A 57671-nucleotide genomic window follows, 5' to 3' on the forward strand; every position below is an offset into this window, starting at 1 on the left:
GCCAGGATCAAACTCTCATAAAAAAGATTGATTCGTTCAGAATTAACACTTGGCTAATTCATCCCTTTTTACTGTTTTAAAGGATCGTAATCAATTCGTTATCTCCCTGCGTACAGTTCGATAACCCGTTGAATACTTTCGATCGTTCAAACAAAAATTTATAAAACTTCATTTGAATTTTCGAGGATGTGTTTTACTGTTCAGTTGTCAATGTTCATGACAGGATCAGTGTTCTGTCGCATACATCGCAACATTCTGATCCAGCGGAGATGAAGAGATTTGAACTCTTGCGCCGCTATTAACGACCTACTCCCTTTCCAGGGGAGCCCCTTCGGCCAGCTTGGGTACATCTCCATTCTGCTCGAATATCTCGACCAATTAAATTGTACTGCAATGCCGCGTTAATATTTCTCGCGCGAACAAATGATATGTTAGCACAACACATTTGTTTTGGCAAGCACTTTTTTCATTATTTTCATTTTCTTTTTCCCAGGATCAAACGAAACATCCAACTCCTATCTTTTTGCAGAGTACCGCGTCCACAGCACACGAAACGGCGCATGGGCGTGGGGGAATGCCAAAACAAATCTTAAACGATTTTTATTAGTAGAGATACGTATTGGAAGATACCTCTTCCAGAACCTTAGCGGCTGTTTTACCGGTCTCTCAGATACAGCTTCGGGTCCGATCAACCGGCACATAATCCGGAATATCCGTTCCCGCATACCTGCTGATAAAAGACGCCAGAATGTGTCCGGTAAGCCCCCAGATTACTCCCATTTCGGTTCTGTAGAAATATACCAGGTGTTTTTTCGAATGCCACGGGTAATTCTTTCCATCGGGAATCAATTCAAAGGGAAAATCCTCGGATGGCTGCGTAACAACACGCGCCACGTAGGTTTCTGGTTTGTGCTCCCGGAACCAGTCAAGCGGAATCGTAAAGGTATGATCCACTTCATCGCCAGACCAGGTATTCTGATAATCACGAAGGGCTCCTACCACCGGCCACACCGGGGCACCCGCGGGACCCATCACCCCATCCATCTCACCAAGAATCTCAATCTGCCTGCTTCCGATCAGAAGCTCCTCCTTCGTCTCCCTCACTGCTGCCTGTACTGCATTTTCTCCTTTTTCAAACCGTCCTCCCGGGAAGCAGATTTCTCCCGGCTGTGCATGAAGAGAGGAAGCTCTTTTCTCAAACAAAATTCTGACCTCGCCGTGTTCTTCAAGCAGCGGAATCAGGACAGCCGACGTCTGCCGCATCGGATATTCGGGATATCCCGGAGTCCGGCCAAGAAATCTGTCCCGTATTTTTTTCTCTTCCTCGCTGATTATATTTTTCCCATCTCTACTCACGTTCTCTCCATCTCTGATTACATTCTCTCCATCTCTGATCACGTTCTCTTCCAATACATTCCTCCACTCTTGCATTCCCGGCAGTTTTTGTGCCAGAAATGCCACGGGTACACAGTCCCTCTGAGCCGGAATATCTACACAATACAAGAAACGGCACAATATGCACCAGTCTCAAAAAACATCAGAAATTGTATAAGCCCGGAAGCAATCTGCCTCCGGGCTTATAAGCGCAGCGTGAGGGATTCGAACCCCCGTGCCGTTTCCAGCAAACGGTTTTCAAGACCGCCTCGTTATGACCGCTTCGATAACGCTGCCTGCAAAATATGTATGACCTGCCGTTTCTCAACGACAGATCATACTATACCATACGATTTTGTATATTTCAACGGATATTTCAGCAATTCAGGTTTTTTTCTCCAGAAAACGCTCGGCAATATCAAGATCTTCCGGCGTAGTGATCTTTATATTAAAGTAATCTCCCTGGAATACATGCACGTCGCTGTTGCCCATCTCCTCCAGAACCATGGCGTCATCGGTGATTCCATCCTTATCAAACATCTGCAGGGTGTCGTATGCCTTCCGGATCAGATCGTATCGGAAAATCTGCGGAGTCTGCACGCTCCAGACCTTTGTCCGGATCGGAGTTTCCGATACGACGCCTTTTTCGTTCACAATCTTTATGGTGTCCTTAGCCTGCACCGCACAGACAGCAGTACCATACTGACGTGCCGTCTGATACCCCCGTTCGATGATGTCACCGGTAACAAAGGGACGGACGCCGTCATGTATAAAAACGTAATCCGCATCCACGCAGGCAAGCAGGCCGGCATAAACGGACTCGTAGCGCTCCGCCCCTCCGATCACCAGCCTGGATACCTTTGTGTATCCGTATTTCTCTACGATATTTTCCCGGACATAATCTGTCGTATCTTTTCCGACAACCAGAATGATCTCATCGATTCTCTGAGAATTCTGAAACACGTCCAGCGTATATGCCAGCAGAGGTCTTCCCTTAAGTTCCAGGAACTGTTTGGATACCTTTCCGCCCATCCTCCTGCCGCTCCCGGCGGCAACGATCACAGCCGTGCATTTTTCCAGATTTGCAGCCATATGATCTCCCCTCTCCGTGCGGGACTGCACATTTTTTAACATTCTTCTCTTGTCCGTGCGGGACTGCACATTTTTACATTTTTCTCTTGTTCGCGCGGGACTGCACATTTTTTTTACATTCTTCCCTTGTCCGTGCGGGCTGCGTGTGTTCAGCGCTTTTCCCCCGCCCCTGTGTCTTGCATGACTCCAGTTCACTTTCCCTCACCCGTGCGGGCTACATGTCTTCAATGTTTTTTCATCTTTCCCCGAGCTTGAGATTCGGCACGGCATTCAGGTCCCATCCGCTCCTCGCGCCCTTCTGGAATTCATAATATCCGGCAGCCGCGATCATTGCCGCATTGTCCGTACAATATACGGGTGACGGACGGTAAAACTTCATCCCGTTCTTTGCACAGGCCTTCTCCATCGCTGCGCGAAGCGCGGAGTTCGACGCCACACCGCCGGCTATCGCAAACTTTGTCACATGGTAATCTCTGGCGCCGCGCATAGCTGTGTCCACAAGTGAATCCACAACCGCCTGCTGAAACGATGCCGCGACATCCGCCTGATTCCACTCCTGATGCATCATCGTACACTTGTTCAGATAATTCAGGACCGCAGATTTCAGGCCGCTGAAGCTGAAATCATAGTCCGTCATCTCCTGATTCCCTCTGGCAAAGGTGAGCGAAGTCTTCCCCGTATCTGTGACATGAGACCTCGGGAATTCTATTGCGTGCGGATTTCCCTCTTTTGCCACCTTGTCAATCTTCGGTCCTCCCGGATATCCGAGGCCGATGGCTCTTGCCACCTTGTCAAACGCCTCGCCGGCTGCATCGTCTCTCGTCCTGCCGAGGATCTCGAATTCCCCGTAATCCTTCACGATGACAAGATGCGTATGTCCCCCGGAGATAATCTCGCACATAAACGGCGGTTCCAGGTCCGGATGCTCAATATAATTAGCGCTGACATGCCCTTCGATGTGATGCACGCCGATCAGTGGAATGTTCTTCGCGTAGGCGATTGCTTTTGCCTCCGCCACACCTACCAGGAGTGCCCCCACAAGACCCGGTCCATACGTCACAGCAATTGCACTGATATCATCCAGTGTCACCCCAGCATTCTTCAGCGCGAGACGAATGACCTGATTAATTTTCTCGATATGCTTCCGGGACGCAATCTCCGGGACTACGCCTCCGTATATGGTGTGGAGATCAATCTGTGAGGAAATCACATTTGACAGGACCTCCCGCCCGTTTCTGACAACAGCTGCGGCGGTCTCGTCACAGGAGCTTTCAATTCCAAGGATCAATGTATCTGACATATTCTTCTCCGTCATTTTCAATGCCCGGACCGGAAGCCGGGTTATTGGTTATTCCTCATCAAATTTCAGTTCTGCCGTTTTTCCGTCTTTTCCGAGCTCTGTCCGCGGAAAAACCTTCTGTACTTCTTTAATATACCACTCCGGATGCACCATGGACGGGGAAAAATGAGTAAGCCACATTTCTCCGGGATCTGCCTCTGCGGCGAGACCAGCCGCCTCATACATTGTCATGTGCTTATGCTCCCTGGCCTTCTGTTCTTTTTCCGGTTCTCCGTACATTCCCTCCAGAATCATCAGATCCGATCCCTCTCCGTGCTCCGCGATCTGCTTTACTGGTCTGGTATCTGTGCAGTACGTTACCTTAAGTCCTCTTCGCGGAGGTCCCAGAACCATGTCCGGCGTGTAAATGGTGCCGTCCTCCTCCATCGTCTCGCCCTTCTGCAGAGGATTCCAGAACTTCAGCGGTATATTTGCCGCTTTTGCCCTTGCTGCGTCAAACCTGCCTGCCCGTAGAATTTCTACGTTGTATCCGTAGCAGATCATATTGTGCTGAACTCGAAAAGCTGTGATACGGTAGCCGTGCAGCTCAAAAATCTGCTCCGGTTCAGTAATCTCAATCATTTCTATTTCAAACGGAAGCTCGGGCGCGATGACCCTCAATCCGCCGATGACCCGGTGCAGTCCCTTCGGTCCGATCAGCGTCAGCGGTTCCGTTCTGTCCGCATTGGCCATCGCAAGAAGGATTCCCGGCAGACCGCTGATGTGATCCGCGTGAAAATGCGTAAAACAGATGATATCAATCGGCTTAAAGCTCCATCCGTTCTCCTTCATCGAAATCTGTGTTCCTTCGCCACAGTCGATCAGCAGACAGCTTCCGTTATATCTCGTAAGCAGAGACGTCAGCCACCGTTTCGGAAGCGGCATCATCCCGCCGGTGCCCAGCAGACAAACATCTAACATGTAATAACCTCTTTTTCTGTAAAATCTGTATGTTAATGTACCACAACCCTTACGTTTTGCCAACGCAAGATTATTCTGAGGAGCAGAAAAAAAACGGAAACGGCGGCAACGAGATAAAACACGCTGCGCGAGTTTTATCTCGCTATCGCGACGCTCGCCGCACACGAATACTTCGCATTCGGCTGCGGCTCACAGTTCGCGTAAAAAAAATGAGCACCTACGTGCCACATACGCGTCACATAAGTGCTCAAATCATGTATTTTTTTCAGCGGATGGCATCCTTCATGCCTTTAACATAGCTGTAGATATATGGTGCGGCATCTTCTCCATATTTTGCCACAAGCCTGACAATTGCGCTCCCGACAATGACACCGTCCGCAATGGATGCCATTTCCTTCGCCTGCTCCGGCGTATTGATTCCGAACCCGATGGCCGCCGGAATCTCCGTGACCTCTTTGATGTGTCCGAGAATGGAACCGAGACCTGTCGTGATCTTCGATCTTACCCCGGTGACTCCCATGGACGATACAACGTAGATAAAGCCGCGCGCCTCGCCGGCAATCGTCCGGATTCTCTCCTCTGATGTCGGAGCAATCATGGAAATCACGTCGACGCCGTGCTTCGCGGCGATATCCGCGCACTCTCCCTTTTCTTCATATGGCATATCCGGGATGATGATTCCGCTGATCCCGACCTCTTCACAACGATTAAAAAATCTCTCATATCCGTAATAGAATACAATGTTCAGGTATGTCATGAATACAAGAGGCATATCTGTTTCCTTTCTCAGATCCGCCACCATATCAAAGACCGTATCCGTAGTGGTACCTGCCTCCAGAGACCGTAGATCCGCTTCCTGTATCACGACACCTTCCGCGATCGGATCCGAAAACGGAATGCCGATTTCGATCAGATCTGCCCCTGCCTTTTCCATCGTCAGGATAAATTCCTTCGTTTTTTCGATGGATGGGTCGCCTGCGGTGATAAATGGGATGAATGCCTTACCGTTTTTAAATGCATCTGTTATTTTTTTACTCATCGATATCCACTCCTCTGTACTTTGCAATAGATGCCACATCCTTGTCACCGCGTCCGGACAGGCAGATAATGATAATCTGATCCTTGTCCATGGTCGGAGCAAGCTTTCTCGCATAGGCCACCGCGTGTGCACTCTCAACGGCAGGTATTATTCCCTCCGTGCGTGAGAGGTACTCAAAGGCATCCACCGCCTCATCATCGGTCACCGGAACATAGTCGGCACGTCCGATACTTTTCAGATACGCATGCTCCGGCCCGATTCCCGGATAATCCAGGCCTGCGGAAATCGAGTACACCTTATCGATCTGTCCGTAATCGTTCTGGCAGAACAATGATTTCATTCCGTGGAAGACGCCGAGCTTGCCGACCGCCATAGTAGCCGCCGTTTCTCCCGTATCCACACCTCTTCCCGCTGCCTCGCAGCCGATCAGTCTGACGCTCTTATCCGGAATAAAGTTATAAAAGGCACCGATTGCGTTGGACCCGCCGCCGACGCAGGCCATCACGACATCGGGAAGTCGTCCTTCCTTTTCGAGGATCTGTTCCCTTGCTTCCTTTGAGATAACCGACTGGAAATCACGGACGATGGTCGGGAACGGATGCGGTCCCATGCAGGACCCGAGCACATAATGCGTGTCGTCCACGCGGCCTGCCCATTCGCGCATTGCTTCGTTAACAGCATCCTTCAGGACCATGGAGCCGCTTTTTACATGATGAACCTTCGCACCGAGAAGTTCCATCCGGTAGACGTTCAGCTTCTGCCTCTGGCAGTCGAGCTCTCCCATGAAGACCTCGCACTCCATGCCAAGCAGCGCAGCTACGGTAGCTGTTGCCACTCCATGCTGTCCGGCTCCGGTCTCTGCAATGACCCTTGTTTTTCCCATCTTCTTCGCGAGAAGCACCTGTCCCAGGCAGTTGTTAATCTTGTGGGCTCCCGTGTGGTTCAGATCTTCTCTTTTCAGATAGATCTTTGCTCCTCCGAGGTCCTTCGTCATTTTCTCCGCATAATAGAGGCGGGATGGACGGCCCGCATAATTCTTCATCAGCGAATCCAGTTCCGCCACGAATTCCGGATCATTCTTGTAATGGTTGTAAGCCTTCTCAAGATGAATCAGTTCATTCATCAGTGTTTCCGGAACATATTGTCCTCCAAATTCACCAAATCTTCCGTTTTGATTTGTCATTTTTTCCTCCAGTTCATAATATGAATATCGAATGGCTGTTTCCTGAAAAATCTGCCGCGCGGATTTACTCAGCGGCCGGAAAATCTATCCCGGCTGATCTGCGCAAGGATCTTCTGGTTAATTACACTCCGTAATCTTCTGTAAAATCTACCCCAACGGATCTACGCAGCAGCCGGTGCTGTCCTGCCTTCGCAGATTCTCAATTGCCCGGCGGATTTTTTCCGGGTCCTTTACCCAGTCTGTCTCCACGCCGCTGCTCAGATCCAGGCAATATGGCCGGAATCGTTCCGCCGCCCCACGGATGTTTTCCGGTGTGATGCCGCCGGCCAGAAAAAACGGCCGGCCGATATCCCGGATCAACTTCCAATCAAAACGCTTTCCGGTTCCGGCTCCGCTATCGAGCAGCACATAATCTGCGATACTTGCCTTTGCGCGAAGCATGTCCCTCTCCGACGAAATCTTGAACGCCTTGATCACAGGCACCAGGGTATCCTGAAAAATCATGACCTTCCGCAGCTGCCGGATGTAATATTCGTCCTCGTCTCCATGCAGCTGGACAGCATTGATAATTCCTTTTTTCAGGTATTCCGCGATATACTCATAGGGCTCATTCACAAAAACGCCACAGGCCGTGATCGAGGGATCCAGCATACCCCGAAGCTCCGCCGCCTGTTCCATCGGGATGTACCTCCAGAAACGGGAGGTACAGATGAAACCGATCGCATCCGGTCTCCAGCGGTTCGCCGCCCGGATATCCTCTTTCCTGCGCATTCCGCAGATTTTAATCTTGCACTGTTCCTTGCGCTCTTCCTTCAAATTTTCCTCCGTATTCGTGTATTTCTTTGCAAATGCTGCCGTAGAATCCCTTGCCTCAGCATTGGACATGTCAATCAAAATTTTTAATCTTACGAATATATTCCTGTCTCTTGAATATGTTTTTGTATCTTAAATATGTTTTTGTCTTTCGAACAGTTTCTTGTTATCTGACGGCACACTCCCGGCGAAGCAGGTCAAGCTCTGCTTTCTTGTCCGGGCTGCGCATCAGAGTCTCCCCGATCAGCACGGCATCTGTGCCGTTCCGGAATAGTTCTCCGACGTCCTCCGGGGTACAGATCCCGCTCTCGGACACATAGAGAACTCCCTTCGGTATCCGGTCTCTGAGCCTTACAGAGTTCCGGACATCAACCGTAAAATCCTTCAGATTCCGGTTATTTACACCGATGATCCGCGCTCCCGCACGCACTGCCGTCTCAACCTCCTGTTCATCGTGGGCTTCCACAAGCGCAGAGAGCCCAAGCTCCTCCGCGATCTCCCGAAATTCCCGGATCTGCTCCTCGCTCAGGATGGCACATATCAGAAGTACCGCTGAGGCTCCCATCACTCTGGCCTGCCAGATCATATATGGATCAATGGTGAAATCCTTTCGAAGAACCGGTATATGCACCTCAGCAGCGATGTCTTCCAGATACCTGTCACTGCCCAGAAAATAATCCGTCTCTGTCAGACAGGATATCGCGGACGCGCCCGCCGCCTCGTACTCTTTTGCGATTTTCAGATACGGAAAATCCGGCGCGATCAGTCCTTTTGACGGCGACGCCTTTTTGACCTCACAGATGAAGGACATCCCCGGTCGCGCAAGTGCCGCCTCAAAGGGGAATCCGCTATCCGCGTTCATGGACTCCGCCCGACGGCGAAGTTCCTCCGGAGGAATCTTTTTCTTTTGTTCCCGGATGCGGTTTCCTGTGGCTTCCGCCAGATCGTCTAATATCATATCATGTATCCTCCCTGTCCAGGCTGTTTCCTGAATCCGCGTTGTCTTTCTATAGTATATATCTTCTCTATCCCGGTTGCTTTTTGAATCCGCGTTGTTTTATTCATTGGATTCTCGGATATAAGCATCCAGAATTTTTTCTGCGCTCCCATTATCAATCTGTTCTGCGGCCTTCCGGATTCCCTCTTCGATGCTGTCAGCTTTTCCCGCGACATAGATTGCGGCTCCGGCATTCAGAAGCACCGCGTTTCTCTTTGTTCCCTGAATCTTTCCGCTCAGGATCTCCCTGGTGATGCGCGCGTTTTCCTCTGCGGTGCCTCCCAAAAGCTCCTCCTTTTTGCCGCGTGCCAGGCCGAACTGTTCCGGTGTGATGACCATCGACCTGTAGTATCCGTCACGGAGCTCACAGATTGTGGTCGGAGCGCTTGCGGAGATCTCATCCAGACGATCCTGCCCGTATACGACGAGCGCACGTTTTACGCCGAGTTTATCCAGTACCTTGGCAATCGGTTCCACCAGATACTCATCGTACACGCCGAGGAGGAAGTACTCCGGATTTGCCGGATTCGTTAGCGGCCCAAGAATATTAAATACAGTCCGGATGCCAAGCTCCTTGCGGATGCCTCCCACATATTTCATGGCTGTGTGATATTTCTGGGCGAAAAGGAAACACACTCCCACATCCTTCAAAAGCCGCAGCGCCTTCTCCGGATCCTGATTGATATCCGCTCCGAGCGCTTCCTGGCAGTCTGCAGTTCCGGAAAGTGAGGAAGCCGCGCGGTTTCCGTGCTTCGCGACCTTTACCCCGGCTGCCGCAATGACAAAGGCGCTCGTTGTGGATATATTAAAGGTATGGGACTTGTCGCCGCCTGTTCCCACAATCTCGAGGACCTCCATCCCGGGATGTCTGACCGGAGTCGCGTATTCTCTCATTGCCTGCGCACATCCGGAAATCTCATCGATCGTTTCTGCCTTTGCGGATTTTGTGGATAGTGCGGCAAGAAAAGCAGCATTCTGGGTCTGCGTCGTCTTTCCGCTCATGATCTCATTCATAACGGTATAGGCTTCGTCATAGGTAAGATCCTGTTTGTCTACAATTTTTTCAATAGCTTCTTTAATCATTTTCGTTCCTCCTATCCGGCTGCACTATTCTTCACTTCCTATGCTGCTCTGCTCCTCTTTGCTTTTCTATCTGGTTCCCCTATTCTTCGTATCTCTATGCCGTTTTGTTAATCTTCGCCATGTTCTTTTGCAGCGATTCCGCTGCTCGTCAGAAAATTGCGAAGCATCTGTTTTCCCTCCGGCGTCATAATCGATTCCGGGTGAAACTGCAATCCGTAAATTTTTCTTTCGATATCTGCTACTGCCATAACCTCCCCGTCGTCGGCCCTTGCGATTTCCCTGAGATGCGGCGGAAGCGTGTTCTCGATAACTGCCAGCGAATGATACCGCCCGACGGTCACCTCCTCCGGAAGCCCTGTAAAAATCGGTGCCGTCACGTCAAGCTTCACCCGGGACTGCTTACCGTGCATCAATTGTTTCGCATAAGAGATCACGGCGCCTGATGCTTCACAGATCGCCTGATGTCCGAGGCACACCCCGAGAATCGGCACCTCTCCTCCCATCTCTCTGACAACATCTTCGCAGACACCGGCATCCTTCGGCTTCCCGGGTCCCGGTGACAGGATGATGCAGTCCGGCTTCATGTCTCTGATTTCCCCGACGGTTTTTTCATTATTCCGAATCACCTGAATATCCGAATTCAGAGCGCCAATCAGCTGGTAAAGGTTATAAGAAAAACTATCGTAGTTATCAATTAACAGAATCATTCTTCTTCCTCCGCTTTCTCAAGAGCTTCTACAACAGCCCTTGCCTTGTTCCGGCATTCCTGATATTCCTTCTCGGGTACACTGTCTGCCACGATTCCGGCACCGGAGCGAACGAATACCTTCCCGTTCCGCTTATAAGCCAGTCGGATAGCGATGCAGACATCCAGGTTTCCCGTGAAATCCACATACCCGATTGCGCCGCCGTATATTCCTCTTTTGTCATGTTCCAGCTCATTGATCAGCTCGCAGGCCCGGAATTTCGGGGCTCCGGATAGCGTTCCTGCCGGAAGCACGGAATCTACCGCATCAACAGCCTGCCTGTCATCGCGAAGCTGTCCCTTTACCGCCGAGCCGATGTGCATGACGTGAGAATACTTCTCAATGCACATATATTTTTCGACCTCTACGGTTCCAAATTTACATAACCTTCCAAGATCATTCCGCCCGAGGTCCACCAGCATGTTGTGCTCCGCCCGCTCTTTTTCATCGGACAGAAGTTCCTTTTCAAGGCGCTGATCTTCCTGATCGTCGCGTCCTCTCGGCCTTGTTCCCGCCAGAGGAAATGTACGGATTTCCCCGTTTTCCACCTTCACGAGCGTTTCCGGAGAAGCGCCGGCAATTTCCACATCATCACCGGAAAAATAAAACATATAAGGAGACGGGTTTGTCGTTCTCAGAACACGATACGTATTCAGCAGGCTTCCCTCATATGCCGCCTTCATTGGATTTGAAAATACAAGCTGAAAAATATCCCCCTCCCGGATGTAATGTTTTATTTTTTCCACCTTCCCGGTGAACTCCTCCAGGGAGAGCTTCGGCTTCAGCGGCTCAAGCAGATGTCCCGCAGGCACTTTCTTCGGCTTCCCGTTCCGGATGATGTTCTCCATTTCATCGAGCTGCAAAATTGCCTTATTGTAATCGGTTTCCATGCACTCCGTGTGGATGTTGACAATCAGGAGAATCTTCTGGCGGAAATTATCATAGCAGATCAGCTTGTCAAACAGCATCAGGTTCACATCATCAAACCTGTCCTCATCCGGCGCGTCCAGCTTCAGCTCCGGTTCTCCGTACTGTATATAATCGTAGGAAAAATAGCCCACCAGTCCTCCGGTCAGTGTGGGAAGCCCGGGAATCCGGGGTGATCTGTTCTCATGAATAATCTGTTTGATGTAGATGCCCGGGTGAGCGGTCTCCATCCTGATTTTGCCCCCGGCATTCACGGTTAGGATATGATCCTTACAGGAAATCTCCATCGACGGATCAAATCCAAGGAACGTATATCTGCCCCACTGACGGCTGTCCTCTACACTTTCCAGAAGAAAACAGTGCGTACTGACATTCTGCAGAGCTCTCAGCGTTTCCACCGGGGTCCGGATGTCAGAGAGAATCTCTCTCGTCACCGGAATTCGCTTGTAATCACCTGATGATGCAATCCTCTTCACTTCTTCGAACGATGTCTGCTTCATAGCCTTCCCTCCGTAATCAAATTCCCTGATACCGCTTACGTATGCACCGAGTCGTTTACACCTGGCTGCATGCCCCAGGTCTCCTTCAATTTTTTCGCCGCACACGAATACTTCGCATTCGGCTGCGGCTCACTGTTCGCGTAAATAATAAACCCGCCCATGACAGATTTTCTTCTGTCAAGGGCGGGTATAATCGTACAGTTTCGATTCCCGTGGTGCCACCTTGTATTTGTGTCTCCACACACTCATGAGATACCATCATATCTCCGGCATGTAACGTATGCCCTGCGTCAGAAGCTACTTATACCATGACCCGTTTTATGATCCCGGTATTTTCACCCTGCCCTCAGTGGTCCATTTACGGATCAGCGTCCTGCCCGGCTCGCACCTCCCCGGGCTCTCTGTGAGTGCCCCATCCGCTTTATCTCCACTTCATCGGTTTAAACTGATGTAGTCTTAAATTATGTTGATATTAAACCACGTTTCACAGCTTCTGTCAAGAAAACTTTCTGAGAAATTCCCACCATTTGGCCTGATTTCCGTAGCCTGACCGTTGCTCATATACCCTGACCCGGGCGGCACTTGATATAAACTATCGAGTTTCGTTTATCTCGCGGTTTCCCTGTGGTATTCACGCACCCAGCCGCTCAGCAGGGAGTTTACATCTCCTTCCGGCTTGTCTACTTTCAGGTTCCTGATTTCTTCTGCCAGGGATTCTCTGGTTCCGGTATCCGCCTTCAGGTCATCCGCCAGCTTTTCAAAGGCATCTTCTCCTTTTGCCAGATAAACAGCGCAGAGATAGTTTTCCACTGTTTCCCTGGAATGAATACTGTTATAGGCTTCTCTCAGACATTCGACCGCTTCATCCATCTCGAAGAGTCTCGCATATGTGACTCCCATATTGTTGTATACCGTCCCGAGAAACTGCTCGCCGAGTCCTTCCATGTCTTTCATCGCAAGGATCCTCTTGTAGTCCTCGATTGCCTTCGTATATTTCCCGTAACCCACCAGAGAATCGGCCCGCAGACGCAGTCTCTCCGGTCCCGGCAGCTTCCGGTTGGCTTCGAGAGTTTTCTCAAAATTCTCACGGTCCTGTACATAAATCCATCCCGTCTCGGCGTTCAGTGCGTGCAGCATTCTTCCAAGCGTCTGCACTCCCTCTCTGCGGATTCTCTCCAGAGACCTCACAAAGTTACGGTCCTCCAGCTCCTCTCCAATCCATCCGATCAGGGCATCGTCAAAAAAATCCTCTTCGACCAGAGCCAGATTGTGGTCTGCAAAATAGCAGAGCTCCTCGATCGAATAGATATTCAGGTCAATGTCACGAATATAAAAAGGATGTTCCGCCCTCTTTACCTGACATAACACAGCCATGCTCATTCGTCTCATTCCTCCAGAATCTCATCATGCAAAAAATCTCTGCACAACCTGCCGATGTTCATCTGTCTCACTCCTCCAGAATCTCACGCCAGACTTTCCCGGTTGCCGGATACATGTCTCCGAATCCCAGGTCTTCTACTTCGATGACACACCGTTTTGCAGATTCACATGTCAGGTGAATTCGAAGACGGGTCGTCCCGTCCGGACGGTCATCGAGCTCAGGAAGCTGCATCACCGATACCTTCTGATCATTCTCATCCATGCGGTTGATCAAAAATCGAAGCTCATGCTCCTTGCCGATCAGAATGATCTCACAGACCTTGTCCGCCTCATACCAGTTCACTCCCGCGGCGATCAGAGGATAATAGGTCTCCCTCCCCTGAATGTTCATCTTCATGCCGATATTATTGCGGATGATATCATCCCCAAGATACAGACAGTCCGGGAATTTTCTCTGAACAACCTTCTCCCGTGCCGTATAACAGGCGCCTCTCGCATATAGGTTGTCAACCACAAACACCTTCCGTCCCGCCCGGCACAGCAGTGCAATGGATCGGCCCGCCCACGCACGGTCAAAAGTATCGCCCATCAGGAAGATACAGGAATACATATTCTGCCGCAGCGACGCATTTATCATATTATAGAACTGCTCATCCCAGAGACTTCTGTCCTGTTTCAGGCAGATCGTTATCCCCTCTTCCATTGTAAAAGTCACCGGCCTGGTCTGCGGATTCATATTCATCGACAGAAAAGATACCTTTTCCTCCTCGAAAATAAAAAATCCAACATTCCGGTTCCAGAGCTCTCTCTTCTGATAAATCGTGTGATAAAAACAGCTCTCCTTATAATCCTGAAGAAAGGCGCGTGCCTTTGCGAGACCAAGCTCCCGGTAGATCGATTTCACCAGATGCACCACCGGGCGGGTCAGGACAGGAACCGTGATCGTGATGCCCGCAATCTGTGACTCCGGATCACTCAGGCCAAGCGTGTACAGTGCCTTCCTCATAGTCTCCGCGGCCTTCTGCTCAAGCTCGTTTCTCCGGCGGTTCCTCTCCTCTTCGTCCGGAAAATCATGAACCAGATTTTCGATTCCATCGAGAATCTCCCGGAAGGAAGCCATGTCATTTCCGACCTTCATCGGCGCTGTGACCGTATTTTCTTTCTCACGTTCATAGTAACAGATCTGCGGCTGATTTCGATTGAGATCTATCCCTACAATCAATTCTCTTTCGCTCATCTGCTCCCCCTCAATTCATCAGCTTCAGCAGCAGCTGATCCTGCCGTTCTGCTCTGATAACTTTGCATCTGTTCCTCCTCAATCCATCATCCTCAGGAACCGGCTGACAAAACATTCCTGCCTCAGATACTGCTCCTGCGCTTCCCGCAGTTTTCCGTCATCTCCCTGATCCCGTGCCTCAAGCATGCGGTTGAGAAGCCGGAACTTCGTTGTGCCGGAAGTGTCCATGTCTACAAGGGACACCTCATACGTATCGGAATCGCTGATTTTTCCATCATCCATGACACTCATGTAATAACGAAGACTTTCCCCATAGAACAGAAGAAATTCCTTCACGAAAATGCCGTGGTAGACATTATTCATCGGCTCGCTGATCCATTCTGTCTGTTCGCCGTCCTGCTCCGTCAGCTGATAATGAAGAACAACCCGGCTCTCCGGACGGAACTGATCCTGAACAAACACCTTATCCTCAATCTGATATGCCTGAATCAGCCGCTTCGGAAGCTTATGATAGAACTCAAAACGAAGCCCCTTCTCATCCATCTGCTTCAGCAAAACGGCGGCTCTCTCCATCCGTTTTGCATCCAGGGAATCCAGGGTAGAATAATACCGCAAAAGAGCCAGCTTGCAGATCGTATAATCGACCTCTCCGCGGTCCATTGCATTTTCCATTGTGACAATCTCCGACTCAGATATCGCGCGTCCCCCGAGGAAATAATAATCCGAAAGATAGGCCAGGAATGCCGCTGTTACCTCCGGTCTTCCCTGCTGACGGACGTAATCACAAAGAATTTTTCCTTCGTCATCCGGGAACTGATGCGTCCGGATTGACTGCAGCAGGATCCGCTCGTCGAGACTGAGCGTCTCCAGCTGAAATCCCTTCAGCTTTCTCCAGAGTCTGCACAGATTCCGGACAGAGCCCCGGTAATGATCCCGGAGATAGCTCAGCATGACCTCATCGTATTTTTCCTTTTTAAATACATACTCAGTCAGCTGCAACAGCTTCTCCCCGTCCTCTCCGTCACCGAGAATCAGCCGGCTGGACAGACGCAGCAGGAGCCTTGTGGGTACACCCTCACATCCGAATTCGGATATCACATGAAAGGCTTCCTCATATCTGCCCTCGCGGATCAAAAGCACGATCGTGCTCACTTTATCCGCCTCTGCATAACAATTGATTTCCTCCTCACTCATGTCCCGCGGAAGTACCTCTTCATCGGGATGAGCCATGTCATATTCCAGAAGCTTCCTCCGCAGAATTTTGCGGTACTCATCGGTAAACGCCTCATCTGTCACTGCCATCCGGTAAGCAGAAACCGTGCGGCTGTTGACGTCCATCTGAAACGCCTTCTCCCGGCAGATGGAAAGCTCAGCCCCAGGATGACTCACGCCCTGCTCCAAAATCGCATGCGCACTGTCCCTGGCGTCCATCAGCCTCGTTACTTCAAAAGGAATGGTTGTCGCGTACCGCCGATGATGCACATCCTCCATGAGCACAGCGGCATCATCAGTATAAATCCGGGGATAAGCCACCCCGTCTTTCACTGTCTCCGTTTCCTCTACTTTCAGTGCGTAATGACTCACAACCACCTGCCGCACCATCGGATCCGTGACCGTGACCTTATGTACAAACAGAACATTCCCGAGCAGCTCCGCGATCTCCGGCGATTCCGGTTTCCGGAAATACTGCTGGTAAAGAACCGCGTAATTCTCGTTCATGCGTCCCTTTCGCAGAGATTCCATCGCGAACGTCCGGATATAACGCCCATAGTTCAGAAAACTGGTATCGTCTTCCTCCCGGTTCAGTACGATACTGGCATAGAGCAGTGCACGTTTCTTCTCCGCAAGCTCGGTATTTGTCGCAAAATACATCAGGATCTGCTGTGGAAGTCTCTCCCCCGCCGGCTTATGATATGTCTCCATATAGTATTCATAAAGCCTTGTAATACGGAGATCATGAAGCACTGCCTTCTCGTACCACGGGAAGCAGCGCGAATCCACCGGATTTCCCTTGATCAGCAGCTTGCAGATCGCCTCAAGAACCGCATCGTTCGGATATTTTTGGTACCCGGCAGAAAGGATCCGGTACAACGGCCGGTTAAAACTCTTCTCGTTATCGCTCAGAAAAGCAGTTCTCTGAAGCAGTCCCTCGGTGATAAAATTGTGCTTCAGGCCGAAATTCAGAACCTGAATCATGAACGGTGAAAGTCTGCGCAGGAGAGACTCCTCCCTCGCCAGAAGGTTCCACGCATCCAGGTACAAAAAAGGGCTCATGGATCCGGCGTTGAAGCAGTCCTCATATTCCTGCATGCGGTCCGCCGAATTTATGATCTCTGTGTTCTCTTCCTGATGGCAAAGTTTCAGCAGAAGATAGCTCCCCGGATTCTTCCGGTAATATTTTGCAAGAAGCGGAAGAATGTCACGCTTCTCCTCAGGCAGCAGCCCCACCTCCTTTGCCAGCGAGAGATAAATTCCCTTTTCCTCGCTGTTCGCCGGGCTGACCCGTCCGTCTTTCATAGGCCACAGCCGCTCCATTGCCTTACCATTGTCGTCTCTGGAAAACTCCAGATAGGCAGCATAAAGAATTGCGGCGGAATCGTCTGGATTCTCCTCGAGCATCTCATGCACCGTCATGGAAGATGACTCCAGCCAGCTGCGGTAATCCAGCTTGTGAAGCTGAAGGCTCAGAAAATCTCTCATCAGCCAGGCAACCTTCCTGCTCCGAACTGCAGATGGAAGGATCTCCGACTCCTCCTTTCGGGATGCCTCAACGATATATTCGAGATTCTGGTGAACACTGCGGATCCGGATTTTTCCAAACGATTTTCCCTCACCGAGTCTGTCACTGTGGACAACATATTCCAGTCCGTAGACCTTCCCGATAAAGTCCTCAGTGGTAATCACCTTTTTCGTCACCTCGAGGAAATCGCCCTCCACCTCAACCTCAAGACGGATGTATCCCCATGTATTGCGATAGACGTACAGAGTATCCTTCTGAGATACATCCAGGTGATAAACCGCCTTCTGCTGCTTATCGAGAGTGATCTCGATCGGTTCCTTCTTGCCGGTCGAAACAAGAAATTCCTCAAGATGCTGGTAGGTAACCGGATTGTGTGACATCCCGCGGTACAGTCCCAGATACTGCCGGTTGTTCCCGTTCAGGATTCTCACAAATCCCGGATCCGTAAACATCAGAAATCCCTCCCTAAGACTTTTCTGACAAAGCCTGGAGAAATCATCCAGTGTCCGGACCTCCGATTCTTCTCCATCTCCCGGAACATCCACAATCTCCGCGTACACAGGATATTCTTTCTCGGCAATATTGCTGCTGACCAGGATACTGCCACGGATACTCTGCCCGGAGAGCAGCCCTTTGGTAATCACAAGGAAGCTGATCTCACAGTCCTCTCCCTCAAATTCCGTTGTCAGAAGATGAATCCTGTAATCCTCCGACAATACGCTTCCCCGGATGGTACTGCCGTCCGATGCGCAGACATGAAAGGTCCCTCTGCGGACCTCCCCCTCTCCTACTACAATACGATATTCTTCTTCAGAGAAAACCAGCTTCGGAAGATCATACACGAACCCGGCTTCAATTACTCCGTCCTTATTCTTCAATACTCCCACCTTATCCTAAGCGGATACGCGTCATGCCGTCCTTTTCCGGAAAGACTGCCCGGGAGAACCCGGGATGTCATCTCTGCAAGGCAACCTATATACTGTGTTCTCCGACCCATCTTGCACTTAAAACGCTCTCCGGCTCACTACATATATGACGCTCTCCGGCCCATTGAACATATATGATGTTCTCTGACTCAGCACATATACGACGCTCTCCGGCCTATCGACCAGATACAGCGCATATACAATGCTCTCTGCCCCGAACAGCACATACGCTTGACGAATATCCGCATTCGAATTAAACTTAGTTCCGAATGAGAACGCCTTTTGGAGTCTCATCCACATTGAAGTATACAACATCCACAGAACCTGCGCAATGTTCTGACCGGTGCACGTGATATCTGTTCATGTGTATGTGCAATTGACAAGGCAGAAAAACGCTCTAAGTTAGAAATCGAGGTGTCATCTATGGCTCAGTTTACATTGAAGCACAAGGATCATTTTCATGGAAGCGACCTGGAAAAAATAGAAGAGATCTACCATATCCCAAAGGAAAAGATCACCAGCTTTTCCGCCAACATCAATCCACTCGGAATCTCCCGCAATCTTCGGGAATCCATCAGCGAGCACATCGACGTCATTCAGACCTATCCTGACCGGGAGTATAAAGACCTTCGAAAAGTGATCGCAGAGTACGCGGGCACCACCTACGAAAATGTCATTGTCGGAAACGGATCCACCGAGCTGATCTCCCTGATGATTCAGGCAGATGCACCGAAAAAAGCAATGATTCTCGGTCCCTCCTATTCCGAATATGAAAGAGAAATATCTCTGAGAGGCGGCCAGACCGTCTATTATCCTCTGAAAGAGGAGGAGGATTTTCAGCTGAATCCTGACGATCTCTGCCGTCATCTGACGGACGACCTGGATCTCCTGATTCTGTGTAATCCGAACAATCCGACCTCAACCGCGATCTCTAACGATAAGATGCGCACCATCCTCGACGCCTGCATGGTTCACGGCATTTTTGTGATGGTGGACGAGACATATGTAGAATTTACGCACGCAGATGAAAAGATCTCCTCGGTCCCGCTCACCGACTCGTACACGAACATCGTTGTACTGAGAGGCACTTCCAAATTCTTTGCTGCTCCGGGTCTCCGTCTCGGCTACGCGATCACCGGCAACACAGATCTGATCCGTAAGGTCATCTCCCTGCAGAACCCCTGGTCTATCAGCTCCATCGCCGAGGTCGCCGGAAGGCTGATGTTCAGCGATACGGAATATATCAATCAGACACGTACTCTGATCGACACCGAACGCACCCGGATCTTCCGGGAACTTCAGGCCTGGAATTCTATCAAGGTATACCAGCCTAAGGCGAATTTTATCCTCGTCCGGATTCTCCGCGAGGATATGGACGCGGACATTCTCTTCGACCACTGCATCCGGAAGGGGCTCATGATCCGCAACTGCTCCACCTTCCCCTTCCTCTCCAATAAATACTTCCGGTTCTGCTTCATGAATCCCGAAGACAATGACCGCCTCCTCGCCCAACTCCGCAGAGACGTGAATGTATAAGCTCTTCGAAAACATATCCAGGCCGCCTTCCACGAAGCGTGTGTAAGAGACTGGATATGTTTTCGAAGGCAACAAGCATGAGCACGAAGGGACGCGCCAGCGGCACGAAAGTGCTCATGCTTGTAAGATTGCGGAAGTGCGCAGCACGAAGCAATCCGCAGCTTATACAGTCACAATCGATCATAAGCTCTTCGAAAACATATCCAGGCCGCCTTCCGCGAAGCGTGTGTAAGAGACTGGATATGTTTTCGAAGGCAACAAGCATGAGCACGAAGGGACGCGCCAGCGGCACGAATGTGTCTAAACCATCTCATTGATCACGCCGCTGCGGTAAGCCTTCAACAGCTCCTTCAGCTCATCAATCCTCTCCTTCAGCCGGCGTCCGATATCTGTATCGCTGACATGAAGCCTGTGCGGCGCGTTCATAACCAGAATCCTGTCTCCGTGAATATCTGTCTCGTTCCGGACGGCGTCCTCCGCAGAGGTAAAAGGCTTCAGCGCTACCAGCTGCATTCCGTACGAATTGTAGATCAGAGTATACCCTGCAATTCCCGTCTTGCCCTGATATGCTTTCGAAAAGCCTCCGTCGATGATGAGCACCTTCCCGCTGCATTTCACGGGACTTTCTCCGGAACTTTGTAGCACCGGTACATGTCCGTTCACAATATGCGCGTCTTCTGGAAGACCGAATTCCCGAAGAACCCGGTTCATGATCTCCTCATTGTTTAAAAGCTGGTAGTACGGATTTTTATGCTCGACATGTGTTTCCTTCTCCGCGATGAAATATCGCTCAAAAGTCGCCATTTTATCCTTCCCGAACAGAGGCGACTGCGGGCTGCACCAGATCCAGTAGATGATATCACGTCCTTTTTTCTTCTCTTCTTCGTTTACGGCGAAAAACGCCTTCCGGACGTACTTTTCCAGCTCGTCGTACAGCTCCCTCCCGCACAGTTTTTTCCCGTACACGTCTACCTTCATAAATTCTCCGTCTCCGGTCAGCGGCATACAGCCATGATAGAGAAGATTGTTGTTGTAGATACAGTACAGTTTTCCCTTGTTCAGGAGAAGATTCATATGCTGATAGAGCTTCTCACATTGCGTGAACGCCCGCTGCATCCGCTCCATCACCTCCGTCTCATCCACCGTCAGGCGATACGGATCCGATGGATCAATTGTCGGAAAATTATGATCAAGAAGTGCGTATTCCTTTCCGTCCAGCCGTATGACCCCTCTTTCGTAATCAATCTTGTCAAGAAGCATCCGGTCCTCCATATGGAACTCCGGACGCTCTCTAAAGAGCTGTCCCTCCAGCTTAAACTGAATGATGGAAATTGCCTTGTGCATTCTCATGTTCAGTTCATTTTCATTGGGCAGCCGGGTGCTGTTTTCTCCCTTCAGCCTGAAGAGAGAACAGGGATCATCGCCGTAGACCCGGGTGGCAAACGTTGCCAGAGGGATCATATTGATGCCGTATCCGTCCTCCAGAATGTCGAGATTCCCATATCTCGCACAAATTCTGAGAACCGTGGCGATACAGGGCAGCGATCCTGCGGAAGCTCCCATCCAGACAATGTCATGGTTGCCCCAGCAGATATCCAGAGAATGATAGCTCATCAGACGGTCCATGATTCTCTCCGGACCCGGACCCCTGTCATAGATATCACCCAGAATATGCAGATGATCCACAACCATCTGCTGAATCAGATGGCAGAGTGCCACGATAAAATCTTCAGCTCTCTGGATATCGATGATCGTATCAACAATAGAATTATAGTACGCCTCCTTGTCCAGAACATCCGGCTTCTCCGTGATCAGCTCCTCGATCACATAGGCATAGTCTTTCGGCAGCTGCTTACGCACCTTTGACCTCGTATATTTGGAGGATGCCTTCTTGCAGATTTCGATCAGCCGGTACAGCGTGATCTTGTACCAGTCGTCCATGTTCTCTTCCGTCTGGCGGATGAGTGCCATCTTCTCATTCGGATAATAGATCAGCGTCGCCAGAGCACTCTTGTCCGCCTCACTGAGCGTATGGTCGAACACCTCATCGATCTTTTTCTTTACCGAACCGGAGCCGTTCTTCAGCACATGCGAAAAGGCCTCATATTCTCCGTGGATATCCGTGATAAAATGCTCGGTACCCTTAGGCAGGTTTCGTATAGCTTCCAGATTAATAATTTCTGTTGACGCAGCGGCAATGGTCGGATACAGCTCCGCCAGCCGCTGCAGGTATCTCAGTTCCAGATTTTCCATGTAAAAGTCCTCCCTGTTTACGCCCCTTCTTCCAGGTACCTTCTGGCCTGGTCTTTGATTCTTCCTGCCCGCTCTGTAGTTTTGCCGCCCAGATCTGTGATTCTGCTCACCCGGCCTGTGTTTCTGCTCACCCTGTCTTTGGTTCTTCCGCCCAGATCTGTGATTCTGCTCACCCAGCCTGTGATTATGCCGCCATGAATCTACCCCGCCTCCATCTGAAAATCAAACAGCGAGATCTGATTCGTCTCCGGCAGATCGGATATGATTCCCAGCCGGTCCAGTGTATCCGTAATGCTCTTGCCGACCTTCCCTCGCTGCCGCAGATCATCCTTGGACAAAAACTTTCCGTCCCGCGCCGCCAGTACGATACTGTCTGCCGCAACAGAACCCAGGCCGTCAATGGCATCAAGCGAAGGCATCAGCTTTCCGTCAATAATCTGAAAACGATGCGGCTGCACCCGGTAGATATCTATCGGCATAAACTCAAAACCACGGGCGTACATTTCCTCGACGAGGCACATGTCTCCATACTGGTCCTGCTCCATCTTTGACAGAGAATCCTTGCGGGAATTGAACTCGTCCATGATCTCTTCCAGGTGGCGCTGTCCCTGGCACATTTTCTCGTAGGAGAACGCCTTCGCGCGGATTGAGAAATATGCTGCGTAATAAGCAAGCGGCCGGTACACCTTGTACCACCCCACGCGGTAGGCCATCATCACATAGGCCACGGCGTGGCCTTTCGGGAACATATACTTGATTTTCTCACACGACCAGATATACCAGTCGGGAACGCCGTGCTGTTTCATGTCGGCCGTCCATTCCGGCCAGTTTTTACACTGTTTCTTCGCCACCTTCCCCTTTCGCACCATCTCCATGATGGAAAAGCTCTCCTCAGAATCCATTCCCTTGTTGATCAGGTAGACCATGATGTCATCACGGCAGCAGATGGCCGTTCCCAGCGTACATTTTCCCTCCTTGATCAGCGTCTCGGCATTGCCGAGATAGACATCTGTTCCGTGGGACAGGCCTGAGATCCTGCATAGATCTGTAAAGTTCTGCGGCTTCGTATCAAAAAGCATCTGCATCGCGAAGCTTGTGCCGAACTCCGGGATCCCGAGTGTGCCCAGCCTGATGCCATGAATCTGCTCCGGCTGAAGTCCCAGCGCGCTGAGATTCTGGAACAGACTCATGACCTTTGGCTCATCGAGAGGGATTTTTGTCGCGTCTTCTCCGGTCAGGTCCTCCAGCATACGGATCATTGTCGGATCATCGTGTCCGAGAATATCCAGCTTCAGAAGGTTTGAATCAATCGAATGATAATCAAAATGTGTGCTGACGATATCCGAATCCGGATCATCAGCGGGATGCTGCACCGGCGTAAAGGTATTGATGTCCCATCCCTGCGGCAGTACAACGATGCCGCCCGGATGCTGTCCGGTGGTTCTTCGTATTCCTACGCAGCCCTGTACGATCCGGTCGATCTCGCAGCTTCGCTTGTGTATGCCTTTTTCCTCATAGTAATTCTTCACAAATCCGAAGGCTGTCTTGTCCGCCAGCGTACCGATGGTCCCTGCCTTGAACGTCTGACCCGCGCCGAAGATAACCGCGGTGTACGCGTGTGCCTTCGTCTGATACTCTCCCGAAAAGTTAAGGTCGATGTCCGGCTCCTTGTTCCCCTTGAAGCCGAGGAAGGTTTCAAAAGGAATGTTGAAGCCCAGCTTATCCATGACTCTGCCGCAGACCGGACATTTCTTGTCCGGCATATCACATCCGGAGTACCCCATTTTGCGGTATTTCACAACATCCGGCGTATCGAATTCCACATGATAGTCGTGGTGACACAGATAATGGGGCGGCAGCGGATTTACCTCTGTGATTCCAGACATGGTTGCCACAAAGGATGACCCGACAGAACCTCTCGATCCTACGAGATATCCGTCCTCATTGCATTTCCACACCAGCTTCTGAGCGATGATGTACATCACGGCATAACCGTTTGATATAATGGAGGTAAGCTCCCGCTCCAGTCTTGCCTGAACGATCTCCGGAAGATCCGGTCCGTAGATCTCATGCGCCCGGCGGTAGCAGATTGTGCGCAGCATCTCGTCAGAGTGCGGAATAACCGGAGGACATTTTTTCGGGTAAATCGGACTCATCCGCTCAATCATGTCACAGATTCTGTTCGTGTTGTCGATGACAACCTCCCTCGCCTTTTCTTCTCCGAGGTAAGCAAACTCGTCCATCATTTCTTCCGTGGTGCGAAGGTACAGCGGTGCCTGATTGTCCGCGTCCGCGAATTTCTTTCCGGCCATGATAATCCGCCGGTAAATCTCGTCCTGCGGATCCATGAAATGAACGTCGCAGGTAGCGACGACCGGCTTGTGAAACTGCTCTCCCAGCCGGATGATTTTCCGGTTGAGCTCCTGGAGATCCTCCTCACTGCTGACCGCCGGGTTTTTCTCGTCCTCAATGAGAAAACGATTGTTTCCGAGCGGCTGTATTTCAAGATAATCATAAAAGTTCACAATCTTCGCAATTTCCGTATCCGGCGCTCCCCTCAACAATGCCTGGTAGAGCTCTCCGGCCACACAGGCGGACCCGATGATCAGCCCCTCGCGGTGCTCCTGCACAAAGCTCTTGGGAAGCTTCGCCTGACGGTTAAAGTATTTCAGATGCGATTCGGATACACAGCGGTACAGATTTACTCTGCCCGCCTCGTTTTTTGCAAGAATGATCGCGTGGCTGGATTTCATCTTGCGGATTGCGTTCTGATTCACACTTCCTTCCCGGTTCAGCGAATCCAGGTCATTAATCCCCTGTTCGCGAAGCATCGCCACAAATTTCACAAAAATCCAGGCCGTACATTCGGCGTCATCCACGGCACGGTGATGATGTTCCAGAGAAACTCCCACCGCCTTGGCAACCGTATCCAGCTTGAAACGGGACAGGTTCGGCAGAAGGAGCTGTGCCATCGCCACTGTATCCACATAAGTGAATTCCCAGTCAATCTTCTGCCTCCGGCACTCCATCTTGATAAATCCGGTATCGAAATCCGCATTGTGGGCTACCAGAACAGCTCCTTTACAGAATTCACGAAACCTTGGAAGAATCACCTCAATCGGCGGCGCGTCCTGAACCATTTCATCCGTGATGCTGGTCAGCTCCGTGATCCGGAAAGGGATCGGGACTTCAGGGTTTACGAATTCCGAAAAACGGTCGACAACCTCCCCCTTCTCCACCCGTACCGCACCGATTTCGATGATCTTACATGTCAGGTTGGACAGACCGGTTGTCTCGATATCAAAAACCACGTAGCTGTCCTCAAGACTCTGTCCCCTGCTGTCGGTGGCAATTCCTTTCAGATCGTCCACCAGATACGCTTCCATGCCATAGATGACCTTAAAGGGTGCCCTGACCTTTTTCAGTTCATTCTTGTCCGCATCCGGATGTTCCTCGGCGTATTTTTTCTGATAAGACTCATCAATGGCCTCGAGGGCATGGTTTGCCTCGGGAAAGGCCTGAACCACCCCGTGGTCGGTGATCGCGATCGCCGGCATCCCCCAGTCGTACGCCCGCTGTACCAGCTTTGAGGCGTCTGTAATGCCGTCCATATCGCTCATCTTTGTGTGACAGTGCAGCTCCACGCGCTTCACCGGGCTGCTGTCATAGCGTCCCTTCCGGAAACTGACCGACTTCCGGATCCCGATCACCGTCGATACCGTCAATTCGTGCTCGTAGCTGTCCAGCATGATCCTGCCCTTCAGCTTGATGAATTTCCCCGCCTTCAGTTCTCCGGCAAGTTCCTCCTTCTGCGACTGCATAATAAAGATCTTTGCCTGGATGGTGTCCGTATCATCGGTGACCGCAAAAATCACGAGCGCCTTCTCATTTCTCAGATCACGCATGTCCATCGACAGAATCTGACCTCTGATGACAGCCTCCGAGGTTGTCTCATCGATCGACTCAATCGGAATGCTGTCCTCATCGAAATTTCTTCCGTAGATCAGATTCGGATCATCGTCCATCTTCAGACGGTCGCCAAAGCCGAATCCGCCTCGTCCGGATCTCCGTGAAAAACGTCCTTTTCCGCCGGTGCCCTGTCTGATGCCGAAACCGCCTCGCCCGGACGATGCCGGAGTTCCCCCGTCCGCCGGCTTTCCCGAAACAGCTGCAACATCCCTCTTCCCGGTCTCCGCACTCCCGTCTCCGTCCCCGGCAGTCTCCGCTATACCGTTCCTCTCCCGGCCTGCCCTGGAGTTCTCGAAAATATGCTTTGCCTGCGCCCGCATCTGCTGCGCGCTTCGCTTCAGATCCTCCGATTCCTTCACCGGATAAAATTCCGTCGCGATCTCTATCGGCAGTCCGCAGCGATACGTGAAAATATGGTCCAGAATACGGGTCAGTTCCGCGCAGCGCTCATGTCCGATCACAGAATCCTCCAGCCCGATCCGCATGAGGTTTTCCTCAGGGAAACTGATTTTCGCCGTCCGGAACAGGTATGCCAGAAAGATGTCCTTTTTCTTCAGCTCGTACAGAATGCTCGTGCGGTACACCTCCAGCATTTTCTCCGGATTATACTGTCTGGAAAGGCGGAATTTCTCTGTGACCTTCACCGAAAAAGAAGCATCCGAAAAAAGCTGGCGATGGATTTCCCTCTCCAGCTGATCGATATATTTTTTGTGAATCCACTGCGGGCTCTCCAGATAAATGTGCAGAACACCGCGCTTCCGGTTATAGGCAGCCTTTCTCACCACCGCAAACTGCAGATATTCCTCAAGCTCCCCCTCAAGCTCCAGATTTGGAAAAGCTTCTGTCAGCTTTCTGCTCTCCGGCGCCTCCGCATCTGCCGCACTTCCTGTTGAATTCTGCCGGATATCTGTTTCCTTCCGGATTCCCTTCTCTCCATGGATTTCAGTTTCCCTTTGCATTCCCTTTTCTTCCAGGATTCCAGTTCCCCCTTGCATTCCGTTTTCTCCTAGAATTTGCGTTTCACTCATCTGAGATCTGACTCTCCAATCACAATTCGGGATCCACCCAGTGTTCCAGCTCATCTCTGAGGGCATCGAGGAGCTGATTCTCCGGAACCTTACGGATGATTTCACCCCTGCGGATCAACAGTCCCTCGCCCTTTCCTCCGGCGATTCCCAGATCCGCCTCTCTCGCTTCCCCGGGTCCGTTTACAACGCATCCCATCACCGCCACCTTCAGATTCAGCGGATAGTTCTCTGTCATCTTTTCCACTTCATTTGCCAGATGGATCAGATCGATCTGCGTTCGTCCGCAGGTCGGACAGGATACCACCTCAATGCCTCCCTTCCGAAGTCCGAGCGTCCGAAGGATAAACTTTGCGGTCCGGATCTCCTCAAGAGGATCTCCCGTCAGCGATACACGGATGGTATCACCGATTCCCTGATACAGAATGATTCCAAGTCCGATCGCCGATTTCAGATTGCCGGAATAAAGTGTCCCGGCCTCGGTGATGCCCACATGAAGCGGGTGATCGGTCCTTTTCGATATCAACTCATGCGCCTTCGCGCACATCATGACATTCGACGACTTGATGCTGATGACGAGGTTATCATACCCCATGTTCTCAATGATGGCAGTCTGCTTCAACGCGCTTTCCACAAGCGCCTCAGCAGTTACACCTCCGTACTTCTCCAGCAGATCCTTCTCCAGAGAGCCGCTGTTAACTCCGACACGGATCGGAATTTTCCTCTCCTTCGCGCAGTCTACCACCGCGCGCACCCTGTCGGAGCTTCCGATATTCCCGGGATTGATACGTACCTTGTCCGCTCCGTGCTCCATCGCCGCAATCGCCAGCCGGTAATCAAAATGAATATCCGCAACAAGCGGTATCGTGATCTGCTTTTTTATCTCTGTGAGAGCCTCCGCGGCTTCCATCGTCGGAACCGTGCAGCGAATGATATCGCATCCCGCCTTTGTCAGCGCCCGGATCTGTGCAACCGTCGCTTCCACATCCTCCGTCCTCGTATTTGTCATGGACTGAATCAGGATCGGATTTCCACCGCCGATCACTCTGTCTCCGATGCGTACTGTCTTCGTCTTCATCATAAAATCCTTTCGTTTGCTGCAGCATCTGCCTCTGCCTTCTGCCCTCTACATTTCAGGAAACGCGGTGTGATACTTCCTGCGGTATTTTCGAAAAACAAACTCGATATCAAAGCAGGTCTGTTCCTCGCTTTCCTCTGCCAGTTCCCATTCCGGCATATAATCCAGATTTGGAAAATAACAGTCCGCCTGGTAAATCAAATTAACCCGCGTCGCCAGAACCTCATCACAGAATGGAAGCATCAGTTCATATACCGAGGTGCCTCCGATGATAAAGATCTCATCCGTATTATACTTCTTCAGCTCCTCTAAGAGTTCTCTTTTGCTCCGGACTACAACAGCACCTGCCGGATGAAAATTCGGATCTCTGGACAAAACAATGTTCACCCTTCCCTCCAGAGGCCGACCGCCCGGAAGTCCGTCGAAGGTTCTTCTTCCCATCACCACGACATGACCGATCGTCGTATCCCGAAAAAACTTCATATCAGAAGGGATGTTCACCAGAAGATGTCCCTGATTCCCGATTCCCCATTTCTGATCTGCACAAACAATCGCTTTCACTATCCAAACACCTCATCATTGTACAATCTCTTAAAAAACGCACACAGGATCGCCGTGCCTGACTGCGATTCGCTCTTTTCATAAACGAGATAAAACACGCTGCGCGAGTTTTATCTCGCTATCGCGACGCTCGCCGCACACGAATACTTCGCATTCGGCTGCGGCTCACTGTTCGCGTAAATAAAAAAAGACCTGTTTCTCACAGATCTTCTGCCGGCCGCAACGGTCAGATAACAAGGCTGCCATCCTGAAGATCCCCGCTGCTCCTGCAGGCATTTCCATTCAGCTTCTATTCTATAAATCGTTCCAAAGGTTGTCAACCGGAAGGCATACCTGCCATACATTTTTCAAATGGCAAACCGGACTTGCGCGCAAAGATACCATCATCAGGTTTGTCGCGGCATTCGCCCCACCGCTTCACACCTTGTGTGAGCGGATGAGGCTTTCTGCTCCGGCCGGATCAGGACCAGCTTGCTGCATTTTTATCCGAACAGATCTCAAACATCGTCTTGCCGGGATTCAGCATGATCTTATTGCCATTGCTGTCAAAATATTCAGTATTGTCATTCTGATCGGCTTTCTCCCATGTAATCGGAATCGCTTTTCCGTCTGTGAAGAATACGCCGGTCCCGGAGGTGAACAGATTCATATCGAGATGCACATTATCGTCCAGATGCCACTGACTGACATACTGTACGATGATGTTTTTGAACTTCAGCTGCTCACCCGTCTCCTGGTCTATGTGCTCCGAGCCGTACTCATACCGATAGTACTGCCGGTCCTCTGTATTGAACACAAAATAGGGATCATCGTACTTGAACGGAATGTGAACGGTATTCGCAACTTCTCCGCCGATGTCCGTATCCGCGGTATTAAACGCAAGATTCGGCGCGTAGCCCTCGGGGTAAGCCCTGTTATAGCCAAGGCTGTCTGCGTCACCTGTCAGAGAGGATCCTGCGACATAAACATTGTGAGGTGCCTTGCGGTCCTCCGAGCGGTAAAACCCGCCCGCAGTCATTCCATTGATGTCCTCCATGTTCTGAGAAGTGATCAGATCCTGTGCCTGCTGACTCCAGCCGTAATGAGAATAGACCGCCTCGTTATCCATCGCAAAATATACAAAATACGGGCGCGCACTTCTCACAGGTCCGATCTTCCCGATATTGGAAGGATCCTGGAACACTGCCATCAGACGTGTGATATTTCCCTCTACTTCAATTTCATACAAGAGGTCCGCCTGATTGATGCCGGATTGTGGCACCGCCGGCTGCAGGTTATTGATCATGATCGCTATCGGTCTTCTGGACCCTGCGGCAGTATCTATCGGTTCTCCGGTCAGGTAACTGTACATCTGCCCTTCCGGAAGTGTACTCTCCGACTTCGGAGCTTCCGTCGGAGTCTCCTCAGGCGTCGAAGTCGGTGTCGCAGAAGGCGTAACCGTCGGAGTGCCGGTCGGTGATGGCGTAGCGGTGACCAGTGCTACCGAGTCATCAACAGTTTCCGCCTTCCCGCACCCTGCGGCAAGCCCTGCGCCAATCGTCAGACATAACAAAGCCATAATATATTTCTTTCTCAATCGTTCAAATCCCCCAATTCCTGTCTTTGTAAGGATATCCTCCATCTCTGCAAAGATATCCTGATGCCAGTGTTGATGCTGTTATCTCTGCACCGATACCTTGCACGGACAGCCTCTGTACCAATGCCTCCTGCAGGCAGCTGCGTACCGCGCACAGCCAACAGCCAACAGCCAACAGCCAACAGCCAACAGCCAACAGCCAACAGCCAACAGCCAACAGCCAACAGCCAACAGCCAACAGCCAACAGCCAACAGCCAACAGCCAACAATCACATTATAGTTCATCACGCATGATATGGCAAGTTGTTCAAAGGATTGCCCTGTCATTTATATTTTATTATGCGTTTTTACTATTTTCGTTGACTGTTTCGTACAAAAACAGATATTTACTCACCTCCAGTACTCCAACCCGGATACTTTTTTATGCTTCATCTTTATCAAGCTGAGAGGTGCAGTGCGGACATCTTGTAGCCTCAAGCGGAATCTCAGACTTGCAATACGGGCAGATCTTAGTGACCGGTTTTTCCTCTTCCTTCTGCTTTCCGACAAGTTTGTCGGCGCCCTCATGCATTTTGTTGATCGTTTTAATTACCATGAACAGCACCAGCGCGATGAGCAGGAAATTGATAACGGCAGCAATAAATGTGCCAAGTCCAAGCACCGGTGCATCCTTTCCGGCGCCCATCGTAATATTCCACTGATCAAAGCTGATGCCGCCTGTTATCACAGAGATCAACGGCATAATGATATTGTTCACCAGCGCATTTACAATGGCGGTAAAAGCACTGCCAATGATAATGCCGACCGCCATATCCATGACATTGCCGCGCGAAATAAACGCCTTAAATTCCTTCATAAATCCCTTCATTGATTCTTCCTCCTCTGGGCTGTACCAGTTGTTTCTACCGGTGTTCTGCACGTACCGGTTTAATCTGATTATAATCAATTCTCCTGTGCCGCACAACGCAAAAAATAAACTCCTGTGGCAAGGCCACAGAGGCCTTGCACACAGGAGTTTACAATTGTCTATCAGAGCTGCGGACCAGCGGAAACCAGTGCCTTACCTGCTTCGTTACCCTCATATTTTGCAAAGTTCTTGATGAATCTCGCCGCAAGGTCCTTTGCCTTCTCATCCCAATCAGATGCAGAAGCATAGGTATCGCGAGGATCAAGAATGCTGCTGTCAACACCCGGAAGCTCTGTCGGTACCTCAAAATCGAAGTACGGGATCTTCTTTGTCGGTGCCTTCAGAACATCCCCGTTCAGGATGGCATCAATGATACCACGGGTATCCTTGATGGAGATACGTTTTCCGGTTCCGTTCCATCCGGTATTAACAAGATAAGCCTTTGCTCCGCTCTGCTCCATTCTCTTGACCAGTTCCTCTGCATATTTGGTCGGATGCAGTTCAAGGAATGCCTGTCCGAAGCACGCTGAGAAGGTCGGTGTCGGCTCAGTGATTCCACGCTCGGTTCCTGCAAGCTTTGCAGTGAATCCGGACAGGAAATAATATTTTGTCTGTTCCGGTGTCAGAATAGATACCGGCGGAAGAACTCCGAATGCATCGGCAGAAAGGAAGATGACATTCTGTGCTGCCGGGCCGTGAGAAATCGGCTTTACAATCTTCTCAATGTGATCGATCGGATAGGACACACGGGTGTTCTCTGTGACACTCTTGTCCGTGAAATCAATCTTTCCGTTCTTGTCTACCGTTACGTTCTCAAGAAGAGCATCTCTTCTGATTGCGTTATAGATATCCGGCTCAGAATCCTTGTCCAGGTTGATAACCTTTGCGTAGCATCCGCCCTCATAGTTGAATACTCCGTTGTCGTCCCAGCCGTGCTCATCATCACCGATCAGCAGACGCTTCGGATCAGTGGAAAGTGTCGTCTTGCCGGTTCCGGACAGGCCGAAGAATACAGCTGTGTTCTTGCCGTTCAGGTCTGTATTCGCGGAGCAATGCATGGATGCGATGCCCCTCAGCGGCATGAAGTAGTTCATCATAGAGAACATACCCTTCTTCATCTCTCCGCCGTACCAGGTATTGATAATAACCTGCTCCTTGGAGGTAACGTTGAAGACAACGGCTGTCTCGGAGTTCAGGCCAAGCTCTTTGTAATTCTCAACTTTTGCCTTGGATGCGTTGTAGACAACGAAATCCGGCTCAAAGTTTGCCTCTTCCTCAGCATTCGGCTTGATGAACATATTTCTTACGAAATGTGCCTGCCATGCAACTTCCATGATGAAACGGACAGCCATTCTGGTGTCCTTGTTCGCGCCGCAGAAACCATCAACGACATAGAGCTTCTTGTTGGAGAGCTCCTTCTTCGCGATTTCCTTAACTGCCTTCCATGCCTCAGGAGAAGCCGGATGGTTGTCATTCTTGTACTCGTCGGATGTCCACCATACTGTGTCCTTCGAGTTCTCATCCATAACGATGAATTTATCTTTAGGAGAACGTCCGGTGTAAATACCGGTCATAACATTAACCGCGCCGAGCTCAGTAACCTGACCCCTGTCATATCCGGTGAGTTCCGGCTTTGTCTCCTCCTCAAACAGCTTCTCATAGGATGGATTGTATACGATTTCTGTTGTTCCGGTAATGCCGTACTTTGTTAAATCTACGTTAGCCATTGAATTGCTTCCTCCTTTTACAGAAATACTCATGAATCACCCGGTATCTGGAAGTCGTTCCCAGGTTTCCCGCATCTTCCGCGTCTTCAGCAGAGCGGAACGATAAACAGCTTCTCCGATATCTGTGTGATCAAATATAACTGCGTAATCTTCTACGGAAATCATTTTACATGATTCCAACCTTAATGTCACCAACATTCGTCAAAACTGTGGTTTTCGACAAAAATTTGTCAATTGTATCCTGAAAAATACATTTTTTCACAATGAATACCTGCCGGTTGCTAAAATGCAAGCAACACAGCAATTCTGAAGCTGACGGCTTCATCCATATAACTGCCACCTTTGAGAATACCTCTTTTCCTTCATAATCAGGAAGGAATCGGGCTGCCGGATCGTTCCTGTCCTCTCAGGATAATCTTCGGTCCTCCGGTATGCTCTACATATTCCTTTGTCACCACAACCTCACTGATGTTGTCATCCTTTGGGATCTCATACATGATATCCAGCATAAAATCCTCAATAATTGCCCGAAGCGCACGGGCACCGGTATCTTTATCAAGGGCCTTCTTTGCAATGGAATGCAGCGCACCGTCGTCAAAGACAAGCTTCACCCCGTCAAGCGCAAGAAGCTTCTCATATTGCTTCAGTATCGCGTTTCTGGGCTCACGAAGAATCTTAACGAGCATATCCTCGGTGAGGCTCTCGAGAGAGAAAATAATCGGAAGCCTTCCAAGGAACTCCGGAATCATTCCGAAGGCCCGGAGATCTTCATTCGTTACCTTCTGCAGAATATCAGGGTCCTCTTCATACCGGTCCTTCAGTTCTGCCTGGAATCCCATGGACGATGTGCGGTTCAGGCGCTCCCGTATCACATCCTCGAGGTCCGGAAAGGCGCCGCCACAGATAAAGAGAATGTTCTTCGTGTTCACCGTCTCAAGAGGAACCATGGCGTTCTTGCTTGTGGCCCCTACCGGAACCTCTACCTCACTTCCCTCAAGAAGCTTCAGAAGGCCCTGCTGAACTGCCTCGCCGCTCACATCTCTCTGACTGGTATTTTTCTTTTTGGCAATTTTGTCGATCTCATCGATGAAAATGATGCCGTGCTCCGCGCGGTCCACATCATTGTCTGCCGCCGCGAGAAGCTTCGACACAACGCTTTCGATATCATCTCCGATATATCCGGCCTCTGTCAGACTCGTGGCATCCGTAATGGCCAAGGGCACATCCAGCAGTTTTGCCAGCGTCTGAACCAGATAAGTCTTTCCGGACCCGGTCGGACCGATCATCAGCATATTTGATTTCTCGATCTCTGTCCCGTCCTTCATCTGCTCCGGAGTCTGAAGAATTCTCTTGTAGTGGTTATACACTGCAACAGACATCACCTTCTTTGCATGCTCCTGACCGATGACATATTCATCCAGTTTAGCCTTAATGATATGCGGTCTCGGCACATCCTGCATTGTGAGCTTCTTTCTTGGTGTCTTCTGTTTTTCCTTCTTTTTATGGTCGCGGGCAGGCATGCCGAAACCAAGTCCGGACAAATCGATCATGCCGATGTTAGGCGGAAGCTTGCTCAGCATCTCATTCATTCCGGGATTCTGTATTGCCTCGAATCCCTTCTGCATGCAGTCCGTACAGATGTACATCCCGCCGGGCAGTTCGATCTGCTTCCCCGTGCTGCTTTCCGGACGATGACACATCATGCAGTAATGCCCGCTGTGACGTTTTTCTTCATCGTCCGTATCCTCTTCCCGCGTTTTCCATGTTCCGGCAGAAACGGATGTATTTTTTCCGTCCCCATTTACCTCGTCCGGAGTTTTTTTGTTCTGGCCCTTATCAGCCGCATCCCCTTCATCCGCATTCTTCTCCCCGGAATCCGGCACTTCCCGAAAATCTCCGTCAATAATATCCTTATCGTCAATCATAATTATCCTCTCAGTATCCGAAAATTTGTCCAAAGATATCTCCGCTGTTGTCGTTTCCGCCCGGCTCTGTTCCCGGCATACCCGAAGAATTGTTATCCTGTCCCTGGTCCTGCGAATCCGGATTCTGAATGCTGCTGATCGCATCACTTGTTCCCAGAGTTACCTTCACCGTCTGTTCCTTATAGGAGCTCCCGCTCGCCCGCTGTATCACAACCGGAACTTCCTCACCCGAAGAATAATACTTCAGCCGGTTTTCCAATTTGGAATATGAAGTAACACTCTTGCCGTCAAATTTTGTAATCACATCTCCCTTCCGGATTCCCGCCTGATCCGCAGGTCCTCCGGATACCACAGAGGTAACACAGACGCCCTCCGGCATGTTATAGATCTGTGAGTACTCGCTGGTGACATCTGCGCATGTGATTCCCAGATAGCCTCTCTCATCGTCATCCAGCCGTGTTCTGGTGTTCTCATTCATGAGATCCTCCAGAATCGGTTCCGCCTTTGCCATGGGGATTGCAAAACCCACATTATCTACAGAAGCCTGTGAGCCATTACCACTTCGCTTCGCCTCATTAATGCCGACCAGCTCTCCTTTCATATTCAGGAGCGCCCCTCCTGAATTTCCGGAGTTGATGGCAGCATCTGTCTGAATCAGGCCGTCTGAATTGAATGTATTTGTGCCATCAGACAGCTGAAGCGACCGGTTAAGCGCACTGACATATCCGCTTGTCACCGACTGGCCGTATCCGAGCGCATTTCCGATAGCCACCACCTGCTGACCCAGAACAAGCTTATCAGAATCCCCGACGGTTGCCACACGGATCTGACCCATTGTATCATCCGAGATATCCGAGAGTTTTACCGCAACCACTGCAAGATCATGATCCTCGTCAAATCCCTTGATCTGTGCGGAAATAACCGACTCATCCACAAACCCTACGGATACCTGCGTCGCGCCTTCTATCACATGATTATTTGTAGCGATCAGGAGCTCTGAATCATTTTCTCCGATAATAACGCCCGTGCCGGCTCCCTGGACCTGATATTTCTGTGTGCCTCCGAAAAAGCTCTGCATCTCTTCTACGGACATGGTAGAAATCGTCACTAGCGACGGCATAGCGGCCGATGCGACCTCAGCGACCGACATCTCCTGATCCTTGCCTGTAGACGCAATATCCGGCGTAAGCGCTGTCCCGGAAGAAGCCGTGACATTTTCCGTCTCATCCGAAGCATCCTTGCCGGAATGGTTCGGGGTATCTGTTTTTTCTCCTGCCGATGCTGATGAATAGACCGGATGGATCCGATTGCCGATATAATTAACGCCATAGGCAACCAGCCCCGCAATCAAACCGAACACCACTGCCATGGCTGCAACGCTTGCCCATTGTATGCCGCTGCGTCGGGGTCGTTTCACCCGGTGATCCTGATCAAGATTTTTCCGTGCTTTCCGGTCCCTTCGACTGCTCCCAGCCGAATAATCAGAATAGTCATTTCTGCCCCGGCCGGACCAGGGATCTCTCCATCCCTCCTCCTGATGAGCGTCGGCATCTTCTTCCCCTCTGTGCTGTTCTCCGTTTCCGGTATGGTCACTGTATCTCCAGTAATTTCCGTCACCTCCGCCGGACCAGGGATTATTTCCTGTCTGTTCCGATCCACCCTGCCGGAGTTTGGGATTCACCCAGCTGTAGGTCGTCTTCGCTTCCGCATCCCGATTTCCGCTCTTTTCCTTTTGAGACGAATCTGGTGTTCCGGTGTTCTCTTCCGATGACGAAACGGAATTTCTATCGTTGTGTATATCACTCATATGCAAGCTCCTCCGTTCTCAACGCCAGTATAGCGTGAAAGCCCATTGATATACGTATTTTACCCGTTATTTGTGTAAAATATGTGAAAACAGTAATCGAAACTGCGGTAATCCTCTGTGCTGCGAACACATACCGGATGGCCCTACTGATGTAGGAAATATGTGTGAGGCAATCATCTGCGTGTCGCATCAGCATAGCTTATTTACATGGTCTGCCCTCCACTTTATGCCATATTGGCACAGATGAAACCCCATGCACTTTGTCATGACATGCATGGCATAAGCTCCACCTTATGCCATATCGGCACAGATGAGACTCGCCGCATGTGCAGAGAATGCCCCGGCAGCCGTTTCCATACGGCTTTCCGGGGCATTCTTGTCACCTTCTGCTATGCATTTCTCATATCCATGCGCATCTGGATAATAGTATCAGGGTAACAGTATCTGTATAATCGATACGATTGCCTTCCATTAAACGCTAACAATCGATACGGTCACCTTCCATTATCCGCTTATATCCGTTTCTCATGCCCACGTCCAGCAGCATACCGGGCCATCGGCAGGCACCTTTACCTCTTCCGGAGAGGAACAGCCTCCGTTTCCTCCGAAAATACCTTTGCAACCGCATCCAGGGCCTCTTTCTCATCGCAGCCTCTGCAGCAAAGTACAACCTCATCTCCATCCTGCAGACCTGCCGCAAGCAGACTGAGTACACTTCTGGCATTTGCTGTGGAAAGACCTCCGTTGTATTCTAGAAGGATCTCGGATTGAAAACGGAGCGCCGTCTCGCTGATCCTGCCGGCGGGTCTCAGATGCAGCCCGTTTTTTCCTTTTATTACCATTGTTCTGCTGACCATTTCTGTTTCCTGCTGCATATATCTGCCGGGCACTTGCCGGAATGCTTTTCTCATGTGCTCATAACGGCTGCCTACGAACTGGTTCCGCCTTTATCACTCCCGGAAGAGGAGCTTGCTGTCGCCTTTTCCTTCAGATGTACCGGTATCGAAACCTCATCATCCAGCGATACTCCCGCCGGAAGCACAAACGATACATTTACGGCATAATCGCCTGTATCCTTGCCCTTGAGATCGATGGAAGCCTTGATGTCTGACGTCTTCAGATCATCGATCACAGATCCCGCTCCGTTCAGCCGCACCTGTATGCTGGTCTGGTCATACGAGATCGTCAGATCCGGATCCAGGTTGTTTGTAGCGATATCATCCACATCCAGCGTGAATTCCTTGGTTTCGTCCGAAAGAATCGTAACGGTTACCGTGACCGTCCCTGCCGTGCTCGATGCCAGCCGCAGACCGTCCGGAAGCACGTCACTGAGTTCAACTTCCGCCGTAACATCCGAGGAGGCATCTGACACAGATACATACCCCTCCGGAATCGTGATAATATTCCCGTTTGCCGCAAGCTGGTTCAGTGCGTCGTCTGTTCCAACCACGGTAATTGTCTCCGGTGTCGTGCTCACAGCCGTTACGTTATATCCCTCGGCCGGTTCTCCGGAGTACTCAACCTTCATCCCAACACCGGATTGCTTCTTCCACAAATCTACATATACCGAAACATCCGGCACACCGCCATCGAACGTCAGATCATCCTGAACTGTCTCCTGGGACAGCGCTTCGCCGTTCTTGTCCATGATCTCGAGCTCTGCCTTTCGGTTTCCATCCTGCGTCATGCCTGTGACGTCAATCTTGGCGACCACGCTGTCAATCTCATTGATGATGGATTCCGGTCCGTTGATCACTATTTTCTCCGGATTCGGAGTCGCGATTCCCACCTCGTAACTGGATCCCGGAACCGAACTTCCTGTGTCCACACTCACAGCGAATTCCTTGCTCGCGACATCTTCAATCGTAATCGGTATTGCCGTTCTGGACAGTGTCACATTTGAAGCCGAAATACCGGGAACAGTGACCGATAATGGAACCATGACAGGATCGCGGTCAAGATCAACAATCTGCGTCAGGTCGGCCGTAACGGTGATATTGTCCGCGGAGATTTTCTTCAGCTCCGACCGGTTTCCCTTCACATACACGGTAACTGTCTTGTACTGATCCTCGATCATGTAGATCTGTTTTCCGTTTGAGATGTACGATTCATTCGCCACCGTAATGTGAACACTGTAAGACTCTGTCTCCACAGGATCATTGATGTCCACTACCGAGTACCAGATGACAATCGCTATCAGTAATGCCAGCAGCTTGTATCCGATATTGGAACGCAGACTAGCTAGGATTCTTCGTATCACGGTTTCTGCGTCCCCCTTTCAGTATGCGGATTTTATCATTGTACAGCACCTGGACATCCTGCAGAACCTCGCGCAGCTGGCTCGGAGAAATCGCCGTGTGAAGCCGTCCATTCATGGCGTAGGATACGCTCCCGGTCTCCTCCGACACAATGATCGTCAGAGAATCTGTGATCTCGCTGATACCGACACCGGCGCGGTGTCTGGTACCGAGTTTTTTGCTCAGCTCCATATTGTCAGAGAGCGGCAGATAGCAGGTAGCTGCCGCAATCCGGTCATTCTGAATAATAACCGCGCCGTCATGAAGCGGGGTGTTATGTTCGAAAATATTAATCAGCAGCTGACCCGACACAATAGCGTCCAGACGAATACCGGTGCTGATATACTCATCCAGCAGCGTCTCCTTCTCGATAACGATCAGAGCGCCTGTCTTCACATCACCCATTTCAAAACAGGCCCTGACCAGCTCGTTTATCGTGTGGTTACTGAATCGCTTATTGTCCTCACCGGTTTTGCTGATGGAAAAAAAGGAGCGCAGTACGTTGCTGTGTCCCATCTGCTCCAGTACTTTTCGGAGCTCTGGCTGAAAGATGATGACAATTGCCGTAAAAGCGACAACGCTCAGATTGCCGAGAAGCCAGACGATCACTTCCATATGCAGAATGTTCGCGACAATGACAAACGCTCCGATAAACAGAATTCCCTTCAGCAGAGTGTACGCGCGGGTGTTCCTCATCCAGATGATCAGCCGGTAGATCAGAAAAGCCAGAAGCAGAATCTGGATAATATCAATGACCTGAATTGTCTTTGGCGGCTTCAGCCATGAAAGGATGTAATACTGAAACCTGCTCAGAAAAGCATTCATATGATTCTCCTTCTTCTCTGACTTAAGCCGGATGACGCCCGGAGCAATCCTCAGCCTGTACAGCCTGTGGCAGAAAACAGCCTGCAGCCATGTACAACAATATGGCACATCCGTTTACCTTCTGATGATCCTGGTCTGTCCCATATCCTCTTCCCGGGCGTTTGCTTCATCTCCGGCTTTTGCTTCATCTCCGCTCTCAGGAGAAACCGGATCCAGTCGGATTGTCTCTCCCCCAATGTCCGAATTCCTGTCCTTATGAGCATCTGCACGAGTCTGACGGTCCTCACTGTCTACGGTAAGGTTTATGGTTGTCATCTTCTCATCTTTGTCTGTGTTCCGGGCAGTACCAGGTGTAGAACCGTCAAGGCCATTTTTCCGGCCGTTCTGGTTTGTATTCAGAGATTTCAGGGATTCTTCGAGCCTGGACTGAAGATTGATCCCCTCAAATTTCTTCTCATAGATATTGTTCTCCCGGGTGACAAAACGCTTCTCATCCGCGTCTGCCTCCACCTCTTCCGTTTCGTCCTCTTCCTCTTCGAGATTATATCTCGGTCTGCGCTTTGGAGTCACCTTTACATAATAATAGTTGTTGTCGTCCTCAAACTGAAGGAACTCCGTGTGGGAATAGTCCGCATTATAGCAGAAAAATTCAAAGACAAATGCGACGGCAGCTGAGATTGCGGTTTCGATCACGGTCATCACAAGATTTATCTTCACATTCAGAATGCTGGCACCGGCAATCATCAGTCCGAGATATATAATCGCGCTGACGATGATGCTGATCTCCCAGGCATGGCTGCTGACCAGCTCCCGGATGCAGGTAACAATCAAAAATACCACCACGAATGTCACAAGCATGAGAATCGTCTTCGAATTCATCATCGCGCCGGGTATTGCCTGAACAATGTCAATCATACTGGCACCTTTTGTATTCGCGACCGCTTCGACGGTATCCGGAAGACCGTTTACAAAGGACCAGGAGAGCACGCTGAAGATCAGCGTGATTGCCGACACCGGACCTCGCATAAGCCCCAGCACAACAGGAACCGTCATCGGCATGTGCAGAGCTCCCGCCACCGGCGTAAGAATAATCGCCAGCGCATCCTTCGGAACAAAGCGGAAGTACAGAAGCAGCATCAGCAGATAAAGCACAACAGCGAATGCGCCGACTCCGACATTCAATCCAAAGCTGTTCGCTACAATCAGCACGGTACCGATAAAGACGATCCCGTTAACCGGAAGGATCGCGCAGATAACAGACAGAATGATTATCACGAGAAGATTGTTCAACTGACTCACATATCCGATCTTGTCATTCAGTGTAATAAACGTGATCACCGCCAGCGCAAACCGGAAAAGCGGACGTATATATACGTCATAATCCGTGTAAAAACGGATCAGTCTCTCTCTTAACTCAAGCAATTCGTTCATTCTTCCTCTTCCTCCTGCTTTTCCCGTTCGCTGCTTTCCTCGTGATATCCCCGCCGGTACATGCGTCCCAGCCTTGCGAGAGCGCGCTCATATTCTTCCATGTCGTTCTGCATCCGAACATAGCGGATCCGCGCCAGTATATAAGCGATGACAGAATAGATACCTACGAAAATAACATAGCTCACAATCAGCACCGCAATAACAGGCCGGATATCCCCGGCATTCAGCCGGGATAAGAAGGTATCCATATTTGCCAGCATCAGTACGCCGAGCAGCAGAATATACGCAATGGTGCTCAGCAGCAGATTCCGGATCAGCGCAAAAGCCGTATAATCTCTCTGATAATACCGGCTGATCCGGAAAGACCCGTCCGCGTGTTTCTTCTCAAATCTCGCCAGACCGATCATCAGGTACAGTCTTTTCTTGTCAATCATTTTCCTGTCCTCTATATTATGTATAAGCTCTTCGAAAACGCAGACAGGATCGTCACACGCGAAGCGCGTGTAAGAGACTGTATGCGATTTCGAAGGCAACAGGTATGAGGATGAAGCGCGAACGCGCGAAATCCGAATATGCGCGGGCAGTGAGCCACATCCGCTCACACAAAGTGTGAAGCGGTGGGGCGAACGCCGCGTCAGACCGGCGAAGCCGGTCACCTGTAGGATTGCGAGAGTGCGAAGCACGGAGCAATCCGCAGCCTATACAATTTGTGGCACCCCGCTTTCGGGGCATAACGGTATAAAAAAAACATCAGTTTATTTTATCATACTTCCGGAGCCATTGAAAGTGTGTGTTCTGACGCCTGCTTTCCCCTACAACCCGTCTGAATCAGTCATACACTTTGACCCGGCGCTATGGATACGCAGGCAAACCATATCCTGCATGCCCCGGCTTTCGCTGCCGTCTCCGCAAGCGCATCCAGCGTTGCCCCTGTGGTATAGATGTCGTCAACCAGAAGCACCCTCTCCGGCAGGCTTACACCGTCTCTCGCCGCAAATGCACCTGAAAGATTTTTTCTCCTCATCGAAGGAGTAAGCCCTTTCTGCGGCCGGGTGTTTTTTCTCCGGTATATTTCATTCGTCGCACAGGGAATTCCGAGTTTCTCCGAAAGATGCCGGCCAACCTCTTCCGCCTGATTGTATCCCCGTTTCCGGTACCTGTCCGGATGGATCGGAACAGGAAGAATCAGCTCCGGCTTCCACTCTTTCAGATGTATGCCGCCGTGTTTCCAGATCGCTGTCGCATAAAACCCGGCATATTCTGCCCGGTTTCCGTACTTAAAACGGGTGATCGAATCCTGCACCATCCCCCGATACGTAAAGGGTGCAAAGCCTTGAATAAAGCGGTGCTCTCTTCTCCGGCAATTATCACAGTATTCCGCGGTATCAGACTCCAGAGGTCTTCCGCACTTCATGCAGACCGGTCCTGTGATAAAGTTCAGAATGCCCGCGCATTTCCGGCACAGATATGGCTCTCCGGCAGACAACAGACAATCGCAAAACGGACAGCGGCGCGGATAAAGCAAGCCGGCAATTTTTTCCGCGCGCAGCATTCCGTCCCGCCATATTTCATTCTTTCTCTGCGGGAATCCATCTTCCTTTCTCCTGTCCGGGCTTTTCCGCAAGGCTCTCCCTCCTGTCCGCGTCTCTTTCCGCCGCCCAACACCTCTGTCAATGGGAACCGCTAACGCAATGCACCATGCTTTCGGCCTGTCTCGGTCTCTTTCCGCCGCATATTATCTCTGTGCTCCGCAAACCCTCCGGTAAGGCGCATCCACAGCATTCGAAGCAGCTGGGCATGCCCTCTTCCGCAGGCTTGCCCATCCTGCCGCCCGTCCCTGCCACCGGAAATCCACCTCAGATCTCCTGCCGTTTCAGCTCGATGATCCGTTCCGCCAATGACGTGTAGCGGTTTTCCTCGGTTGCATTTTCAATCATCGCCTGGAACACCTGTCGGCTTCCTGTCAGAACCACACATTTCCTGGCCCTTGTCACAGCAGTATAGAGGAGGTTCCGTGTCTGCAGCATATGCGGAACACCGAGGAGAGGAATGACTACGGCAGGGTATTCGCTTCCCTGTGCTTTGTGAACCGTCGTAGCATATGCCAGCTCCAGTTCATCCAGCTGGCGGAAGGTATAATCCACAGTCTTTCCCTCTTCATATTCAACAGTAAGCAGCTCGTTCGGCGCATCAATTCTCCGGATGATGCCCATATCACCGTTGAAGACCCCGAGGCCCCGCTGCGCGACGATTCCGTATTTTCCCCTCAGCTGCCATTCCAGCTGATAATCGTTTCGGATCTGCATGACCTTGTCTCCCTCCCGGAAAATTCCGCGGGAGGTTTCTCTCTCCTGCTTGGCAGGAGACGGCGGATTCAGATAAGTCTGCAGAATCCGGTTGAGACTCTCAACGCCAAGCGCTCCCTTTCGTGTCGGTGTCAGGACTTGTATCTCCGAAGAATCTGCCTTTACATACTTTGGGAGCTTTTCCTGCACCAGAGCGAGCACAACTCTCTGTACCACCCGCACATCCTCCCGTTCAAGGAAAAAGAAATCCCTGCTCCGATTATCCGTGCGAACGGGAAGCCCGGCATGGATCCGGTGTGCATTGACCACGATATCGCTTTCCTGCGCCTGCCGGAAAATCCTGGTAAGCATAACAACCGGAAAGCATCCGGACCGTATGATGTCCCTGAGCACACTGCCCGGTCCGACGCTCGGAAGCTGGTTCTGGTCACCCACCAGAATCAGCCGTGTTCCCGGGACAATCGCTGAAAGAAGTGAATGCATCAGGAAAATATCAACCATCGACATCTCATCAATGATGATCACGTCCTGCTCCAGCGGATTTTCAGCATTCCGTTCAAAGCGTACATTCATCGACTCCTCATCAGCCGCACCTGAAATCTCAAGCAGCCGGTGTATCGTAGACGCCTCATAACCGGTTGCCTCCGTCATCCGCTTCGCCGCGCGTCCGGTCGGCGCAGCCAGCGCGATACTCAGATGCTCCGATTCAAAATACCGGATCATCGTATTGATCGTTGTGGTTTTTCCGGTTCCCGGCCCTCCCGTCAATACAAAAATACCGTTCGTGGCAGCCTCCGCCACCGCCTTGCGCTGAAGATCGTCAAGAATAATCCGGTCGGACTTCTCGATCCTGCGGATCCTCTCATTTACCGCCTCTTCGTCCTCACTGATATGGAGATTCAGATCCTGAAGCATTCTTGCGCAGTTGAGTTCTGTCAGGTACGATCTCTCCGCATATATTCTCGCGTGAGAATCTCCGTTCTCATCCTCAAAGACCAGGGCCTTTATTTTTTTGTCGAGAGCAAGGTCCATCAGATACCGGTCGATGTCACCGGGATCTGTTCCCAGAAGTTCTCCGGCTCTCTGCACCAGGATCTCCTTCGGAAGGTAAATATGGCCCTGCGCGCCAGCCTGATTGAGCGCGTACAGGATTCCGCTCCGGATCCGGTATTCTGAATCCGGCCGGATTCCAGCCCTGGAAGCAATCTCATCGGCGATCCGAAATCCGACCCCGTCAATATCATCTGCCATCTGATAAGGGTTCTCACGCATCACCGTATACAGCCTGTCCTGGTAACGGTTATAAATCCGGATGGCGAGAGAAAGGGAGATCCCGTACTGGGAGAGAAAAATCATAGCGTTCTGCATCTGTGATTTTGCCTCAACCTGCTCTCCGATCTCCCGGGCTTTCCGTTCACTGATCCCCTTTACCTCGGCCAGCCGCTCCGGCTCCTCCTCCAGGATCCGCAGGGTGTCATCGCCAAACCGCTTCAGAATACGTGAGGCCAGCGCTGCTCCTACGCCCTTGATGGCTCCACTCCCCAGATACCTCTCCAAGGCTACACTGTCTCTCGGAATTGTAACATGGACATTCTCTGCCCGGAATTGCTTTCCGTAGCTTGGATGAACACTATACTCTCCCTCCGCCTCGATATACTCTCCCTCGTTGACCGAGGAGAAGCTGCCGACACAGGTCACATCCTCGTCCAGCGCGGACAGATTCAGAACGGTATAACCATTATCCTCATTTCGATAGATGATATGCTCCACATATCCTTCTATTTTTTCCGACATGCTCATCTCCAAACGTCCGGCCTTACCGGAACGCAGCCGGCTTCCTCAGCGGAAGCTCTTCTGCTTTTCAAAATCCGACATTGCACGAATATACAACCCGGTACCGACAGCGACTGCCTGCTGCGGATTGTCCGCTAGAAGGGTCCGGATTCCGGTTGCCTTCTCGATTTCTCCTTCCAGTCCGTCCAGCATCGCGCCTCCTCCGGTCAGAACAATTCCCCGTTTCGCTATATCTGCCGCAAGATCCGGGGGTGTTTTCTCCATCACTACACGGATTGTCTCGATAATCCGGCGCACCGCCGGAGAGACGGCTTCTCTTACCTGATCCGAGGTAATGCTGACCGTCCGCGGAAATCCCGCATCCACATCGCGTCCCGTCACAGAAACCTGTCTCAGGCTCCGGTCCGGATCTGCGGATCCAATCTGAATCTTGATATCCTCTGCGGTCTGGCTTCCGATGATCAATCCGTAGATATCATGAATATACTGACAGATTGCCTCGTCAAATGCTTCTCCTGCCGTCCGGATGGACTGAGAAATCACAATTCCTCCCAGCGACAGAACGGCAATCTCGCTGATGCCTCCCCCGATATTCACGATCATGCTGCCGCTCGCGCGCATAATGTCCACACCGGCTCCCATCGCGGCAACGATCGGTTCCCGGACGATCACAGCGTCCCTCGCGCCCGCGCGGTACGAAGCTTCCTCTACCGCTCTTCTCTCGATATCCGAAACGCCGCTCGGCACACAGATACAGATCCTCGGCTTCAGAATATTCCAGTTTCCCATAGATTTTCGAATAAAATACCGCAGCATTCGTTCGGTAACGACAAAATCCGAGATCACGCCATCCTTCAGCGGACGTATCCCGACAATATTGCCCGGCATTCGTCCGATACACTGCGCCGCTTCGGTCCCGAATGCCAGAATCTTGTTCGCGTCTCTGTCATAGGCCACAACGGATGGCTCCTGGCAGAAGATTCCCTTCCCCTTGACATATACAATAATTGACGCCGTTCCAAGATCAATTCCAATGTCAGTAACCGGCATATAATAATGTTCCTTTCTATCTTATTGGATAAGCTCTTCGAAAACGCAGACAGGCCGCCTGCCGCGAAGCGTGTGTAAGAGACTGTATGCGATTTCGAAGGCAACAGGTATGAGCACAAAGTGACGCTTATCAGCCGTCATCCCTTCAGATATTCTCTGAGATACTGACCGGTGTACGACTCCGGCACCTTCGCAACCTCCTCCGGCGTACCACTCGCGATCACCGTGCCGCCCTTGTCGCCGCCCTCCGGGCCCATGTCAACGATATAGTCAGCAGTTTTAATGACATCAAGGTTGTGTTCAATGACGATAACCGTATTGCCATCTTCCGTGAATCTCTGAAGAATATCCACCAGCTTGTGCACATCTTCAAAATGAAGACCGGTTGTCGGCTCATCCAGAATATAGCAGGTCCTTCCTGTGCTTCTCTTGGATAGTTCAGCCGCCAGCTTGATTCTCTGAGCCTCACCGCCCGATAGTTCTGTAGAAGGCTGCCCGAGCTTCACGTACGACAGACCGACATCATACAGCGTCCTGATCTTTCGGTAGATCGACGGAACCTTCTCAAAAAAGGGAAGCGCCTCCTCCACGGTCATATCCAGAATCTCAAAGATATTTTTCCCCTTGTATCTGACCTCCAGTGTCTCCCGGTTGTAGCGTTTTCCGCCGCACACCTCGCAGGGGACGTAGACATCCGGAAGAAAATGCATCTCAATCTTCACAATTCCGTCTCCGGAACATGCCTCGCATCTTCCTCCCCTGACATTGAAGCTGAAACGTCCCTTCTTGTAGCCGCGTGCCTTCGCATCCGGTGTCGCGGCAAAAAGATCACGGATCATATCAAATACACCTGTGTATGTCGCGGGATTTGATCTCGGCGTACGCCCGATCGGGGACTGATCGATATTGATCACCTTGTCCAGGTGCTCCATTCCTTCAATTCCCCTGTGCTTTCCCGGAATCACAAGAGCATGATTCAGCTCCCTCTGCAGATGCTTGTAGAGAATCTCGTTGACAAGAGAGCTCTTGCCGGAGCCCGAAACACCGGTCACACAGGTCATCACACCGAGCGGAAATTTTACATCGATGTTCTTGAGATTGTGTTCCTCGGCGCCCCTGACAATCAGCCATTCCTTTGGCTTCCTTCTTACATCGGGAACCGGAATCTTACGCTTTCCCGACAGATACTGCCCCGTGATGGATTCCGGACATTTCATGATGTCCTCTGCGGTTCCCATGGCGACCAGCTCGCCGCCGTGGCTGCCCGCCCCCGGGCCGATATCTACCACACAGTCTGCCGCCCGCATCGTTTCTTCATCGTGCTCGACAACGATAACGGAATTTCCAAGATCCCGGAGATGCATCAGAGTTCCGAGAAGCTTTCCATTGTCTCTCTGATGAAGGCCAATGCTCGGCTCGTCCAGTATGTAAGCCACTCCGACAAGTCCCGATCCGATCTGGGTGGCAAGCCGGATACGCTGTGCCTCACCGCCGGAAAGCGATCCGGTGGCTCTCGCCAGCGTCAGATAATCCAGTCCGACTTCGTGGAGAAAGCTCACACGGTTCCGGATTTCTTTCAGGATCTGTCTTCCGATCAGCATCTGATGATCACTTAAACGGATATCGTCCAGAAATTTCAGAAGATTCTCAATCGACAGATTCGTCACCTCGTAGATATTTTTGTCCGCAACGGTGACTGCCAGCGAAGACGGCTTCAGCCTCTGCCCGTGACATGCCGGGCACGGAGAAATATTCATAAAGTTCTCGTATTCCTGACGCGAAGATTCCGACGCGGTTTCCCGATACCGCCGCTCCACATTCTTGATCAGCCCCTCAAAGGCAACGTCGTAGACACCTTCTCCCCGCTGACCCTTATAATGGACCTTCACTGAATGCCCTTTTGTTCCATAAATCAGAATATCGTGGATTTTTTTGGGGTAATCCTTAAACGGCGTGGACAGAGAAAAATGGTATTCCTCCGACAGTGCTTCCAGCATGCACCGCGTAAAGCTTCCCTTCTGCGTGCTCGACTGCCATCCAGGAACGGCAAAGGCTCCCTCGTCGATGGATCTCGATGGATCCGGGATCATCAGCGATTCCGCGAACTCCATCCGATAGCCAAGGCCGGAGCACTCCGGACAGGCGCCGAATGGATTATTGAAGGAAAAGCTCCTCGGCTCGATCTCGTCTACACTGATTCCGCAATACGGGCAAGAGAAGCTCTCGCTGAAATTCCGGGTATGCCCGTCCATTGTATCGACTACGAGAAGTCCACCGGAAAGTTTCAGCACGTTTTCCACCGAATCCGTCAGTCGCTTTTCGATTCCCGGCCGGACAATAAGGCGGTCCACCACAATTTCAATGTTATGTTTCAGATTTTTGTCGAGTACGATGTCCTCCGACAGGTCATACTGGTTTCCATCTATGACCACGCGGACATAGCCGGATTTTCTTGCCTGCTCCAGAACCTTCTCATGACGTCCCTTCCGTCCTCTCACCACAGGCGCAAGCAGCTGGATTCTGGATTTCTCCGGCAGCTCCATGATCTGGCCCACCATCTGATCCACCGTCTGTCTGCTGATCTCACGTCCGCAGTTCGGACAGTGCGGAATCCCGACTCTTGCATACAAAAGCCTGAAATAATCATAGATCTCCGTGACCGTTCCCACTGTGGATCGCGGGTTCCGGTTGGTCGATTTCTGATCGATGGAAATGGCGGGCGGCAGGCCCTCGATACTCTCCACCTTCGGTTTCTCCATCTGCCCGAGGAATTGCCTCGCGTAGGAGGAGAGACTCTCCATGTAACGTCTCTGTCCCTCTGCATAAATGGTGTCAAACGCCAGAGAGCTCTTTCCCGATCCGGATAGCCCGGTCAGCACCACAAGCTTGTCTCTGGGGATATCTATATTCAAATTCTTCAGATTATTCTCCGAAGCACCTCTGATCCTGATAAAATGATTTTTTTCTGTCAATCTTAAACACCTGACCCTTCTGACGGCTTTACTCATCTGTGGCTCTGTCATGCTGTAAACAGCATCACATACTGTATAAACTACGGATTGCTCCGTGCTTCACACGCTCGCATTCCTACAGAAAATCCGCCATGACCGTATTCGACAGGGAAAGCCCCCGGCGGGTGAGAAACAGATTTCCTCTTTCCTCCCGCAGAAGGCCTGCATCTTCATACTTGCGGATTGTACTGCCGTATACCTCAATTACATCCTCTCCGAAGCGACATCTGAACTCCTCTTCGTTGATGCCGGACGTCATTCTGAGTCCCAGAATCATAAATTCTGCCATCCGGTCCCCTTTTCCGAGATATTCCGGCTCTTCCCGTCCGGATTCCGAAAGAATATCCTCGATTTTTTCAACGGACAGATGCCCTCCGCTATACAACATCTTTATTCTTCCATCGCTCATCGGTTCATCGTGTGCCTGAAGATACGTTTCGATATCATCCGTGTTTCGGAATCGGAGATAACCCGTATAAGAGGATGCTCCGAGCCCCAGTCCGAGGTACGGAATCCCGGTCCAGTATCCCACATTGTGGCGGCATTCCCTCCCGATTCTTGCGTAGTTGGAGATTTCATACCGGCGGAATCCATAGCCGGCAAGGATCTCCTCTGTCCGATCGTACATCCGCCTCTCTGTCTCCTCACAGGGGAGGATCTCCTCAGAGCTCAGATGATACTGTCCTTCTTCGAGTTCTCTTACATGAGTCTCCGTATCTCCCTCGGCAATCATCCCGGAGACCTCGTGATATTTTTCGTAAAAAGGTGTTCCCTCCTCGATGATCAGGCTGTACGCAGATATGTGCTCCGGACCTGCTTCTGCGATCCGCCGGAGTGATTTCTCCCAGGATTCCTCTGTCTGCCCCGGGAGTCCGGACATCAGGTCGACATTCAGATTGGAAAATCCCGCCTCCCTCGCGTACGCAAAGCTCTCCCGGAACGCCTGAAACGTGTGGATTCTGCCAAGACGCTTCAATTCCCCGTCGTCGGCGGACTGACACCCGAAGCTCAGCCGGTTGATTCCCGCTCTTCGATAAACGGACAGGCTTTCCGGCTGCACGGTTCCAGGATTGGCTTCCATCGAAATTTCCGCACCCGGCTCCAGATGAAAGGTCTCTCTGACCGCATGCATGATCTCCGCAATCATCTCTGCGGGAAGAAGAGAAGGGGTTCCACCCCCGATATATATAGAAGAAACACTCTGCCTCATACCGGAAAAACTCCGGATCTCGCGCACCAATGCCTCCACATATCTGTCTTGTGTTCCGCACTCAGCGGGAAAACTGAGGAAATCGCAGTATCCACATTTTTTTGCGCAGAATGGGATGTGAATATATAATTCCATGCCGGCTTTAGTTCTCATCCAGCTTCAGAACATTGAGGAAGGCGTCCTTTGGGATTTCAACGTTTCCGATCTGCCGCATCTTCTTCTTTCCTTCCTTCTGTTTCTCCAGGAGCTTCTTCTTGCGGGAGATATCTCCGCCATAGCATTTTGCAAGTACATCCTTACGGAGAGCCTTTACCGTCTCTCTCGCAATCACCTTTGAGCCGACAGCAGCCTGAATCGGAATGTCGAAAAGCTGCCGCGGAATCTCCTGCTTCAGTTTCTCGCACATCTTTCTGCCCCGGTCATAGGCGGAATCTGCAAATACTATGAATGACAGGGCATCTACCGGCTCCTTATTGACCAGAATATCAAGTCTCACCAGCTCACTTCTCTGATACCCAATGATCTCATAATCCAGAGACGCATACCCTCTGGATCTCGATTTCAGAGCATCGAAGAAATCATAGATGATCTCATTGAGTGGAATATGATAGGTTAGAAGCGCACGGGTCGTCTCGATATACTCCATACCCTGGTATTCGCCCCTGCGCTCCTGACAGAGCTGCATGATCGGACCGACAAACTCGGTGGTTACCATGATCTCTGCCTTTACCATCGGCTCCTCCATGTATTCGATCTCTGAAGGATCCGGAAGATTGGATGGGTTCGTCAATTCCACAACTTCTCCGCTCGTCTTGTGAATCTTATATACAACTCCCGGCGCCGTTGTGACCAGATCCAGATTATATTCTCTCTCCAGCCGCTCCTGAATGATCTCCAGATGGAGCAGACCGAGAAAGCCACAGCGGAACCCGAAGCCCAGCGCCGCTGAGGTCTCTGGCTCATAATACAGAGACGCATCATTGAGCTGCAGCTTTTCCAATGCGTCCCGAAGCTCCGGGTACTTCGCTGAATCTGCAGGGTAGATACCGCAGTATACCATGGACTGTACCTTTTTGTAACCGGGAAGCCGCTCTGCGCAGGGACGGTCCGCATTTGTCACAGTATCTCCAACGCGGGTATCCTTGATGTTCTTGATGCTCGCAGTGATATAGCCCACCATACCGGCCTCAAGAACATCACACGGAATCATCTGCCCTGCGCCAAAATAACCGACTTCAACCACCTCTTCTTCCGCCCCGGTCGCCATCATCCGGATCCGGTCTCCTGGCTTCACCGTGCCCTCCCGAAGCCTGACGGAGATGATCACTCCCTTATAGGAATCATAGATGGAGTCAAAGATCAGTGCCTTCAAGGGCGCCTTCACGTCTCCTTCCGGAGCCGGGATCTTGTGCACGATCGCTTCCAGCACATCCTCAACGTTCTGACCTGTCTTCGCCGAAATCTCGGGCGCATCCTCTGCGTCCAGGCCGATGACGTCCTCTATCTCGCTTTTTACCTCCTCCGGATGTGCGCTCGGAAGATCGATTTTGTTCAGCACCGGGAAAATTTCCAGATCATGCTCCATGGCAAGATATACATTTCCCACCGTCTGTGCCTCCACTCCCTGTGTCGCGTCCACCACAAGAACAGCACCATCACAGGCAGCAAGGCTTCTGGAAACTTCATAATTAAAGTCCACGTGGCCGGGGGTATCGATCATATTCAGGATATACTCTTCACCGTCTTTCGCCCGGTAGACCGTACGGCATGCCTGTGCTTTTATGGTAATTCCGCGTTCCCGCTCCAGATCCATATTATCAAGAACCTGATTCTGCATCTCGCGGCTGGTGAGAAGGCCCGTCTTCTCGATGATCCGGTCCGCCAGTGTTGATTTTCCGTGATCAATATGCGCGATAATGCAAAAATTTCTGATTTTGCTCTGATCTATTAATGACAAGGTACTACCTCCGGTTTTTGAGATTATGTATCATATAAACATCTGCAGATTCTCCCTCCGGAATCTGTCACCGGGTCTTTCTTCTTTTCGCTTTCCCCGCATTCAGACAGACTCCGGCAAATATACAGTGAGATTATACTCGACTTTGTCTGGGGCCGCAAGGTGCAGGAAACGTGAAAATCTTCGAAAAAAGCCGGCTGACGGCAAAAAGATGTTCAGCAACCGTCAGGCGATGGTCTAAAGATGGTCAAAAGATTCACGTTTTTTGATAATTACAGATTCACGTTTTTTGAAAATTTCAGTTGACAAACCCATATGAAATAGAATAATATGAATAAGCATGTTCGGAAGTGGAAAAGTGTCATCCTATAAAGAACATCCCATAAATATAAAATAAAAGGAGGTGTACAGTTTGGCTAACATCAAATCCGCGAAGAAGAGAATTCTCGTTAACAAAACAAAGGCTGAGAGAAATCAGGCCATCAAGTCTGCAGTAAAAACATCTATGAAAAAGGTAGAGGCTGCAGTTGCTGCGAATGACAAGGAAGCTGCACAGGCTGCTCTGCTGAATGCAACATCTGTCATCGACAAAGCCGAGACAAAGGGCGTTCTTCATAAGAACAACGCCTCCAGAAAAGTTTCCCGCTTAAGCAAAGCTGTAAACTCTATTCAATAAACAAACATAAATAAACGAGCAAACACGAGGAGTCGTCGCCTCGTGTTTTTTTATTGTATAAAGCCGTCGTCAAGCGGGCAGTTTTTGGGCATGCGAAGCATGCACAGAAAACTGCATGCTTGAACGACGCTAACATGTATGAGCATGGAGCGGTGTGAAACACCGCGAGAATGCGAATATGCGCGGGCAGTGAGCCACACCCGCTCACACAAAGTGTGAAGCGGTGGGGCGAACGCCGCGACAGACCGACGAAGTCGGTCACATGTGGCAGCTGCGAGAGTTGCGAAGCAACGGAGCAGCCGGCTTTATACAGTATGTGGCACGTTTTATCATATGGGCGTTTACTGTATAAGCTCTTCGAAAACGCAGACAGGCCGCCTTCCGCGAAGCGCGCGTAAGAGGCTGTATGCAATTTTGAAGGCAACAGGTATGAGCGTGAAGACGTGTGAAACACGGCGAAAGTGCTCATACCTGCAGTTTTCACCGGCTCCATTTCACAATCATCATCTCCACGCTGAGCTTGTCATCCAGCCGCCCCGTCTTTACCTCTTCCTCAACCTGCACAAATTCCCTCACAATGGTTTCAAGCTGCGGAATTGAATAATTCCGGCACAGTCCGAGCGTGCGGCTGACTGCAAACGGCGGCATGCCAACTTTTGGTGCGATTTCCCGGTTCGGCATTCCATCTGCCGCCAGTGTCTTCACCTGCAGGAGCTGATTATACTGTCTCGCCAGGAGATACAGAATCCGCATCGGCGCTTCCTTGAGTGCCAGAAGATCATAGTAATAATCCAGCGCCTTTTTCTGCTGATGTTCCGTAACTGCCCGTATCATGTCAAAAATCTGGTTTGTGATCTGGGGAGCGCAGACCGCGTCAATGTCCTGATTTGTGATGACCTCCCTGCCCATGGTATAGCAGAGCAGTTTTTCAAGCTCACTGCTGATATTTGCCATGTCTGTTCCTGTCATATCTAGAAAGTGGCTCATATCCTTCCTGGTGATTTTCTTCCCCTCTCTGGTCATACGTGTCAGCACCCACCGGGTAAGGGTCTCCTCTGTCTGCGCCGCAAACTCCGCCACATGCCCCTTTTTCTGAATCTGCTTGTAGAGACGATTTCTCTTGTCAACCTCGTCCTCCACAAATATCATCACAAGGTAGTCCGGCAGATGATCCATGTAGTCATCCAGTCTCTCGGTCTTCCGGCGGAAAAATCCACTGTTTTCGACGAGAATAACCCGTCGGTCCGCAAAAAAAGGCAGCGTTTCTGCCTGCGACACAATCTCCTGCTCATCCACGTCCTTACCGGTGTATCTGGTAAAGTTCATGGTATCCCCCTCCGGAACAAGCGCCCGGATCAGAAGATCCCTGTACTGGTTTCTCAGATACGCTTCTTCCCCGTACAAAAGATAAACCTTTTTGAAATTGCCGCCTTTGATATCTTCCCGAATTGTCTTCAACCTTCTGCAACCTCCCTTTCCCGGGATTTTCTGCTCACTGTCTCATCTTACCATATCCGCTTCTCTCCGGAAAGTTCTGATCCGGAAGCTTCCTCTTCCCTTCGTTTCCAGACAGATGGCACCACAATCTCTCGTCACATAATATTCCGCTCCTGCCTCGCGGATCCTTGTCAGCGTCTCTCCCGCAGGATGTCCATACCTGCTCTTTTCCGGCGCGGAAATCATGCAGACAACAGGAGATACCTTTCGGAGAAATGAATCTGAAGTAGAATTGCGTGAGCCGTGGTGCGCAACCTTCAGATACTCCACGGATTCGGCCTCCTCCAGAACCTTTCGTTCTCCTTCTCCTTCCAGATCTCCCGTCAGGAGTGCATCGAAATCCCCGAAAGACAGCAGCAGAACCATGCTGTCCTCATTTCTCCCTCCAGTCATGCCATCAGATGCGCCACGACTTGTGTCCCCCAATGACGCACCGGCAGCGCGGCCATCTGTCCCTCCGGTCCCCGATCCATTTTCCGGCTCTGTATCCGGATGCAGCACCCGGATTCGGAGCTTTCCATCCTGAAGTGTATTTCCTTTTTTCAAAAACACGATCCGGATCCCTGCCTTCCTGCATAATTTTATAAGGTGTCCGCCTGCAGCGTCATTCTGCATCTGCGGAGTCAGATAAAGCGCATCGACCCGGATCCGTATCCGTTGTCCGACAATTTCCTTCAGCAGCTCCTCGATCCCGTTCAGGTGATCCTGATCTCCGTGACTGACAAAAATTCCCCGGATCCTTGTAACCCCTCGAGATTTCAGATATGGAATGATCCGGTACTTCCCCGGCTGCTTCACACTGCTGCTTCCTCCGTCGACGAGATACACCGGATCCCCGCCTGGCTTCCACATTCCGAGTCCCCGGGAGATGACGAGACTGTCTCCCTGTCCGACATCCAGCATAGCAATTGACAACGCCGGACTCCATTTCAGAGAAAGAACCAGCACGGCCGCAGCCGCCACCAGCGCCGCGCGCCTTCCCATACCGTGTCTGAGGCAAATCCATACCAGAAGAAGGCAGAATCCATAGGCCATAAGCTGCCACCGTTCCGGTTTTCCGACCGTCCATACCGATCCCGGGATGGTTTTCACAAACAACGCAATTCTCTCAAACAGCTGAAGTAAAAGATCAACTGGAATCAACAATAGCCACCCTGCCGGAGAACACAGCATACCTGCAGTGCTTCCGGCGATACCAAGGATCAGTATCGCTCCCATCGCCGGAACAATCAGCAATGTTGCGAATGGCAGCACCGGAATCTCTGAAAATGCGTAAGCGGCAACCGGGATCGTGCACAGCATGACTGCCACCCACATCAGAAATGCCTCGAGAATTTTTTCAAAAATTTTCTTGATCCGGCTTCCTCTGTGCCAATAATTCTTCGGTACCAGTCCAAGCAATGCCGGGTAAAAAACGGCTGCGCCTCCAACCGCCGCATAGGAAAGCTGGAATCCGGCATCGAAAAGATATCCCGGCCTTGTTAACAGTAGAAGAATGGCCGAGATCCCGACCGCGCACAGCACGTCATAAGACCTTCGTAGAATTTTTGCCCCCAGGGCAAGTCCGAACATGATCATCGCACGGACAGCAGAGACCGGGGAGCCCGCAAACACGCAGTAAATTCCTGTCACCGCCGCTGCGCCGGCAGCGGCAATGGCCTGTCCTGCCCGGATGTGAGAAGGCATGCCTGAAAGAAGAACACGGAACAGCAGCTCATAAAATATCATCCCAAGCACTGAGATATGCAGTCCGGAAATTGCCAGAACGTGCATGACTCCGCCGTACCTGTACCGTTCTTTGCTCTCTTCGCTCAGCATTGAGCGGTCTCCAAGCAGCATAGCCGACAAAACCCCGGCCTGTTTCGGATGCATCAGTTTCGCCTGCCGGGCGCTGACTCCTTCCCGAAACGCTGCAAGATGCTCCCGTAAGCCTCCACCCGGGTCTGTCACCATGACTTTCTCGTTCAGCATTTCATAATAAATCTTTCTGCACGCATAATATTTCCTGCTGTCAAATTCACCCGGATTTGAGGGTCCGTCAATTTCCGATAGTTTTCCCCGGAATATCACTTTGCTCCCGACCGGAAGCTGTCCAATATCGCGCTCCTTCAATTCTTCTTCGGTTAACAGTCCTGTCCCGGCAAGTTTATTATCGTCCGCAAAATTCGTCTCCGGCAACACTGTAACTTCCGGCAGCACTGTAACCTTCAGATAACCAATCCGGATACGGCAAACCTGATTCTTATCGTCCCGGAATTCAGCTCTGCAATCCTTAATGATATACTGAACAGATTTTTTCTTCCGATTCCTCTCCACAATCTCTCCGGAGCAGCTGGCAGTCGTTCCAGACTCCAGAACGCTTTGCGCGCTCTCCGGAATCTTAGGGCGTCCAAAAACAGGGATTCCTGCAAAGCGACAGAACAGAATCCCCAGAATCAGCAGCACACAGGCAATACAGACAGGCCGGTATTTCAAATCCCATCACCCCGATTCCATCATCGTGTCATTACACCGATGCCTTGAAAAAATGTGAAAATGAAAAAGCTGTGGAAATGAAAAAATGTCAAAACATAAAAGCAGAAACGAGATAAAACACGCTGCGCGAGTTTTATCTCGCTATCGCGACGCTCGCCGCACACGAATACTTCGCATTCGGCTGCGGCTCACTGTTCGCGTAAATAAAAGAACAAATTGGAACATATGAAATGCACGAAAGAAACTGCAGCGCAATGATAAAAGCCGCTTTCATTAAGAAAGCAAGGGAAGAGAAGAAAAAATAAAAAGGAAAGAGAGGAAAAAGGGAAAAAAGAAAAGCAGAGAACGAAAAGCAAAACAAAATTGAAAAGTAATCAGAACGGCTGATGTGTTGACATAAATACACCATAACACCCGGCCGTAAAAAACGCAATATGCAATTCTCACAAAACCGCAGCAATCCGTAGCTTATACAGTTTGT

At 50.9% G+C, this 57671-nt stretch carries 40 protein-coding genes and 2 tRNA genes; 2 read left to right on the forward strand and 40 right to left on the reverse strand.

All coding sequences use genetic code 11. The features are described from left to right. Positions 1 to 264: 264 nt before the first annotated feature. The 17 genes from ACTQ1O_RS12740 to ACTQ1O_RS12820 form a co-directional block, all read right to left on the reverse strand. Positions 265 to 354 (reverse strand) — tRNA-Ser (locus tag ACTQ1O_RS12740). 312 nt (positions 355 to 666) lie between these two features. Next, complete coding sequence (locus ACTQ1O_RS12745; protein WP_441487582.1) at positions 667 to 1410, reverse strand: NUDIX hydrolase; 744 nt, start codon at positions 1408 to 1410, stop codon at positions 667 to 669. A gap of 174 nt (positions 1411 to 1584) precedes the next feature. After that, positions 1585 to 1670 (reverse strand) — tRNA-Ser (locus tag ACTQ1O_RS12750). An 88-nt stretch (positions 1671 to 1758) separates the two neighbouring features. Then, positions 1759 to 2466 carry a 2-C-methyl-D-erythritol 4-phosphate cytidylyltransferase gene (ispD, locus tag ACTQ1O_RS12755; protein ID WP_441475906.1) on the reverse strand — a complete coding sequence of 236 codons (708 nt, stop codon included), beginning with the start codon at positions 2464 to 2466 and terminating at the stop codon, positions 1759 to 1761. Positions 2467 to 2701: 235 nt separating this feature from the next. Further along, the gene (gene tsaD, locus ACTQ1O_RS12760) at positions 2702 to 3781 is read right to left on the reverse strand and encodes a tRNA (adenosine(37)-N6)-threonylcarbamoyltransferase complex transferase subunit TsaD (RefSeq protein WP_441487583.1); all 1080 of its coding nucleotides are present in this window, start codon (positions 3779 to 3781) and stop codon (positions 2702 to 2704) included. Between the two features lie 33 nt (positions 3782 to 3814). Next, the gene (locus ACTQ1O_RS12765) at positions 3815 to 4726 is read right to left on the reverse strand and encodes a ribonuclease Z (RefSeq protein WP_441487584.1); all 912 of its coding nucleotides are present in this window, start codon (positions 4724 to 4726) and stop codon (positions 3815 to 3817) included. A gap of 265 nt (positions 4727 to 4991) precedes the next feature. Further along, positions 4992 to 5765, reverse strand: coding sequence for a tryptophan synthase subunit alpha (gene trpA, locus ACTQ1O_RS12770; protein ID WP_441487585.1), 774 nt, complete (start codon positions 5763 to 5765; stop codon positions 4992 to 4994). Then, the gene (gene trpB, locus ACTQ1O_RS12775; RefSeq protein WP_441487586.1) at positions 5758 to 6948 is read right to left on the reverse strand and encodes a tryptophan synthase subunit beta; all 1191 of its coding nucleotides are present in this window, start codon (positions 6946 to 6948) and stop codon (positions 5758 to 5760) included. The genes trpA and trpB overlap by 8 nt, the downstream gene beginning before the upstream one ends. A 147-nt stretch (positions 6949 to 7095) precedes the next feature. Then, complete coding sequence (locus ACTQ1O_RS12780) at positions 7096 to 7833, reverse strand: phosphoribosylanthranilate isomerase (protein WP_441487623.1); 738 nt, start codon at positions 7831 to 7833, stop codon at positions 7096 to 7098. A 94-nt stretch (positions 7834 to 7927) separates the two neighbouring features. Then, positions 7928 to 8719, reverse strand: coding sequence for an indole-3-glycerol phosphate synthase TrpC (trpC, locus tag ACTQ1O_RS12785; protein WP_441487587.1), 792 nt, complete (start codon positions 8717 to 8719; stop codon positions 7928 to 7930). Between the two features lie 99 nt (positions 8720 to 8818). Further along, positions 8819 to 9841, reverse strand: coding sequence for an anthranilate phosphoribosyltransferase (gene trpD, locus ACTQ1O_RS12790; protein WP_441487588.1), 1023 nt, complete (start codon positions 9839 to 9841; stop codon positions 8819 to 8821). A gap of 107 nt (positions 9842 to 9948) precedes the next feature. Beyond that, the gene (locus tag ACTQ1O_RS12795) at positions 9949 to 10548 is read right to left on the reverse strand and encodes an anthranilate synthase component II (RefSeq protein WP_441487589.1); all 600 of its coding nucleotides are present in this window, start codon (positions 10546 to 10548) and stop codon (positions 9949 to 9951) included. Further along, on the reverse strand, positions 10545 to 12014 hold the full coding sequence (gene trpE, locus ACTQ1O_RS12800) for an anthranilate synthase component I (RefSeq protein WP_441099782.1): 1470 nt from the start codon (positions 12012 to 12014) through the stop codon (positions 10545 to 10547). Before trpE ends, ACTQ1O_RS12795 begins: the two co-directional genes overlap by 4 nt. A gap of 35 nt (positions 12015 to 12049) precedes the next feature. After that, positions 12050 to 12175: a hypothetical protein gene (locus tag ACTQ1O_RS12805; protein ID WP_441487590.1), complete on the reverse strand. Its 126-nt coding sequence runs from the start codon at positions 12173 to 12175 to the stop codon at positions 12050 to 12052. 445 nt (positions 12176 to 12620) lie between these two features. Continuing rightward, positions 12621 to 13394 carry a hypothetical protein gene (locus ACTQ1O_RS12810; RefSeq protein ID WP_441487591.1) on the reverse strand — a complete coding sequence of 258 codons (774 nt, stop codon included), beginning with the start codon at positions 13392 to 13394 and terminating at the stop codon, positions 12621 to 12623. Positions 13395 to 13461: 67 nt separating this feature from the next. Further along, the gene (locus ACTQ1O_RS12815) at positions 13462 to 14631 is read right to left on the reverse strand and encodes a DUF5716 family protein (protein ID WP_441487592.1); all 1170 of its coding nucleotides are present in this window, start codon (positions 14629 to 14631) and stop codon (positions 13462 to 13464) included. A gap of 78 nt (positions 14632 to 14709) precedes the next feature. Continuing rightward, positions 14710 to 18249, reverse strand: a complete 3540-nt coding sequence (locus ACTQ1O_RS12820) for a DUF5717 family protein (protein WP_441487593.1) — start codon at positions 18247 to 18249, stop codon at positions 14710 to 14712. 471 nt (positions 18250 to 18720) lie between these two features. Between ACTQ1O_RS12820 and ACTQ1O_RS12825 the strand changes: the two genes are divergently transcribed. Further along, positions 18721 to 19833 carry a pyridoxal phosphate-dependent aminotransferase gene (locus tag ACTQ1O_RS12825; RefSeq protein WP_441487594.1) on the forward strand — a complete coding sequence of 371 codons (1113 nt, stop codon included), beginning with the start codon at positions 18721 to 18723 and terminating at the stop codon, positions 19831 to 19833. A 300-nt stretch (positions 19834 to 20133) separates the two neighbouring features. Here the strand turns inward: ACTQ1O_RS12825 and ACTQ1O_RS12830 are convergent, their stop codons facing one another. The 21 genes from ACTQ1O_RS12830 to lepA all read right to left on the reverse strand — a co-directional run bounded on the left by ACTQ1O_RS12830 (position 20134) and on the right by lepA (position 52542). After that, positions 20134 to 22086: a fructose-1,6-bisphosphatase gene (locus ACTQ1O_RS12830; protein ID WP_441487595.1), complete on the reverse strand. Its 1953-nt coding sequence runs from the start codon at positions 22084 to 22086 to the stop codon at positions 20134 to 20136. 17 nt (positions 22087 to 22103) lie between these two features. Continuing rightward, entirely contained in the window at positions 22104 to 22259 is a 156-nt protein-coding gene (locus ACTQ1O_RS12835; protein WP_441487596.1) for a hypothetical protein, read from the reverse strand. Positions 22260 to 22286: 27 nt separating this feature from the next. Continuing rightward, positions 22287 to 27050, reverse strand: a complete 4764-nt coding sequence (locus ACTQ1O_RS12840; RefSeq protein ID WP_441487597.1) for a PolC-type DNA polymerase III — start codon at positions 27048 to 27050, stop codon at positions 22287 to 22289. A gap of 52 nt (positions 27051 to 27102) precedes the next feature. Continuing rightward, positions 27103 to 28158: a flavodoxin-dependent (E)-4-hydroxy-3-methylbut-2-enyl-diphosphate synthase gene (ispG, locus tag ACTQ1O_RS12845; RefSeq protein WP_441487624.1), complete on the reverse strand. Its 1056-nt coding sequence runs from the start codon at positions 28156 to 28158 to the stop codon at positions 27103 to 27105. Between the two features lie 48 nt (positions 28159 to 28206). Further along, on the reverse strand, positions 28207 to 28719 hold the full coding sequence (locus ACTQ1O_RS12850; RefSeq protein ID WP_441487598.1) for a dihydrofolate reductase: 513 nt from the start codon (positions 28717 to 28719) through the stop codon (positions 28207 to 28209). 460 nt (positions 28720 to 29179) lie between these two features. Beyond that, positions 29180 to 30277: a DUF3048 domain-containing protein gene (locus ACTQ1O_RS12855; protein WP_441487599.1), complete on the reverse strand. Its 1098-nt coding sequence runs from the start codon at positions 30275 to 30277 to the stop codon at positions 29180 to 29182. A 439-nt stretch (positions 30278 to 30716) separates the two neighbouring features. Next, positions 30717 to 31163, reverse strand: a complete 447-nt coding sequence (gene mscL / locus ACTQ1O_RS12860) for a large conductance mechanosensitive channel protein MscL (RefSeq protein ID WP_441487600.1) — start codon at positions 31161 to 31163, stop codon at positions 30717 to 30719. A gap of 161 nt (positions 31164 to 31324) precedes the next feature. Further along, on the reverse strand, positions 31325 to 32929 hold the full coding sequence (gene pckA, locus ACTQ1O_RS12865) for a phosphoenolpyruvate carboxykinase (ATP) (protein WP_441099795.1): 1605 nt from the start codon (positions 32927 to 32929) through the stop codon (positions 31325 to 31327). Between the two features lie 368 nt (positions 32930 to 33297). Continuing rightward, positions 33298 to 34854: an ATP-dependent Clp protease ATP-binding subunit ClpX gene (clpX, locus tag ACTQ1O_RS12870; protein WP_441487601.1), complete on the reverse strand. Its 1557-nt coding sequence runs from the start codon at positions 34852 to 34854 to the stop codon at positions 33298 to 33300. A 10-nt stretch (positions 34855 to 34864) separates the two neighbouring features. Continuing rightward, positions 34865 to 36661 (reverse strand): S1C family serine protease, encoded by a 1797-nt coding sequence (locus ACTQ1O_RS12875; protein ID WP_441487602.1) that lies wholly within the window; start codon positions 36659 to 36661, stop codon positions 34865 to 34867. Between the two features lie 569 nt (positions 36662 to 37230). Beyond that, positions 37231 to 37518, reverse strand: coding sequence for an HPr family phosphocarrier protein (locus ACTQ1O_RS12880; RefSeq protein ID WP_441487603.1), 288 nt, complete (start codon positions 37516 to 37518; stop codon positions 37231 to 37233). A 71-nt stretch (positions 37519 to 37589) separates the two neighbouring features. After that, entirely contained in the window at positions 37590 to 38921 is a 1332-nt protein-coding gene (locus ACTQ1O_RS12885) for a CdaR family protein (RefSeq protein WP_441487604.1), read from the reverse strand. Continuing rightward, positions 38899 to 39783, reverse strand: coding sequence for a diadenylate cyclase CdaA (gene cdaA / locus ACTQ1O_RS12890; RefSeq protein ID WP_441099801.1), 885 nt, complete (start codon positions 39781 to 39783; stop codon positions 38899 to 38901). The genes ACTQ1O_RS12885 and cdaA overlap by 23 nt, the downstream gene beginning before the upstream one ends. 114 nt (positions 39784 to 39897) lie before the next feature. Continuing rightward, positions 39898 to 41214, reverse strand: a complete 1317-nt coding sequence (locus tag ACTQ1O_RS12895) for a hypothetical protein (protein ID WP_441487605.1) — start codon at positions 41212 to 41214, stop codon at positions 39898 to 39900. Beyond that, a complete protein-coding gene (locus ACTQ1O_RS12900) occupies positions 41211 to 41648 on the reverse strand; it encodes a hypothetical protein (RefSeq protein WP_441487606.1) in 438 nt (145 codons plus the stop codon). Before ACTQ1O_RS12900 ends, ACTQ1O_RS12895 begins: the two co-directional genes overlap by 4 nt. A gap of 398 nt (positions 41649 to 42046) precedes the next feature. Beyond that, positions 42047 to 42838, reverse strand: coding sequence for a ComF family protein (locus ACTQ1O_RS12905; protein WP_441487607.1), 792 nt, complete (start codon positions 42836 to 42838; stop codon positions 42047 to 42049). Between the two features lie 232 nt (positions 42839 to 43070). After that, entirely contained in the window at positions 43071 to 45314 is a 2244-nt protein-coding gene (recD2, locus tag ACTQ1O_RS12910) for an SF1B family DNA helicase RecD2 (RefSeq protein ID WP_441487608.1), read from the reverse strand. A 45-nt stretch (positions 45315 to 45359) separates the two neighbouring features. Then, positions 45360 to 46364: a rod shape-determining protein gene (locus ACTQ1O_RS12915; RefSeq protein ID WP_441099808.1), complete on the reverse strand. Its 1005-nt coding sequence runs from the start codon at positions 46362 to 46364 to the stop codon at positions 45360 to 45362. Between the two features lie 137 nt (positions 46365 to 46501). Beyond that, positions 46502 to 49336 carry an excinuclease ABC subunit UvrA gene (uvrA, locus tag ACTQ1O_RS12920; RefSeq protein WP_441487609.1) on the reverse strand — a complete coding sequence of 945 codons (2835 nt, stop codon included), beginning with the start codon at positions 49334 to 49336 and terminating at the stop codon, positions 46502 to 46504. A gap of 115 nt (positions 49337 to 49451) precedes the next feature. Continuing rightward, positions 49452 to 50738, reverse strand: coding sequence for a radical SAM family heme chaperone HemW (gene hemW, locus ACTQ1O_RS12925; RefSeq protein WP_441487610.1), 1287 nt, complete (start codon positions 50736 to 50738; stop codon positions 49452 to 49454). Next, positions 50728 to 52542: a translation elongation factor 4 gene (gene lepA, locus ACTQ1O_RS12930; protein WP_441487611.1), complete on the reverse strand. Its 1815-nt coding sequence runs from the start codon at positions 52540 to 52542 to the stop codon at positions 50728 to 50730. The genes hemW and lepA overlap by 11 nt, the downstream gene beginning before the upstream one ends. A 412-nt stretch (positions 52543 to 52954) precedes the next feature. Here lepA and rpsT point away from each other — a divergent pair, with 412 nt between their 5' ends. Further along, positions 52955 to 53218: a 30S ribosomal protein S20 gene (gene rpsT / locus ACTQ1O_RS12935; protein WP_441475937.1), complete on the forward strand. Its 264-nt coding sequence runs from the start codon at positions 52955 to 52957 to the stop codon at positions 53216 to 53218. A 480-nt stretch (positions 53219 to 53698) separates the two neighbouring features. Here rpsT and holA read toward each other — a convergent pair whose 3' ends face one another. Further along, positions 53699 to 54676, reverse strand: coding sequence for a DNA polymerase III subunit delta (holA, locus tag ACTQ1O_RS12940; RefSeq protein ID WP_441487612.1), 978 nt, complete (start codon positions 54674 to 54676; stop codon positions 53699 to 53701). Between the two features lie 42 nt (positions 54677 to 54718). Further along, positions 54719 to 57190 (reverse strand): ComEC/Rec2 family competence protein, encoded by a 2472-nt coding sequence (locus ACTQ1O_RS12945; RefSeq protein WP_441487613.1) that lies wholly within the window; start codon positions 57188 to 57190, stop codon positions 54719 to 54721. Between the last annotated feature and the right edge of the window lie 481 nt (positions 57191 to 57671).

Origin of the sequence: Bilifractor sp. LCP21S3_A7 (genome assembly GCF_052118825.1) — a bacterium.
Taxonomy (GTDB): domain Bacteria; phylum Bacillota; class Clostridia; order Lachnospirales; family Lachnospiraceae; genus Bilifractor.

Excerpts from the sequence above, each read along its gene's own strand:
- trpE (WP_441099782.1), bottom strand. The coding sequence starts at position 12,014 with ATGAAGCAGACATCGTTCGAAGAAGTGAAGAGGATTGCATCATCAGGT.
- ACTQ1O_RS12810 (WP_441487591.1), bottom strand. The coding sequence starts at position 13,394 with ATGAGCATGGCTGTGTTATGTCAGGTAAAGAGGGCGGAACATCCTTTT.
- ACTQ1O_RS12765 (WP_441487584.1), bottom strand. The coding sequence starts at position 4,726 with ATGTTAGATGTTTGTCTGCTGGGCACCGGCGGGATGATGCCGCTTCCG.
- ACTQ1O_RS12825 (WP_441487594.1), top strand. The coding sequence starts at position 18,721 with ATGGCTCAGTTTACATTGAAGCACAAGGATCATTTTCATGGAAGCGAC.
- hemW (WP_441487610.1), bottom strand. The coding sequence starts at position 50,738 with ATGAGAACTAAAGCCGGCATGGAATTATATATTCACATCCCATTCTGC.
- cdaA (WP_441099801.1), bottom strand. The coding sequence starts at position 39,783 with ATGAATGCTTTTCTGAGCAGGTTTCAGTATTACATCCTTTCATGGCTG.
- ACTQ1O_RS12830 (WP_441487595.1), bottom strand. The coding sequence starts at position 22,086 with ATGGAAAATCTGGAACTGAGATACCTGCAGCGGCTGGCGGAGCTGTAT.
- ACTQ1O_RS12880 (WP_441487603.1), bottom strand. The coding sequence starts at position 37,518 with ATGGTCAGCAGAACAATGGTAATAAAAGGAAAAAACGGGCTGCATCTG.
- pckA (WP_441099795.1), bottom strand. The coding sequence starts at position 32,929 with ATGGCTAACGTAGATTTAACAAAGTACGGCATTACCGGAACAACAGAA.
- recD2 (WP_441487608.1), bottom strand. The coding sequence starts at position 45,314 with ATGTCGGAAAAAATAGAAGGATATGTGGAGCATATCATCTATCGAAAT.
- ispD (WP_441475906.1), bottom strand. The coding sequence starts at position 2,466 with ATGGCTGCAAATCTGGAAAAATGCACGGCTGTGATCGTTGCCGCCGGG.
- ACTQ1O_RS12840 (WP_441487597.1), bottom strand. The coding sequence starts at position 27,050 with ATGCAAGGGGGAACTGGAATCCTGGAAGAAAAGGGAATGCAAAGGGAA.
- ACTQ1O_RS12875 (WP_441487602.1), bottom strand. The coding sequence starts at position 36,661 with ATGAGTGATATACACAACGATAGAAATTCCGTTTCGTCATCGGAAGAG.
- ACTQ1O_RS12855 (WP_441487599.1), bottom strand. The coding sequence starts at position 30,277 with ATGGCTTTGTTATGTCTGACGATTGGCGCAGGGCTTGCCGCAGGGTGC.
- ACTQ1O_RS12900 (WP_441487606.1), bottom strand. The coding sequence starts at position 41,648 with ATGATTGACAAGAAAAGACTGTACCTGATGATCGGTCTGGCGAGATTT.
- ACTQ1O_RS12805 (WP_441487590.1), bottom strand. The coding sequence starts at position 12,175 with ATGGGCGGGTTTATTATTTACGCGAACAGTGAGCCGCAGCCGAATGCG.
- trpA (WP_441487585.1), bottom strand. The coding sequence starts at position 5,765 with ATGAGTAAAAAAATAACAGATGCATTTAAAAACGGTAAGGCATTCATC.
- ACTQ1O_RS12815 (WP_441487592.1), bottom strand. The coding sequence starts at position 14,631 with ATGAGCGAAAGAGAATTGATTGTAGGGATAGATCTCAATCGAAATCAG.
- ACTQ1O_RS12795 (WP_441487589.1), bottom strand. The coding sequence starts at position 10,548 with ATGATTCTGTTAATTGATAACTACGATAGTTTTTCTTATAACCTTTAC.
- trpC (WP_441487587.1), bottom strand. The coding sequence starts at position 8,719 with ATGATATTAGACGATCTGGCGGAAGCCACAGGAAACCGCATCCGGGAA.
- ACTQ1O_RS12915 (WP_441099808.1), bottom strand. The coding sequence starts at position 46,364 with ATGCCGGTTACTGACATTGGAATTGATCTTGGAACGGCGTCAATTATT.
- trpD (WP_441487588.1), bottom strand. The coding sequence starts at position 9,841 with ATGATTAAAGAAGCTATTGAAAAAATTGTAGACAAACAGGATCTTACC.
- mscL (WP_441487600.1), bottom strand. The coding sequence starts at position 31,163 with ATGAAGGGATTTATGAAGGAATTTAAGGCGTTTATTTCGCGCGGCAAT.
- ACTQ1O_RS12895 (WP_441487605.1), bottom strand. The coding sequence starts at position 41,214 with ATGAACGAATTGCTTGAGTTAAGAGAGAGACTGATCCGTTTTTACACG.
- ispG (WP_441487624.1), bottom strand. The coding sequence starts at position 28,158 with ATGAAGACGAAGACAGTACGCATCGGAGACAGAGTGATCGGCGGTGGA.
- ACTQ1O_RS12780 (WP_441487623.1), bottom strand. The coding sequence starts at position 7,833 with ATGTCCAATGCTGAGGCAAGGGATTCTACGGCAGCATTTGCAAAGAAA.
- trpB (WP_441487586.1), bottom strand. The coding sequence starts at position 6,948 with ATGACAAATCAAAACGGAAGATTTGGTGAATTTGGAGGACAATATGTT.
- clpX (WP_441487601.1), bottom strand. The coding sequence starts at position 34,854 with ATGATTGACGATAAGGATATTATTGACGGAGATTTTCGGGAAGTGCCG.
- tsaD (WP_441487583.1), bottom strand. The coding sequence starts at position 3,781 with ATGACGGAGAAGAATATGTCAGATACATTGATCCTTGGAATTGAAAGC.